Annotated in this window: 56 protein-coding genes and 1 pseudogene (2 of these 57 cut by a window edge); 31 read left to right on the top strand and 26 right to left on the bottom strand. The window is 68.0% G+C overall.

What is annotated here, in order from left to right; genetic code table 11:
- The 6 genes from KEC55_RS27725 to KEC55_RS27750 form a co-directional block, all read right to left on the bottom strand.
- Positions 1-879, bottom strand: the 5' portion of a protein-coding gene (locus tag KEC55_RS27725) for an acyl-CoA dehydrogenase family protein (RefSeq protein WP_282508295.1). It extends 276 nt beyond the left edge of the window; the window shows 879 of its 1,155 coding nt (coding positions 1-879); it begins with the start codon at positions 877-879; its stop codon lies beyond the left edge, outside the window.
- 38 nt (positions 880-917) lie between these two features.
- The gene (locus KEC55_RS27730) at positions 918-2,240 is read right to left on the bottom strand and encodes an MFS transporter (RefSeq protein WP_282508296.1); all 1,323 of its coding nucleotides are present in this window, start codon (positions 2,238-2,240) and stop codon (positions 918-920) included.
- A 10-nt stretch (positions 2,241-2,250) separates the two neighbouring features.
- Positions 2,251-3,303 (bottom strand): porin, encoded by a 1,053-nt coding sequence (locus KEC55_RS27735; protein WP_282508297.1) that lies wholly within the window; start codon positions 3,301-3,303, stop codon positions 2,251-2,253.
- Positions 3,304-3,390: 87 nt separating this feature from the next.
- Entirely contained in the window at positions 3,391-4,191 is an 801-nt protein-coding gene (locus KEC55_RS27740) for an enoyl-CoA hydratase/isomerase family protein (protein WP_282508298.1), read from the bottom strand.
- Positions 4,188-5,408, bottom strand: a complete 1,221-nt coding sequence (locus tag KEC55_RS27745) for a CaiB/BaiF CoA transferase family protein (protein ID WP_282508299.1) — start codon at positions 5,406-5,408, stop codon at positions 4,188-4,190. Before KEC55_RS27745 ends, KEC55_RS27740 begins: the two co-directional genes overlap by 4 nt.
- 80 nt (positions 5,409-5,488) lie before the next feature.
- Entirely contained in the window at positions 5,489-6,271 is a 783-nt protein-coding gene (locus KEC55_RS27750) for a crotonase/enoyl-CoA hydratase family protein (protein ID WP_282508300.1), read from the bottom strand.
- A gap of 134 nt (positions 6,272-6,405) precedes the next feature.
- Between KEC55_RS27750 and KEC55_RS27755 the strand changes: the two genes are divergently transcribed.
- From KEC55_RS27755 to KEC55_RS27770, 4 genes are all read left to right on the top strand, one after another.
- Positions 6,406-7,173: an IclR family transcriptional regulator gene (locus KEC55_RS27755; RefSeq protein ID WP_282508301.1), complete on the top strand. Its 768-nt coding sequence runs from the start codon at positions 6,406-6,408 to the stop codon at positions 7,171-7,173.
- A gap of 86 nt (positions 7,174-7,259) precedes the next feature.
- The gene (locus KEC55_RS27760; protein WP_282508302.1) at positions 7,260-8,318 is read left to right on the top strand and encodes a CaiB/BaiF CoA transferase family protein; all 1,059 of its coding nucleotides are present in this window, start codon (positions 7,260-7,262) and stop codon (positions 8,316-8,318) included.
- A gap of 136 nt (positions 8,319-8,454) precedes the next feature.
- A complete protein-coding gene (locus tag KEC55_RS27765; RefSeq protein WP_048023838.1) occupies positions 8,455-8,703 on the top strand; it encodes a type II toxin-antitoxin system Phd/YefM family antitoxin in 249 nt (82 codons plus the stop codon).
- A complete protein-coding gene (locus KEC55_RS27770; RefSeq protein WP_282508304.1) occupies positions 8,693-8,974 on the top strand; it encodes a type II toxin-antitoxin system RelE family toxin in 282 nt (93 codons plus the stop codon). Before KEC55_RS27765 ends, KEC55_RS27770 begins: the two co-directional genes overlap by 11 nt.
- Before the next feature lie 93 nt (positions 8,975-9,067).
- Here KEC55_RS27770 and KEC55_RS27775 read toward each other — a convergent pair whose 3' ends face one another.
- Complete coding sequence (locus KEC55_RS27775; RefSeq protein ID WP_011353771.1) at positions 9,068-9,511, bottom strand: PaaI family thioesterase; 444 nt, start codon at positions 9,509-9,511, stop codon at positions 9,068-9,070.
- Between the two features lie 271 nt (positions 9,512-9,782).
- On the opposite strand from KEC55_RS27775, the gene KEC55_RS27780 reads away from it, so the two are divergent.
- Positions 9,783-11,402 carry a methyl-accepting chemotaxis protein gene (locus tag KEC55_RS27780; protein ID WP_282508305.1) on the top strand — a complete coding sequence of 540 codons (1,620 nt, stop codon included), beginning with the start codon at positions 9,783-9,785 and terminating at the stop codon, positions 11,400-11,402.
- Here the strand turns inward: KEC55_RS27780 and KEC55_RS27785 are convergent.
- Complete coding sequence (locus KEC55_RS27785) at positions 11,375-12,484, bottom strand: AGE family epimerase/isomerase (RefSeq protein ID WP_282508306.1); 1,110 nt, start codon at positions 12,482-12,484, stop codon at positions 11,375-11,377. The genes KEC55_RS27780 and KEC55_RS27785 overlap by 28 nt on opposite strands.
- 114 nt (positions 12,485-12,598) lie before the next feature.
- Between KEC55_RS27785 and KEC55_RS27790 the strand changes: the two genes are divergently transcribed.
- The 4 genes from KEC55_RS27790 (at position 12,599) to KEC55_RS27805 (ending at position 15,693) form a co-directional block, all read left to right on the top strand.
- A complete protein-coding gene (locus KEC55_RS27790) occupies positions 12,599-13,297 on the top strand; it encodes an MgtC/SapB family protein (protein WP_282508307.1) in 699 nt (232 codons plus the stop codon).
- Positions 13,298-13,389: 92 nt separating this feature from the next.
- Entirely contained in the window at positions 13,390-14,715 is a 1,326-nt protein-coding gene (locus KEC55_RS27795; RefSeq protein ID WP_282508308.1) for a flagellar hook-length control protein FliK, read from the top strand.
- Between the two features lie 175 nt (positions 14,716-14,890).
- Positions 14,891-15,046: a hypothetical protein gene (locus KEC55_RS27800; protein WP_167361908.1), complete on the top strand. Its 156-nt coding sequence runs from the start codon at positions 14,891-14,893 to the stop codon at positions 15,044-15,046.
- A 167-nt stretch (positions 15,047-15,213) separates the two neighbouring features.
- Entirely contained in the window at positions 15,214-15,693 is a 480-nt protein-coding gene (locus KEC55_RS27805; RefSeq protein ID WP_282508309.1) for a GNAT family N-acetyltransferase, read from the top strand.
- 130 nt (positions 15,694-15,823) lie between these two features.
- Here KEC55_RS27805 and KEC55_RS27810 read toward each other — a convergent pair whose 3' ends face one another.
- The 3 genes from KEC55_RS27810 to KEC55_RS27820 all read right to left on the bottom strand — a co-directional run bounded on the left by KEC55_RS27810 (position 15,824) and on the right by KEC55_RS27820 (position 19,682).
- On the bottom strand, positions 15,824-18,931 hold the full coding sequence (locus KEC55_RS27810; protein ID WP_282508310.1) for a heavy metal translocating P-type ATPase: 3,108 nt from the start codon (positions 18,929-18,931) through the stop codon (positions 15,824-15,826).
- Positions 18,932-19,107: 176 nt separating this feature from the next.
- Entirely contained in the window at positions 19,108-19,431 is a 324-nt protein-coding gene (locus tag KEC55_RS27815; RefSeq protein ID WP_282508311.1) for a type II toxin-antitoxin system HicB family antitoxin, read from the bottom strand.
- Positions 19,428-19,682, bottom strand: coding sequence for a toxin HicA (locus KEC55_RS27820; RefSeq protein ID WP_282508312.1), 255 nt, complete (start codon positions 19,680-19,682; stop codon positions 19,428-19,430). The genes KEC55_RS27815 and KEC55_RS27820 overlap by 4 nt, the downstream gene beginning before the upstream one ends.
- A 266-nt stretch (positions 19,683-19,948) precedes the next feature.
- Here KEC55_RS27820 and KEC55_RS27825 point away from each other — a divergent pair, with 266 nt between their 5' ends.
- Both KEC55_RS27825 and KEC55_RS27830 read left to right on the top strand, forming a co-directional pair.
- Positions 19,949-21,385, top strand: a complete 1,437-nt coding sequence (locus tag KEC55_RS27825; RefSeq protein WP_282508313.1) for a DUF1254 domain-containing protein — start codon at positions 19,949-19,951, stop codon at positions 21,383-21,385.
- Positions 21,386-21,533: 148 nt separating this feature from the next.
- On the top strand, positions 21,534-25,313 hold the full coding sequence (locus KEC55_RS27830; RefSeq protein ID WP_282508314.1) for a DUF748 domain-containing protein: 3,780 nt from the start codon (positions 21,534-21,536) through the stop codon (positions 25,311-25,313).
- Between the two features lie 54 nt (positions 25,314-25,367).
- Here the strand turns inward: KEC55_RS27830 and KEC55_RS27835 are convergent, their stop codons facing one another.
- Positions 25,368-25,589 (bottom strand): hypothetical protein, encoded by a 222-nt coding sequence (locus KEC55_RS27835; RefSeq protein ID WP_059238606.1) that lies wholly within the window; start codon positions 25,587-25,589, stop codon positions 25,368-25,370.
- Positions 25,590-25,904: 315 nt separating this feature from the next.
- On the opposite strand from KEC55_RS27835, the gene KEC55_RS27840 reads away from it, so the two are divergent.
- The 3 genes and pseudogenes from KEC55_RS27840 to KEC55_RS27850 all read left to right on the top strand — a co-directional run bounded on the left by KEC55_RS27840 (position 25,905) and on the right by KEC55_RS27850 (position 28,091).
- Entirely contained in the window at positions 25,905-27,578 is a 1,674-nt protein-coding gene (locus KEC55_RS27840) for an alkaline phosphatase family protein (protein WP_432626302.1), read from the top strand.
- A 13-nt stretch (positions 27,579-27,591) separates the two neighbouring features.
- Positions 27,592-27,771 (top strand): annotated as a pseudogene (locus tag KEC55_RS35060) (lysine decarboxylase); the annotation flags it as partial.
- A 125-nt stretch (positions 27,772-27,896) separates the two neighbouring features.
- Positions 27,897-28,091, top strand: a complete 195-nt coding sequence (locus tag KEC55_RS27850; protein WP_048023552.1) for a YqaE/Pmp3 family membrane protein — start codon at positions 27,897-27,899, stop codon at positions 28,089-28,091.
- Positions 28,092-28,124: 33 nt separating this feature from the next.
- Here KEC55_RS27850 and KEC55_RS27855 read toward each other — a convergent pair whose 3' ends face one another.
- A complete protein-coding gene (locus KEC55_RS27855) occupies positions 28,125-29,030 on the bottom strand; it encodes a LysR substrate-binding domain-containing protein (protein WP_282508318.1) in 906 nt (301 codons plus the stop codon).
- Between the two features lie 215 nt (positions 29,031-29,245).
- On the opposite strand from KEC55_RS27855, the gene KEC55_RS27860 reads away from it, so the two are divergent.
- The gene (locus KEC55_RS27860) at positions 29,246-29,830 is read left to right on the top strand and encodes a hypothetical protein (protein ID WP_282508319.1); all 585 of its coding nucleotides are present in this window, start codon (positions 29,246-29,248) and stop codon (positions 29,828-29,830) included.
- A 73-nt stretch (positions 29,831-29,903) separates the two neighbouring features.
- Here KEC55_RS27860 and KEC55_RS27865 read toward each other — a convergent pair whose 3' ends face one another.
- The 3 genes from KEC55_RS27865 to KEC55_RS27875 are packed head-to-tail and all read right to left on the bottom strand — an operon-like array spanning position 29,904 to position 32,513.
- Positions 29,904-30,083 (bottom strand): hypothetical protein, encoded by a 180-nt coding sequence (locus KEC55_RS27865; RefSeq protein ID WP_034187692.1) that lies wholly within the window; start codon positions 30,081-30,083, stop codon positions 29,904-29,906.
- Positions 30,055-31,062, bottom strand: a complete 1,008-nt coding sequence (cydB, locus tag KEC55_RS27870; RefSeq protein WP_282508320.1) for a cytochrome d ubiquinol oxidase subunit II — start codon at positions 31,060-31,062, stop codon at positions 30,055-30,057. Before cydB ends, KEC55_RS27865 begins: the two co-directional genes overlap by 29 nt.
- A 29-nt stretch (positions 31,063-31,091) precedes the next feature.
- Complete coding sequence (locus tag KEC55_RS27875) at positions 31,092-32,513, bottom strand: cytochrome ubiquinol oxidase subunit I (protein ID WP_176047675.1); 1,422 nt, start codon at positions 32,511-32,513, stop codon at positions 31,092-31,094.
- Positions 32,514-33,015: 502 nt separating this feature from the next.
- On the opposite strand from KEC55_RS27875, the gene KEC55_RS27880 reads away from it, so the two are divergent.
- From KEC55_RS27880 to ltaE, 3 genes are all read left to right on the top strand, one after another.
- Positions 33,016-33,348 carry a hypothetical protein gene (locus KEC55_RS27880; RefSeq protein WP_282508321.1) on the top strand — a complete coding sequence of 111 codons (333 nt, stop codon included), beginning with the start codon at positions 33,016-33,018 and terminating at the stop codon, positions 33,346-33,348.
- A 13-nt stretch (positions 33,349-33,361) separates the two neighbouring features.
- Positions 33,362-33,913, top strand: coding sequence for a YMGG-like glycine zipper-containing protein (locus KEC55_RS27885; RefSeq protein ID WP_282508322.1), 552 nt, complete (start codon positions 33,362-33,364; stop codon positions 33,911-33,913).
- Between the two features lie 117 nt (positions 33,914-34,030).
- Positions 34,031-35,044: a low-specificity L-threonine aldolase gene (gene ltaE, locus KEC55_RS27890; protein WP_282508323.1), complete on the top strand. Its 1,014-nt coding sequence runs from the start codon at positions 34,031-34,033 to the stop codon at positions 35,042-35,044.
- Positions 35,045-35,158: 114 nt separating this feature from the next.
- On the opposite strand, the gene KEC55_RS27895 is transcribed toward ltaE, so the two are convergent.
- On the bottom strand, positions 35,159-35,371 hold the full coding sequence (locus tag KEC55_RS27895; protein ID WP_122948195.1) for a DUF1059 domain-containing protein: 213 nt from the start codon (positions 35,369-35,371) through the stop codon (positions 35,159-35,161).
- A gap of 147 nt (positions 35,372-35,518) precedes the next feature.
- Positions 35,519-36,424 carry an HTH-type transcriptional regulator ArgP gene (locus KEC55_RS27900; RefSeq protein WP_282508324.1) on the bottom strand — a complete coding sequence of 302 codons (906 nt, stop codon included), beginning with the start codon at positions 36,422-36,424 and terminating at the stop codon, positions 35,519-35,521.
- A gap of 291 nt (positions 36,425-36,715) precedes the next feature.
- Here KEC55_RS27900 and KEC55_RS27905 point away from each other — a divergent pair, with 291 nt between their 5' ends.
- From KEC55_RS27905 to KEC55_RS27915, 3 genes are all read left to right on the top strand, one after another.
- Positions 36,716-37,369 (top strand): peroxiredoxin, encoded by a 654-nt coding sequence (locus KEC55_RS27905; RefSeq protein ID WP_176047666.1) that lies wholly within the window; start codon positions 36,716-36,718, stop codon positions 37,367-37,369.
- A gap of 124 nt (positions 37,370-37,493) precedes the next feature.
- A complete protein-coding gene (locus KEC55_RS27910; protein ID WP_282511444.1) occupies positions 37,494-38,564 on the top strand; it encodes a rhodanese-like domain-containing protein in 1,071 nt (356 codons plus the stop codon).
- Positions 38,565-38,684: 120 nt separating this feature from the next.
- Positions 38,685-39,344, top strand: coding sequence for a glutathione S-transferase family protein (locus tag KEC55_RS27915; protein ID WP_282508325.1), 660 nt, complete (start codon positions 38,685-38,687; stop codon positions 39,342-39,344).
- A 103-nt stretch (positions 39,345-39,447) separates the two neighbouring features.
- On the opposite strand, the gene KEC55_RS27920 is transcribed toward KEC55_RS27915, so the two are convergent.
- The 5 genes from KEC55_RS27920 to KEC55_RS27940 all read right to left on the bottom strand — a co-directional run bounded on the left by KEC55_RS27920 (position 39,448) and on the right by KEC55_RS27940 (position 42,836).
- Positions 39,448-40,140, bottom strand: a complete 693-nt coding sequence (locus KEC55_RS27920; RefSeq protein WP_282508326.1) for a phosphatase PAP2 family protein — start codon at positions 40,138-40,140, stop codon at positions 39,448-39,450.
- Between the two features lie 520 nt (positions 40,141-40,660).
- Positions 40,661-41,299: a 2-hydroxychromene-2-carboxylate isomerase gene (locus KEC55_RS27925; protein WP_282508327.1), complete on the bottom strand. Its 639-nt coding sequence runs from the start codon at positions 41,297-41,299 to the stop codon at positions 40,661-40,663.
- Between the two features lie 110 nt (positions 41,300-41,409).
- Positions 41,410-41,886 (bottom strand): SRPBCC family protein, encoded by a 477-nt coding sequence (locus KEC55_RS27930; protein WP_282508328.1) that lies wholly within the window; start codon positions 41,884-41,886, stop codon positions 41,410-41,412.
- 127 nt (positions 41,887-42,013) lie between these two features.
- Positions 42,014-42,499: an SRPBCC family protein gene (locus KEC55_RS27935; RefSeq protein ID WP_282508330.1), complete on the bottom strand. Its 486-nt coding sequence runs from the start codon at positions 42,497-42,499 to the stop codon at positions 42,014-42,016.
- Positions 42,471-42,836, bottom strand: coding sequence for an ArsR/SmtB family transcription factor (locus KEC55_RS27940; protein ID WP_282511445.1), 366 nt, complete (start codon positions 42,834-42,836; stop codon positions 42,471-42,473). The genes KEC55_RS27935 and KEC55_RS27940 overlap by 29 nt, the downstream gene beginning before the upstream one ends.
- Before the next feature lie 201 nt (positions 42,837-43,037).
- Here KEC55_RS27940 and KEC55_RS27945 point away from each other — a divergent pair, with 201 nt between their 5' ends.
- Positions 43,038-43,568: a GNAT family N-acetyltransferase gene (locus tag KEC55_RS27945; protein ID WP_282508331.1), complete on the top strand. Its 531-nt coding sequence runs from the start codon at positions 43,038-43,040 to the stop codon at positions 43,566-43,568.
- An 11-nt stretch (positions 43,569-43,579) separates the two neighbouring features.
- A complete protein-coding gene (locus KEC55_RS27950) occupies positions 43,580-44,365 on the top strand; it encodes a YhfC family intramembrane metalloprotease (RefSeq protein WP_282508332.1) in 786 nt (261 codons plus the stop codon).
- Between the two features lie 15 nt (positions 44,366-44,380).
- On the opposite strand, the gene KEC55_RS27955 is transcribed toward KEC55_RS27950, so the two are convergent.
- On the bottom strand, positions 44,381-45,298 hold the full coding sequence (locus KEC55_RS27955) for a DMT family transporter (RefSeq protein ID WP_282508333.1): 918 nt from the start codon (positions 45,296-45,298) through the stop codon (positions 44,381-44,383).
- A 259-nt stretch (positions 45,299-45,557) separates the two neighbouring features.
- Between KEC55_RS27955 and KEC55_RS27960 the strand changes: the two genes are divergently transcribed.
- Complete coding sequence (locus tag KEC55_RS27960) at positions 45,558-46,136, top strand: hypothetical protein (RefSeq protein WP_282508334.1); 579 nt, start codon at positions 45,558-45,560, stop codon at positions 46,134-46,136.
- Between the two features lie 48 nt (positions 46,137-46,184).
- On the opposite strand, the gene KEC55_RS27965 is transcribed toward KEC55_RS27960, so the two are convergent.
- Positions 46,185-46,742, bottom strand: a complete 558-nt coding sequence (locus KEC55_RS27965; RefSeq protein WP_282508335.1) for a TetR/AcrR family transcriptional regulator — start codon at positions 46,740-46,742, stop codon at positions 46,185-46,187.
- A gap of 368 nt (positions 46,743-47,110) precedes the next feature.
- On the opposite strand from KEC55_RS27965, the gene KEC55_RS27970 reads away from it, so the two are divergent.
- Positions 47,111-47,815, top strand: coding sequence for an SDR family oxidoreductase (locus KEC55_RS27970; RefSeq protein ID WP_282508336.1), 705 nt, complete (start codon positions 47,111-47,113; stop codon positions 47,813-47,815).
- Positions 47,816-47,876: 61 nt separating this feature from the next.
- Here KEC55_RS27970 and fabV read toward each other — a convergent pair whose 3' ends face one another.
- The gene (gene fabV, locus KEC55_RS27975; protein ID WP_176047646.1) at positions 47,877-49,079 is read right to left on the bottom strand and encodes an enoyl-ACP reductase FabV; all 1,203 of its coding nucleotides are present in this window, start codon (positions 49,077-49,079) and stop codon (positions 47,877-47,879) included.
- Positions 49,080-49,240: 161 nt separating this feature from the next.
- Here fabV and KEC55_RS27980 point away from each other — a divergent pair, with 161 nt between their 5' ends.
- From KEC55_RS27980 to KEC55_RS28005, 6 genes are all read left to right on the top strand, one after another.
- Positions 49,241-49,774 (top strand): GbsR/MarR family transcriptional regulator, encoded by a 534-nt coding sequence (locus KEC55_RS27980; RefSeq protein WP_006480371.1) that lies wholly within the window; start codon positions 49,241-49,243, stop codon positions 49,772-49,774.
- An 88-nt stretch (positions 49,775-49,862) separates the two neighbouring features.
- On the top strand, positions 49,863-51,182 hold the full coding sequence (locus KEC55_RS27985; RefSeq protein ID WP_282508337.1) for an SDR family oxidoreductase: 1,320 nt from the start codon (positions 49,863-49,865) through the stop codon (positions 51,180-51,182).
- The gene (locus KEC55_RS27990; RefSeq protein ID WP_282508338.1) at positions 51,179-51,649 is read left to right on the top strand and encodes a DUF2269 family protein; all 471 of its coding nucleotides are present in this window, start codon (positions 51,179-51,181) and stop codon (positions 51,647-51,649) included. Before KEC55_RS27985 ends, KEC55_RS27990 begins: the two co-directional genes overlap by 4 nt.
- A 102-nt stretch (positions 51,650-51,751) precedes the next feature.
- Entirely contained in the window at positions 51,752-52,618 is an 867-nt protein-coding gene (locus tag KEC55_RS27995) for a thiol-disulfide oxidoreductase DCC family protein (protein WP_282508339.1), read from the top strand.
- On the top strand, positions 52,615-54,114 hold the full coding sequence (locus KEC55_RS28000; RefSeq protein WP_282508341.1) for a TIGR01777 family oxidoreductase: 1,500 nt from the start codon (positions 52,615-52,617) through the stop codon (positions 54,112-54,114). The genes KEC55_RS27995 and KEC55_RS28000 overlap by 4 nt, the downstream gene beginning before the upstream one ends.
- Before the next feature lie 72 nt (positions 54,115-54,186).
- Positions 54,187-54,422: the start of a glutathione S-transferase family protein gene (locus KEC55_RS28005; RefSeq protein WP_282508342.1), read on the top strand. Its footprint extends 388 nt past the window's final position; the window shows 236 of its 624 coding nt (coding positions 1-236); its start codon is at positions 54,187-54,189; its stop codon lies off the right edge, out of view.

The raw sequence follows: 54,422 nt of genomic DNA on the forward strand, positions 1-54,422 counted from the left end.
GTCGGCGACCCACCACTGGACCGCCTGGCGTTCCGCGAGCGGAACGCCGAAGGTCTTGCGCTGCTTCGCATGGTCGCACAGCATCGCGACCGCGCGCTCGGCACGGCCGATGCACCATGCGGCCATTTCCAGCCGCCGGTTCGTGAGCCGTGCCTGCATCGGCGCGAAGCCGGCGCCTTCCTGGCCCAGCAATTGCGGGGCGGGAATGCGGCAGTCGTCCAGCACGATTTCGTAGGTCGACAGCCCGCCGATCATCGGGATCCGCCGTTCGATGACGAAGCCGGGCGTGCCGCGGTCGACGATGAACGCCGACATGCCGCCGCGCTTGCCCTTGCTTCGATCGGTGAGCGCCATCACGATCGTCCAGTCGGCTTCGGGCGCGTGGCTGATCCAGATCTTCCGTCCGTTCAGCACCCAACTGTCACCGTCGCGCATGGCCGTCGTCGACAGCGCGCCCGGATCCGAGCCGGCGCCCGGCTCGGAGATCGCCATCGCGGCACGCGTGAGCCCGCGTGCGTACGGTTCGAGATAGCGCGCGCGCTGCGCGTCGTCGGCCACTTCGCACAGCATCCGCAGGTTCGGTGAATCGGGCGGCAGGATGTACGGCGTCACAGTCGTGCCGATCGCTTCGTTGACGCCGACCATCGCGACGGCCGGCAGGTCCGAGCCGCCGGCGTCGAGCGGCGCGTCGAGGCCCCACAGGCCGAGCTGCCGGGAACGCTCGTCGAGGTGTGCGCGTTCTTCGTCGAGCAGCCCGAAGCGTTGGCCGTCGGCCTCGCGAGCCATGACGGCTGCTTCGAGCGGAATCAGCTCGTCCTGCACGAAACGTGCGACGAGGTCGCGGATCATCCGGTGTTCGAGTTCAAGGTCGAAATTCATGGGAGTCGATGCGTGTGAGAATAGGGAGGTCGATGCCGTCAGCCGGCGTTCGCGAGCGACACCGCGCGGGTGCGCAGCGTGCCGAGCAAGGCGATGGCGCCGGCCACGAGCAGCGCGGCGTTGAAATAGAGCCCGCCGCGCATCGACCCGGTGGCCGTGTTGAGCACGCCCATCAGGAACGGACTCGCGAACCCGCCGATCGCGCCGGACATCGTGATTGCCGCGATCGCGACCGCCATCGAGCGCTTCGGCAGCGCGAGCCCCGGCAGCACCCAGAACGCGGGCAACGCCGCCGCGTGCGTGGCGACCGCGACGCAGAGCGCGATCATCAACTGCGATGCGCCGGCGGTGCTCGCCAGCCCGGCGAGCGCGGCCGCGCACGCGAGCATCGCGACTGCTCCGTGCCCGCGCCATTCGCGCCGGCGCTCGGTGCGCCAGCCCATCGCGAGCATGCCGACGATGCCGCACAGGTAAGGCAGCGCGGATAGCAGCCCGATCTGCATCGCGCCATGCAGGCCGCCGCGATGCAGGATCACGGGCATCCAGAACACGAGCGCGTAGCCGGCTGCCGCGATCGCGAAATTGGCCGCGCACAACAGCCAGAAGTCGCGGTGCGCAAGCAGCGGCCGTGTCGTGTTCGCGTCCGGCGTGCCGGCTTCGGCGTGGCTGTGCGCGGCGCGCAGTGCGGCCTTGTCAGCGTCCGACAGCCAGCGCGCGTCGTCCGGCCGGTCGTCGAGAAAGCGCAGCGCGACGAGGCCGAGCACGCTGCTCGGCAGCCCTTCGACGACGAACAGCCACTGCCAGCCGCTCAGGCCGGCGGCGCCGTCGAAGTACGAGAGGATGGCGCCCGACACGGGGCCGGCGATCAGTCCCGCGAGGTACAGCGCGGTCATGAACAGCGCGAACGCCTTCGCGCGCTGCCGCGGCGGGTACCACGCGCCGAGATAGAACAGGATGCCGGGGAAGAAGCCGGCCTCGAACACGCCGAGCAGGAAGCGGCACGCGTAGAACTGCGCGGGCGTCGTGACGAACATCGTCGCGGCCGAGCCTAGCCCCCACAGCACCATGATCCGGGCGATCGTCTTGCGTGCGCCGATTCGGGCAAGCAGCGCATTGCTCGGAATCTCGAACGCCATGTAGCCGATGAAGAAGATGCCCGCGCCGAGCCCGTAGACGGCGTCGGAGAAGTGCAGTTCGGCGGCCATCTGCGCGTGTGCGAAACCGATGTTGATCCGGTCGATGAACGACAGCGTGTAGCCGAGGATCAGGAACGGCAGCAGCCGGCGCGAGATTCGGCGGTAGAGCGCCTGCGTCGTGCGATCGTCGACGGCGGCCGGATGAGTGGAAAGGGTCGGTGTCATGGGCACTCCGTCAGAAGCGGTGAACGATGCCGAGCGCGAACACCTGCTCGGTGCCGCCCGGTTGCGGCTGCAGGCCGACGACGATCGTGTTGCGGGCGTCGCCGCCGTTCTTCATGTACAGATAGCGCGCATAGAGCGACGTGCGCTTCGACAGCGGATGGTCGTAGCCGACGCCGAGCGCGGTCGCGTCGTTCGCCGAGCCTTTCACGTCGCGGCGCACGACCGAGACGAGCACGCGATCGAGCGCGCCGACGTTGATCGACGCGCCGACGCTCGCCGTCGAGAACGCGGGCAGGTGCGACGCCGTGCCGACGCCGTACAGAAACGCGGCGTACAGCTTGACGCGTGCGAATGCGTAGTTGGCCGCGAACACGTAGTGGCGCGTCGTCGACGGCGAGACGACGGGCGCCAGGTTGCCGGCCGACGTGTCGCCCTGGAAGCCGGCGCCGAGGTAGAGCCCGCCGATCCGGTACTGAAGCCCGGCGCCGTAGTTGCGCCCGGCCTGCGTGGACAGCGCGTTCGGTGTCGGAAAGCCGTAAGTGGCCATTACGCGGAGGCCGTTCCAGTCGGGGCTCAGATACGACGCAGCCTGGTTGAAGCGCGGAATCGGTGGCGTCGTGTTGCTCGTGATCGTGTCCGTCGATGTCGCGAGCAGCGCGAGCGGGGACAGCCGTTCGTTGAGTCCGAACGGATCGCCGTCATAGACGATGTAGAACGCGGGCGTGTATTGCCGGCCGAGCCGGAGATCGCCGTAGCGCGTGTTCTGCAGCGACACGTAGGCTTGCCGGTAGAACAGCGTGCCGCCCTGGAACGAGCCGTCGGCCGGCGAGAAGCCGCTTTCCAGCACGAACTTCGTCGATGTGCCGCCGCCGAGATCCTCGACGCCCGTCAGTCCGAACCGGCTCGTCGACGATCCGCCGCCGCTTTGCCGCAGGGTCGACAGGCTGCCGATGCGATCGAATTCGACGTAGCTGTCGACGATTCCGTACAGCGTGACTGACGACGCGTGCGCCGACGTGGCGCACAGCACACACGCGCCGATCAGGAGTGTTTTCTGTTGCATGATGGTGTCTCCATTCCATGTCTTTTTATGTGGCGCGCCGCGTTCTGGGAGCGGTTGTGCGCGCGGTGTGGCCGTGCCGTGCCGGGGTCAGCGTCCCTTGAACACCGGCTTGCGCTTCTCGAGAAACGCGCGGGCGCCTTCGATCCGGTCCTCGCTCGCGTAGACGTCGGGGCCGACGTCCAGCCGCAGCGCGGCGGCCACCGGCAGCCCCTGGCTGCGCATCGCGGTTTCCTTGATGCGGCGGATCGTGAGCGGCGCGTTCGCGGCGATCGTCTGCGCCAGTTCGCGCACGGTGTCGTCGAGCGCGGCGCCGGGGACGACGCGGTTCAGCAGGCCGGCGCGCTGCGCTTCGTCCGCGTCGAAGCGGCGGCCCGTGAACAGCAGCTCCATCGCGATCGCGCGCGGCAGCATGCGCGGCAGCAGCACGCTCGCGAAGTTCGCACCCATCCCGACCCGCGCTTCGGGCAGCGCGAAGGTCGCGTGATCGGCAGCGATCCGCAGGTCGCAGGCGAGCGCGATTTCGCAGCCGCCGCCGATGGCGTGGCCGTTGATTGCCGCGATCGTCGGCTTGCGCAGTTCGAGGATCAGCTCGTGCACGTTGCGGGCGAGCCCGCGCATCGGCTGCATCCCGCGTATCTCGGGATCGCCGAGATCGACGCCCGCGCTGAACGCGCGTTCGCCCGCGCCGCGGATCACGATGACGCGGATCGACGGGTCGTCGTCGAGCGTGACGAGTTCGTCGCACAGGCGCCGGATCGCTTCGGCGGACAGTGCATTGGCGACGTGCGGGCGATGGATCGTCAGCCACGCGATGCCGTCGTCGTCATTGCGCAGGATCGACGGCGCGTCGTCGCCCGTCAGCGAGGAAAACGAGCCGGATGCGGTCATGACATGCTCCCGGTGGCGTCCGCGCGCGTGTCGTGGAGCACGCCCGCCTGCCGCAATGCGTTCCGGCGCGCCGCGTCGATGCCGTACGCGTCGAGCACGGCGTCCGTATCGGCGGCGAACGGTTGGGGCGGCCGGCGTATCGAGCCGGGCGTGCGCGACAGCTTGGCGGGGATGCCTGCGCCGGTGTACGTGTCGGTGTCGACGAACATCGCGTTGCGCGCGGCCTGTGGGTGGCCGAATGCATCGGCGACCGTATTCACCGGTCCCGTCGCGACGCCGGCCTGCAGCAGCCGTTCGACGACGTCGTCGGCACGCAGCTCGGCGGTCAGCTGGCCGAGCAGCGTGTCGAGCGCGTCGCGATGGGCGACGCGCTGCGCGTTGGTCGCGAATCGCGGATCGTGCGCCAGCTCGGGCACGCCGAGCGCGTCGACGAGCCGTGCGAACGTGCGGTTGTTGCCGGCGCCGGTCGCGACCGGCTTGTCCTTGCACGGATAGACGCCGTACGGCGCGATGGCGCCGTACACGTTGCCGGTCGCGACGGGCACCTCGCCGGTCGCCATCCAGCTGGTGCTGACCGGATGCAGCATCGACAGCGCCGTGCTGAACAGGTCGATGTCGACGTGCTGGCCGAGGCCGGAGCGCGTCCGTTCGACCAGCGCAAGCAGGATGCTCGACACGGCACTCAGGCCGGCCGCGAAATCGACGACCGGAAACGGCACCTTGAGCGGCATACCGCCCGGCTCGCCGTTGATCGACATGAAGCCGGCGAGGCCTTGCGCGACCGCGTCGTAGCCCGGAAACCGCGCGAGCGGGCCGTCGGTGCCGTATCCGGAGATCGAACAATGAACGAGGCGCGGGAAGCGTTCGCGCAGGCAGTCGTCGTAGCCGATGCCCCAGCGTTCGAGCGTGCCCTGCTTGAAGTTGTCGATCAGCACGTCGGCCGTTTCGAGCAGGCGGAACAGCACGTCGCGTCCGTCGGGATGCGACAGGTCGAGCGCGAGATTGCGCTTGTTGCGGTTGAGCCCCCAGTAGTAGCTGGACAGGCCGTTCGGCATCGCGGGCCCCCAGTCGCGCGTTTCGTCGCCCTGCGGCGGTTCGACCTTGATGACGTCCGCGCCGTGGTCCGCGAGCGTTTGCGCGCAGAACGGCCCCGCATAGACGCGGCTCAGGTCCACCACGCGCACGCCTGCGAGCGCGCCTTCGTTACTGCTGGTCATGACGATGTCTCCTTCGATGTGGATTCGATGCGCCGGCAGGCCGGCACGCGCCGGCTGCACGGCCGTGATGCGTCGCGGGTTCAGCCGCGCGCGGCGAACAGCGCGTTCACCGCCGCGCGATGTTCGGGCGTCGCGTGCGCGAACGCCTGGTACGAGGCCGACAGGTCGAGCAACGTGTCGAGGCTCGCGTGGCGGCCTTCGCGCAGCAGCCGCTTGGTCAGGCGCAACGCGGTGCCCGAGTGACGGGCGATGCGCCCGGCCAGTTCATGTGCGTGCGCCAGGAGGTCGCCGTCGGGCACGACGTGCGACACGAGCCCGCAGCGCAGCGCGGCTTGCGCGTCCAGCGCATCGCCCGTGAACGACATTTCCGCGGCGACGGCGGCGCCGACGATCCGCGGCAGGAACCATGCGCCGCCGTCGCCGGGCACGAGCCCGAGGGCGATGAAGCTCTCGGCGAAGCGCGCGCGGTCGGCAGCGATGCGGATGTCGCACATGCACGCGAGATCGGTGCCGGCGCCGATTGCCGGGCCGTTGACCGCCGCGATGGCCGGCACTTCGAGTTGCTGGAACGCTTGTGCAACGCGCTGAATGCCGCGGCGGTAGCTGGTCCGGATCGCGGCAAGATCGTGCGGGTCCGATTCCATGAGCGCGCGCATCGCCTTCACGTTGCCGCCCGACGAGAACGTCGTGCCGGCGCCGGTCAGGACCAGCACGCGGATCGATTCGTCGCGGTTCGCGTCGTCGCAGCATTCGGTTAGCGCGTCGATCGCATCGGTGTCCGAAATGGCGTTGCGGGTTTCGGGACGGTTCATCGTGACGGTCAGGATCGGACCCTGCCGTTCACGGATCAGAAAGGCTGCCATGGTGTCTCCGTGTGTTCCGTGCCGCGGGACTTCACGCCGCGGGCCGAAGCCTAGTATCTTCACGACGGTCGGCGGCGGGAAATTCCGTTCCACATATGTGGAAGGCCCGTCCCGGTCGCGGCGGAGAGGACGGGATGAGCGGAAACGTGGTCAAGAGCGCGGCGCGCGTGTTCGAGGTGCTGGAACTCTTCAGCGCATTGCAGCGGCCGCTGAGCGTGCGCGAGATCGCCACGCGCTGCGGGTATCCGGGGTCGAGCGCGGCGGCGCTGCTGACCAGCATGAAGGCGCTCGGCTATCTCGCGTACGACGATGCGACCCACGCATATGCGCCGACCGCAAGGCTCGTCAATCTCGGCGAAGCGCTGGTCGATTCGGCGGCCGGCAGCCGGCGGCACTGGCATGCCGTCGCGAAACGGCTGGCGCTACGCACGCACGAGGCGGTCGTGATCGCGGTGCAGAGCGACCTGTACGTGCAGTACATCGATGCGGTCGAGGGCTCGCATAAGATTCCGATCCAGTTTTATGCGCCGATCGGCACGCGTCGCGAGATGTGCATGTCGGGGCTCGGCTGGGCGCTGCTGAGTCTTCAGCCGGACAGCACGATCCGCCGGCTCGTGTCGCGCAGCATCCGCCGGATCGGGAAGTCGGGCAGGACGATCGACGAGGACGTCGTGCTCGACAAGGTCGAGCAGACGCGCCGGCTCGGTTATTCCTATTCGGCGCATACGGTCACGCAGGGCGCCGCGATGATCTCGATGGTGATCGCGGACGGCTGGAACGGCCTGCCGCTGGCGATGGGGGTGGCCGGGCCCGTCGAGCGGATCGACGCGCGTCGCGACGCGATCGTGCGGGCGATGCGCGAGGCGCTGGACGCGCAGCGCCCGGAAGCGGCGGCGGGCTAGCCGGACGAGGCCGGCGCGCACGGGCATTCGCATAGAATCGGGAGGTTTCGCCGCTCCCGTTCCGGCTGCATTTCAGCGAGGTCGCCATGTCATTGAACGCGCCGCTTTCCGGCATCCACATCGTCGAATTCGAAGGTCTCGGCCCCGGCCCGCTCGCGGGCTGGATGCTTGCCGAGATGGGCGCACGCATCACGCTGATCGCGCGCCCGTCCGGCCGTACGAGCGCGCCGGACGCGCTGCGGGCTCGCGACGGCGACCTGCTGCGCGAAGGCAAGACGATCGTCGAGCTCGACCTGAAGTCGCCGGCCGGCCGTGAGGCCGCGCTCGATCTGATCGCGCAGGCCGATGCGCTGATCGAGGGCCTGCGGCCCGGCGTGATGGAGCGGCTCGGCCTCGGCCCCGACGATTGCGCGCGCCGCAACCCGAAGCTCGTGTACGGGCGGATGACCGGCTGGGGCCAGCATGGCCCGCTTGCGGCCGCGGCCGGGCACGACCTGAACTACGTCGCGTTGACGGGGCTGCTGTCGCTATCGGCACCGAACGACGGCCGGCCGGGCTTGCCGCCGACCGTCGTCGGCGATGCGGGCGGCGCGCTCGGGCTCGCGTTCGGGATCGTCTGCGCGCTGTTCGACGTGCGCGGCGGCGGGCCGGGGCGTGTGGTCGACGGCGCGATCGTCGACATCGTGTCGATGCTCGGCTCTCTGGCGCTGTGGGCACGCTCGAACGGGCAACTCGACGGTGCGCAGCCGAGCCTGTTCCACGATGCGCCGTTCTACGACGTATATCGCTGCGCGGACGGCGAATGCGTGACGATCGGCGCGCTCGAACCGCCGTTCTATGCGTTGCTGGTCGAACGGCTCGGGCTGACCGACGTCGATCCGGCGTCGCAGTACGACCGCGCGTGCTGGCCGGCGCTGAAGGCGCGTTTCGCCGAGGTGTTCGCGCAGCAGCCGTCCGCGCACTGGCGCGCGCTGCTCGAAGGCACCGACGCGTGTTTCGCGCCGCTGCTGAGCGTGGCCGACGCGGTCACGCATCCGCACAACGTGGCGCGCGGGATCTATCGAACCGACGAGAACGGGAACGTGCGGGCGCGGGTGGCGCCGCGCTTTTTGCCGTTGACGGGGGATGGGGCCGATCCGGCGTAGTGTGCAAGTCGATTCGGTCTGGCGCTTGCAAAACCGAGTGTCGGCACGGCAGTGGCGAATAAAATTAGTGCTAATTTTGGTGCGAAATTTAGATTAAATAGAGTACAATCGATGCCTTGTTGAAGAAGGAGTCGACATGCCTCATACCATTCTGGCCAGCGTGACCGCGAGCGTTTCGGAACTGAAACGGAACCCGATGGGGACGGTCGCGGCAGGAGAGGGCTTTCCGGTCGCGATTCTGAATCACAACGAGCCTGCGTTCTATTGCATTCCGGCGAAGACGTGGGAAGCCATGGTCGAACGCCTGGAAGACATCGAAGACAATGCATTGGCCGATTCGCGCGCCAAGGAGAAGGTCGTCAAGGTCAAGCTGAATGACCTTTGAACTAGCCTTTCTCGAACCTGCATTGAGGGAGTGGAAGAAGCTCGATCGCACTGTTCGCGATCAATTCAAGACCAAGCTCGCCGAGCGGCTCGAGAATCCTCGCATCCCGTCGGCCAAGTTGCATGGGCACCCGGATCGCTACAAGATCAAGCTGCGCAGCGTCGGTTACCGACTTGTCTACGAAGTGCGCGATGCGGAAGTCGTCGTTCTCGTCGTGGCAGTCGGGCGGCGTGAGCGCGATGCAGTCTATCTTGCCGCGATGAAACGTTAGAGCAGGACGCACCGTACATGTGCGCGGTCTTGCTGCCATGTCCAAAGATTGGGTTCGAGTTCACGCACGTCGTTCGGCGTGCCGACAATCGCTTTAGGCCGTCTCTTCCGGCGCATCCGGCATCTTCCCGTCGCCGACGCGGTTAATCGTGCCTTGCGCGATCGCGACGAGCCGCTCGTGATCGCCGTCGATGACGAACACGTGACACTGGCAGGTCGCCTGGTGCCGGCCCGCATAAACGAGTTTCGCACGCGCGACGAGCGTGCCGTTCACGGCCGGCCGCAGGTAGTTGATCTTGTATTCGGCGGTGATCACGCGCGGGCCGAGCACGAGCGCGCCGGCGAACGTCAGCGCATTGTCCGCGAGATAGCTGATGACGCCGCCGTGCACGAAACCGTGCTGCTGCCGCAGTTCTTCGCGCACGGGCAGACACAGCGACACTTCGTTGTCGCCGATGTGCATCAGCTCCGTGCCCAGCAGCATGCTGAACGGTTGCGCGCGCAATGCGCCGCGCGCGTGGTCCGTGATGTCGGTCATCGAACTTCCCTCGAAATGAGTGCCCGCTTGCGCTGAACTCTAGGAAGGGGGCTGCGGATAAGCAAGGAAATTCGTCCACGTTTCGCGCAAATTCCGGTGCGATGCGCCGAGATTGTTGCGTCAAATACCGAAGATCTCCCGGTTTGCAGGCGATTCCGCGGGAATGCGCGGGCAACGCGCACTTTGCCGCCTTCGGTTCCTAAAGTCCGACGAAGAAATGCCGCTAATGCCGGGGCATTGCCTCATCGTCCGCTCTCCAGGAATCTCCCCCATGTTCGGAAAAATCAAGCTCGCGTCGGGTCTGCTCGGCGTGTTGACCGTGTTTTGCCTCTTCCTGCTCGCGATCGAAGCGCTCGGCTTCTGGGCGCTCACGTCGACGCGCAGCGGTGTCGACGACCTGTCGAACGTCGCGATCGCGCAGGTCGACGCGGCCAGCCGGGCGACCGAGCAGTTGCTCGACGCGCGCATCAACCTGTCGCGCGCCGGCACGCGGATGGTGCGTGGCGGCCCCAAGCCGGAAGACATCATTCGCCATGCGGGCGCGTCGCTCGCGGAAGCGGACAAGGCGTTCGCCGTGCTGACGGCCGCGCAGGCGGTCGACGACACGAACCGTGCGCGCGTCGCGGCGCTGACCGAGCGCTATCGTGCGCTGCGCGGCGCGCTGGGCGAACTCGTGCAGTTCCTCGACGCCGACAACATCCAGGCCTTCCTCGACCAGCCGACGCAAAGCATCCAGGACGCCTATATCGCCGAACTGCACCGCTTCACCGACTACGGCGGCGTATCGAGCCGCGCGGCCCTCGACACGATCGACGGCGGCATGCTCTGGTTCAAGTCGGTCGGCATCGTGCTGCTGGTGGCGATGCTCGCGGCGAGCGCCGCGATCTACGCGGCCGCGCGGCGCGCGGTCGTCGCGCCGCTGGAGGAAGCCGGCCGCCATTTCGAGCGGATCGCGCAGGGCCGGCTCGACGAAGCCGTGCGTGCGGGCGGCGTGTTCGAGATCGACCGGATGCTGCGCGGCCTCGCCACGATGCAGACGAGTATCGCGGGCACCGTGCGCACGGTGCGCCACGCGTCCGATGCGATCCACCTTGGCGCGGGCGAGATCGCGGGCGGCAACGCCGACCTGTCGGCGCGCACGGGCACGCAGGCCGCGTCGCTCGAGGAAACAGCCGCCAGCATGGAGGAACTGACCGCGACCGTCCGGCAGAACACCGACAGCGCGCGTGCGGCGAGCGCGCTGGCCGATGCGGCGCTCGAGGCGACGAGCCACGGCGGCGGCGTGGTCGACAGCGTGATCGACCGGATGCGCGGCATCGCGCAGAGTTCGGGGCGGATCGCGGAGATCATCTCGGTGATCGACGGTATCGCATTCCAGACCAACATCCTCGCGCTGAACGCGGCGGTCGAGGCCGCGCGGGCCGGCGAGCAGGGGCGCGGTTTCGCGGTGGTCGCGGGCGAAGTGCGCTCGCTCGCGCAGCGCAGCGCGCAATCGGCGAAGGAGATCAAGGCGCTGATCGAGGATTCGGTCGCGCAGATCAACGGCGGCGCGGAACTCGTCGAGCGCGCCGGCGAGGCGATGCGGACGGTGTCGGCGTCGATCACGCGCGTCGTGCAGACGATGTCGGAGATCACCGCGGCGTCGGTCGAGCAGAGCGTCGGGATCGAGCAGGTGAATCAGGCCGTCACGCAGATGGATCAGCTCACGCAGCAGAACGCGGCGTTGGTCGAGGAAGTCGCGGCAGCGGCCGCGTCGCTGAACGACCAGACCGCGCACCTGATGCAGGCGGTGTCGGTGTTCGAGTTGGGCGACGGACGTGCCGCACGCGGCGAGCGCGCGGCGCCGTCGTTCGCCGGCACGGGTTACGAACCGGCCGGCAGCGCCGCGTAGGCGGTCGCGAGGTGGTAGGGCGTCGTCGACGGCATGTCGGCGCGCGCGACCTGCCCGTCGGCGGTCTTGCACTCGAACCAGCCGCGCGGATGCAGGAAGCGCGCGGCGAACCGCTCGATCTGCCGCGCGAGCGGCGCGGAGGCCGGCGTGCCGCCGTGCGTCGCGAGCGCGCGCAGGTATTCGGTCTGCGCCCAGATCCGCTGCGTGCCGTCGACGCACGCGCCTTGCGCGTCGAGCGCCGCGCAGACGCCGCCCGTCTGCGGATCGACGCCATATTGCTCCGCGAACGTGAACGCACGCGACAGCGCGGCGGGGAGGCCCGTTCGCGCGAGCCGCGCGCCGGCCGCATCGACCAGGTAGAACCATTCGAACTGATGACCGGGCTCGAAACGGTTGTCTGCCGCGCCGAGCGGCAACTCGGCCACGCAGCCGGTCGCCGTATCGACGAACGTGCGCTCGACGGCTTGCGCGGTGTGCGCGAGCGCATCGTCGAACGCTGCGTCGCCGAATGCATCGGCAGCCGCGAGCCACGCTTCGGTCAGGTGCATCAGCGGATTCTGCAGCGCCCCGCTGCCGGATGACGAGAAATCGGCGTGGCGCGCCGCGTCGAGCAGCGCGTCGCCAGGGCGCGGCGCGAAACGATCCCGGATCAGCGCGGCGGTCTCCTCGGCCACCACGCGCGCGGCGGCGTCGCCCGACGCCGCATACCACGCGGCGCACGCGAACACGATGAATGCGTGCGTATAGAGGTCCTTGGTCGTATCGAGCGGCGCGCCCTGCGCGTCGACGCTGTAGATCCAGCCGCCGTGGCGCGTGTCGCGAAAGCGCCGGCACAATGCGTCGAACAGCGTGGCCGCGTGCGCGGTGTCGCCGGCCTGCGCGAACACGAACAGTTGCCGCGCGCACGCCATTGCGCGATAACGGGTCACGGGCAGCGGCGCGTGGGTGGCCGGATCGACGGCCTCGAACGGCAGTTGCAATGTCTGGTCGAACCCTGAACCCCGCCAGATCGGCAAGACGACGTGCGCGAAATGGTGGCGCAGCTGGGCGGCCTGGGCGGAAGCGGAGTCGGAAACGGGCATGACGGGGTTGAGCGCTTGGGTCGAAACGTGTCGGCGCGGCCCGGAGGATCGGCGCGGCCGGGGCCAAGGATAAAACATTCCGCGCGGCCGGCACCAAAAAAGGAGAGAAATCGGATGCTCAGCAACCTGGAACTCGTGATGCGGCTGGTTCTCGCGGCGGCGCTCGGCAGCGTCATCGGCTTCGAGCGCGAGCGCCTGTCGTGGGCGGCCGGCCTGCGCACGCACATGCTGGTGTGCGTCGGCTCGACGCTGATCATGATCGTGTCGGCGTTCGGATTCGCCGACGTGCTCGGCAGCAGCGAGCACATCGTGCTCGATCCGTCGCGGATCGCCGCGCAGGTCGTGTCGGGCATCGGCTTTCTCGGTGCGGGCTCGATCCTGCTGCGCGGCGAGATCGTGCGCGGGCTGACGACGGCCGCGAGCCTGTGGTCGGTCGCGGCGATCGGCCTCGCGGTGGGCGGCGGGCTCTACGTCGCGTCGATCTCGGCGACGATCATCATCCTGATCATCCTGGCCGGCATCAAGCCGCTGGAGCGCCGCTATTTCACGGTGCGCCAGCGCCGGCAGCTCGCGCTGACGGTCGTGAGCGGCACGCTGAACTTCGATTCGCTGCATGCTGCGCTCGGCCCGGACAGTGCGCGCGTGAAGCAGTTCATCGTGCAGCGCGCCGACGACACGGGCGAGCACGACGAAGTGCGCATCGCGCTCGCGCGGGTGTCGGAACTCGAATACCAGGCGATCTGCGACAAGCTGCGTGCGCTGAAGGGCGTCACGCGTTTCGAAGAAGGCAACGGGCTGTCGGGCGACGAATAGGCTGAATCGGCAACGGAGCATGCGACAATGGCCGGCCACCGATTCCGTTCGACATCCGGCTCCGCGCCTGCGGGCCCCGCCATCCGATTTCCATGACCGAATCCGTTTCCTCGCCTCGCCCCCGCTCCCGTTCCAGTCGTTCGTCGTCCCGTTCCCGCCAGCGCTCGGCCGCTGCCGCGGGCAGCACGTCCGCGAGGGCGACGGCGCGGCCTGGCAACGCGCCGGCCAGCGATGCGCCGCGGGACGAACGGACGCTCGACCTGTTCGGCGATCCGGTGCTCGAGCCGGGCGAGCGTGCGCCGGTTGCGGCGCGCGACGAGGCAGTAGCGGACGCTGAGGCGGTGGCCGCCGCGGACGGGCGACAGGCCACGCTGGACGGATTCATCGCGCCGGAGGGCGCGACTGCGGCCGGGCACACGGCAGCGGAAGGCGCGGTGCCGCCGGAGGTTGTGGTGGCGGTCGAAGGTGTTTCGACATCTGTAGGCGGTGTGGCTGCGAGCGTCGACGGCGCATCTGTCGGTGGTGGTGACGCGAAGGCAGCCGATTCGCCTGCGGTCGACGGCGCCGCAAAGGCGGCGACCACGCTGCAAGCGGCCGATGGCGCTGCGGCGAAGTTGATCGAATCGCCAGCGGCAGACGCTGAAGTCGCGAAGTCCGCAGCCGAGGTTGCGGCCGTCAAATCCCGTGAAGGGAAATCTTCCGGCGACGCCGTGAAGGAGCGCCGCCCATCGTCGGGCGGCAAACGCCGGGCGGGTGCCGGCGCAAGCGAAGCGGCGGCGATGAAATCCGCGCCGGCTGCGACGAGCGTCGACGCGGTACCGGAAGCGGTTGAATCGACCGGCTCGCCGGACGTTGCCGCTGCGCCCGCCGAGCCGCAGACACCGGTTCAACCTGCCGAGCCGGCAATGGCCACGAATTCCGAGATCCCCAGTGAGGCTACCGCGCAGTCCGACGTTGCGCCGCCACTTGTCACGCAGCCGGTGGCTTCCGCTGCGTCCTTCGTGACGAAGCCGTCCGCGGAACGCGCGCAACCGGCCGCACCGGTCTTCGACCCGGATACGCACCTGCGCCCGCTGACCGACCGGTTCGCCGCGCTGCAGGCCGACGTGGACGGCCTGCAGCGCACGGCCGATCGCGAGATGCGCCGCGTCAATCGCCTGCTGCTGGCGCTGGCCGTCGTCGTGCTGGCCGGGCTCGTCGCACTGGTGCTGCAAACGCGGCAGATCGCGCACCTGAAACAGGACGCGGCCGCCAAGCAGCAGCGGATCGATCGCCTCACGGCCGATCTGTCGACGCAGCAGGCGACGCTGATGACGCTCGAGGAACACCACGAAGCGCTCCTGTCGCAAGTCGACCGGCTGCAGCGCACGGCGAACCGCGAGGCGGCCGTCGCGAAGCGAGCCCGCCGGACGCGTTAATTTCTCTGACCCTATCATGAAAGCCTTGCGGGGCAAGGGGCGCTGTTTCGCGGTCGCGATCGGCTGTCGCGCACATGCGGCAAACTGATGCGGCTCACTGGCAGAGTTCAGGGAAAACCCTTAGAATGGAGTCCATCTAAGGGGAAACCCTAGCTACATCTGTCAGGAGTCTCACATGAGCTTCATCTTCGCCCTGCTGCAAAAGATCGACGACCTGTTCGTGTCGCCGCACCTGCCCCTCGACGCCGAATACTCGTACGCTGCGCGTCGTGCCGAAGCCGAGCGCGTGCGCCGTGCGCACCTCGTACCGATCGTCCTGTACCGTCGCTGATTCGCTGATTCGCTGATTCGCTGATTCGCTGATTCGCTGATTCGCTGATTCGCTGATTCGGCGCGGCGCTCGCCGCACCTGCCTGCCCGCTTTCCACCGCCGCATTGCGCGCCGGTGCGACCGTCCCGCTACACTGGAAGTCCGATTGTCTTTACGGTGACCGGGCCATGCTGCAGATGCGGCCGATGACGGCCGGCGAATTCCATGCGTACCGCACGCGAGCCATCGACGGTTACGCGCGCGATCTCGTTTTATCCGGACAGAACGCTGTCGAAGACGCTGCCGATCGTGCGCGCGCCTGTTTCGACATGCTGTTGCCGGACGGCCTGCTGACCGCCGGCCAGACCCTCGTGATGCTCATCGACGGCGCCAGCGGCGACGCGGTGGGCGACCTTTGGTACGCGATCGTACCCGAAGGGCCGAACCACACGCTGTTCATCTACGATCTCGACATCGTGCCGTCCCGGCGCCGCCAGGGCTGGGCCACACGCACGCTCGATGCACTCGCCGCCGAGGCGCGCCGGTACGGCGTCACCGAGATCGGTCTGTCGGTCTTCAATCACAACACGGCGGCCCGTGCGCTGTATCGTGCGTGCGGCTTCGCGCCAATCACGACGACGTTGATCAAACCGGTCGTATCGGACTGAATCCACCGGCCGTCACGTATTGCCGATCCGGTGCGCCGCAACCGGCATATGCCGTCAATCCTTCCGATCCTTCCTGTCGACAGATAACCGAACGGCCATTCTGCCGTCCGGCCATCGCCACCGGCACGCATCAGCGTGCGCGGCCTTTCCATCTCCGCAACAGCAACGCGTTGGTCACGACGCTGACGCTGGAAAACGCCATCGCCGCGCCCGCGATCACCGGGTTCAGCAGGCCGAGCGCCGCGAGCGGCACGCCGACCAGGTTGTAGACGAACGCCCAGAACAAGTTCTGCTGGATCTTCCGGTACGTGCGTTTCGAGATGTCGATCGCGTCGGCGACGAGCGCCGGGTCGCCGCGCATCAGCGTGATGCCGGCCGTGTGCATCGCGACGTCCGTGCCGGTTGCCATCGCGATGCCGACATCGGCCGCGGCGAGCGCGGGCGCATCGTTGATCCCGTCGCCGACCATCGCGACGACCCCGCCGTGCGTGCGCTTCAGCTCGGCGACGACGCGCGCCTTGTCGTCGGGCAACACTTGCGCATGCACTTCGCCGATGCCGAGCGCCGCCGCGACGGCCGTCGCGCTGCCGCGGTTGTCGCCGGTCACGAGCGCGCTGACGACGCCGCGTGCCGACAGCGCCGCGATCGCGTCGCGGGCGCCCGGCTTCACGGTGTCGCCGAATGCGATCAGCGCGAGCAATGCGCGCGGCGCATCGGCACGCATCAGCCACGAGATCGTGTTGCCGGCGCGTTCGAGCTCGGCCGCGCGGACGTCGAGCTCCGGCGGCACCGCGATGCCGAGCTCGTCGCGCCAGCGCGTGCTGCCGAGCGCAAGCAACTGCTCGCCGACGCGCGCTTCCACGCCGCGTCCGGCCACCGCGCGTGCATCGACTGCCACGGCCGGCGGTGCCGTTACGTCGCGTGCGGCAACGTCCGCATCGTGCGCGGCGACCACGGCACGCGCGAGCGGGTGGTCGCTCTGACGCTGCACGGCCGCCGCAAGCGCGAGCGCTTCGCCGCGCGGCACGCCCACGGCCTCGAACGCCGTCACGGACGGCTTGCCTTCGGTCAGCGTGCCGGTCTTGTCGAATGCGATCACGGTCGTGCGCTGCGCGAGTTCGAGCGCTTGCGCGTCCTTGATCAGCACGCCGTGCCGCGCCGCGACGCCCGTGCCGGCCATGATCGCGGCGGGCGTCGCGAGGCCGAGTGCGCACGGGCAGGCGATCACGAGCACCGCGACCGCATTGAGGATCGCGGTTTCCATCCCGGCGCCGGCGATCAGCCAGCCGACCAGCGTCAGCACCGCGATGCCGAGGATCGCCGGCACGAACACTTCGCTGACCCGATCGACGAGCCGCTGGATCGGCGCCTTCTCGGCCTGCGCGGATTCGACGAGGCGGATGATGCGTGCGAGCGTCGTTTCCGCGCCGATCGCGGTGGTTGCGACGACGAGCGCGCCTTCGCCGTTGATCGAGCCAGCCGTGACGGCGTCGCCGTTGTCCTTCGGCACGGGCAGGCTCTCACCGGTGATCAACGATTCGTCGATGTGCGAGCGGCCCGACACGATCCGGCCGTCGACGGGGACGCGTTCGCCCGGGCGGATGCTGACCTGGGTGCCGACGCGTACCTGCGCCAGCGGTACGTCGCGTTCGACGCCGTGCTCGATGACGCGCGCCCGGTCGGGGCGCAACGCGTTCAGCGCACGGATCGCCTCGGTGGTCTGGCGCTTCGCGCGCGATTCGAGCCATTTGCCGAAGCGCACGAGCGTGACGATGACGGCCGACGCCTCGAAATACAGGTGGCCGGGATGCGCGGGATCGCGCAGCAGCATCCACAGGCTCAAGCCGTACGCGGCCGACGTGCCGAGTGCGACGAGCAGGTCCATGTTGCCGGTGCGCGCTTTCACCGCGTGCCAGGCTGCGCGGTAGAAGCGCGCGCCGAAGCCGAACTGCACGATCGACGCGAGCACGAGCTGGAGCCAGCCGGGCAGCATCAGGTCGATGCCGAACGGCGCGACGAGCATCGGCGCGACGAGCGGTGCGCTCAGCACGGCGGACCAGATCACGAGGTTGCGTTCGCGCACCGCTTCGCGGCGCTTGCGGGCGTCGGGGTCCTGCGCGACGCTGGCCGGTTGCGCGTCGGCGCCGGTCGTTGCGCCGGCTGACGGCGCGGCAGCGAGCGATGCACGGTAGCCGGCCGTGGTGACCGCCGCGATCAGCCTGGCGGCGTCGAGCGCGCCGGCGCCATGCACCGACGCGCGCTCGGTGGCGAGATTGACGGAAGCGTGCGCGACGCCCGGCACGGCGGCCAGCGCTTTTTCGACGCGGCCGGCGCAGGACGCGCAGGTCATGCCGCCGATGTCGAGTTCGAGGTCGGCCGAAGCGGCTGCAGGCGGCGCGGCGACGGCGACCGGTGTCGCACCGTAACCGGCCTGTTTCACCGCTTCGGCGAGCCGTGCGGCGGACACGTCGGCCGACGCGTCGACGGTGGCGCGTTCGGTCGCGAGGTTGACCGACGCGCGGGTGACGCCCGGCACGTTTGCCAGCGCCTTCTCGACGCGCGACACGCACGATGCGCAGGTCATCCCGTCGATGTCGAGTTCAATGCCGGCAGGTGTGGCAGGTGTGGCAGGTGTGGCAGGTGTGGCAGGTGTGGCAGGTGTGGCAGGTGTGGCAGGTACGGCGGCCGGGATCGCGAGATCGGGCGCCTTTGGCGTCGCACCATAGCCGGCCTGCTTCACGGCATCCGCCAGTTGCGATGCGGAAACGCCCGCCGCCGCGTCGACGGTGGCGCGTTCGGTTGCCAGGTTGACCGACGCGCGCGTGACACCCGACACCTTCGCCAGTGCCTTTTCGACGCGCGACACACATGACGCGCAGGTCATTCCATCAATATCGAGCTCGATCGTGGTTGCGGCGGGCGGAAGCGTGGCGGCTGCGGACGGCGATTCGTCGCGCTGCGCATCTGCCGCAGGCGCGGTCGCGACGGCTTCCACGGCCGCGTCGCGCACGGTGGCGCGGTAGCCGGCCTCACGGATGGCGTCGACGAGCCGGCCGGGCTCGACCGTGTCCTGCGCGGTGACCGTCGCCGCCTGCGCGTCGAGGTCGACTGCCGCATCGACGACGCCCGGCACGGCGGCCAGCGCGCGCTGCACGCGGCCCGTGCAGCCGCCGCAATGCATGCCGTCGACGCTCAGTTCGATCGTTTGCAGCGCTGCGGAGGCAAGTGGTTCAGTCATGTCGGATTCCCCAAAAGCGCGGTTCGTGCCGCGAATGGTTCCAGTATCAACATTCCCATGATGGTAAGGTCAAGCGTCGGCGACAACGCGACGCATGTCGATGTCCACAGGGTGTCACAACGCGACAGAAACAAACGCCCGGCTTCCAGACGGTGAGCCGGGCGGTCGTTACGTGGTCAGGCGCAGAGCTTGGCGCTCGCGAGGCGATTCAGGCTGACGCCTTGCTCGGCGGCCTGGATGACCAGCGCACGGTGCGCCTGCGGCGGGATGCGCACCTTGAATTCACCGCTGTAGGTGCGGTCGGCGATCGGTTCGGGCACCTGCTCGCCGTTTGCGGTCATATCGCGCACGACATCGGCGACGCGCCGGCGAATGCCCGCGAGTGCGCCTTCCGGCGTGGCGTCGAGCCACGAAAGAGACGGGAACTCCGCACAGAGGCCGACGTGTTCCCCGTCCTCCGGGGACCACGTTACGCGGTACGTAAAGTGGTCTTGGGTCATGATTTCCGTTCCTTCAGTCGATCGATCGCGTCGCGAGCTTGCCGCACCTGATACGCGTTCGCTTTCCCGCGATCATTCTGGATATTCACTCGAGGATCGCGTCGCCACGGTGTCTTGAAAATGGCGTGGCCGGAACCCGATTGGCGGGCCGCTCCGAAATGCGTCTCGAAGACCTTGAACAGATCGTTGAACCGCACGCTCGCGGGCTCGCGCCTCATTTGATCGGGGATCTTCCATTCGCTTGCCATCATGAATGGTGTCAATAGTGACACCAATTGTAGACGCTGGCCACGAACCCGCCGCCACGGCTCTTCCCGACGACAACCGAACTAGCGCCCGACCCGTTATTCGGCATATTGGGGGATGCCCTTAGGCGCTATGATACCGGCCTGACATCAGCGCCCACCGTTGCGACAAGTAGCGAAACGGCATCCGGGCAGGCTGGGGTGCCTTGCATTCGCCGTTCGCGAGACGAACAAGGCGTTGACTCAAAAGAACGATATTCGGCCAGTAATCGATGATTGAAAACCTGCAGGAATCAGTTTCTCTGCGGCGCGCGTGCGCGTCGCTGGCCATGGCGGCGTTGCTCACGGGGTGCGCGTCGCAACCGGACGCGATCCAGCGGAAAACCGGCTGGATGCGCGCCGAAGTCGCCGACTCCTATGTCTATGCGTATCCGCTCGTGCTGATGGACGTCGCGAAGGAAGCGGCGACGGGCGGCGACGGCGCGCAACCGGGGCAGGCGCCGCTCAACACGCTGCGCCATGCGCAGGCGCTGCCGCCTGTCGGTGCGGTCAATCCGCCGCTGCCGGGCGTCGATACCCTCGACTCGACCGGCTGGCTCGACATCGCCGCCGAACCCGTGATCGTCACGCTGCCCGACACGCGCGGCCGCTACTGGGATGCGCGTGCGCTCGACATGTGGACCAACGTGCTGTGGTCGTCGTCAAGCGTGGTGGCGCGCGGTGCCCGCGGCGGCGCGCGATCGCAAACGATTGCCTTCGCCGCGAAGGACTGGCAGGGCACGCTGCCGAAGGGCGCGCTGCGTGTCGACGTGCCGTCCGGCAACGCGTGGCTCGAAATACGGCTGCAGACGAGCGGCGGGCGCGACCTGACGAACGTGAAGAAACTGCAGCGCGCGATCCGCGTGGTGCCGCTGTCTGTTTACACAGGCGCCGCGCGCGGCGCGTCGGTCGCGGTCCATGCGGGCAGCGCACCGTCCGAAGCGGTGGGCGGCGGCACGCCGGCCGAGCAGGTGGCCGCACTCGACCCGAAGGCGTTCTTCACGCGCTTCGCGCAGGCGCTGCAGGACAACCCGGCGCCGGTCGACGACGCGCATGCGCTGGAACTGCTCGGCGACATCGGCGTGACGGCCGGCTACCCGGTGCTGTGGACGGGCGACCGCCTGACGGCCGCGACGGCCGGCGTCGCCGAGGCGCGCGCGCGGCTCGCGACGCCGCCGTCGAACCTGCTGAACGCGAACGGCTGGAGCTGGATCGGCGACACGGCCGGCAAGTACGGCCAGGACTACACGCTGCGCGCCTACGCGGCCTACACGCAGTTCGGCACCGCGACGCGCGACGACGAGACGCTCGCGGTCGTCCGCGTCGACAGCGATGGCCATCCGCTGAACGGCGCGAACCGCTACGTGCTGCATTTCGCGCCGGGCGCGCTCCCGCCGGCCCGCGCGTTCTGGACGCTCACGCCCTACACGACGAGCGGCGCGCTGCCCGACGTCGGGTCGGCGCGCCGCTCGCTCGGCGATCGCGACCGGCTGCGCCGCAACCACGACGGCTCGATCGACATCGTCGTGTCGGCGTCGCCGGGCGGCGCGCATGCGGGCAACTGGCTCCCGGCGCCGCGCACCGATTTCGCGCTCGCGTTGCGCCTGTACGCACCGAAGCCGCAGGCGAGCGACGGGTCGTGGATGCCGCCCGTCGTCGTCCGGAAATGAACGGATGACCGGCGGCGCTGTCCGACCGGCGGGCGCGACGGCGCCCGACTCCCGTACCGTCACCTCCTGAGCCTATACTTTCGGGATAGCGTGCGCGGCCGCCCGGTTCTCCGGCGCGGCCCGGCATCCATTCCCGAGGCATTCAAGCATGGCAAGCGCAGACAAAGAAACCGTATCCTCGACCCTCCATGCCCTCGGTGGCGTTGCACGCTCGCGCCGGACCCGGCGTATCGGCATCGGCGTGCTGATCTTCCTCGTATTGTTCGGACTGCTCGGGTTCTTCGCGGCGCCGCCGCTGATCCGCCACGTCGCCGAACAGCAGTTGAGCCAGCAGCTCGACCGGCCGGCCACGATCCAGCGCATCGCGCTGAACCCGTACACGCTGAACCTCGAAGCCGACGGCATCCACCTCGGCGAGCGTGGCGGCCAGGGCGACTTCGTCGACATCGGCAAGCTCGTTGTCAGGCCGTCGTGGTCGTCGCTGTTCCGCGGCGCGCCGATCGTCAACGAAATCCGGCTCGATTCGCCGCGCTTTCACATCGTCCGCTACGACGCGCAGCGCTTCAACTTCACCGACCTGATCGAGAAGTTTTCCGCGCCGTCGCCGAAGCCCGCAAGCAAGCCGACGCAGTTCTCGGTGTCGAACATCCAGGTCAACGACGGCCGGATCGACTTCGACGACCGCCTGCTGAATGAAAAGCACGTCGTCGACAACTGGACGCTCGGCATTCCGTATATCGCGACGCTGGCCTCGAAGACCGACATCTTCGTCGAGCCGAAGCTGCGCGCGCGCTTCGACGGCAGCCCGATCTCGATCGACGGCAAGACCAAGCCGTTCGCGCAGTCGCGCGAATCGGAGATCGCGCTGAAGTTCGATCGCCTCGACGTGCCGAAGCTGATCTCGTACGTGCCGGCGAAGCTGCCGGTGGCCGTGACGAGCGGCCTGCTGAGCAGCAACCTCGCCGTCAATTTCGTGATGAGCGGCGAGACGCCTGCGCTGCGCGTGTCGGGCACCGTCGACCTGAACGATGCGAAGGTGACGGACCACGCGTCCGCGCCGCTGTTCGCCGCGCGCGGCGTGCACGTCGCGGCAGCCAGCCTCGAGCCGCTGCGCAACGCGATGCACTTCGACGAGATCAGGATCGACCAGCCGGTGGTCGACCTGGCGCGCGACAAGCAGGGCGTGCTGAACGTCGAGAAGCTCGTCGCGCAGCCGGCCGCTGCCCCGAAGGCCGAAGCCGGCAAGCCGGCCGCCGCCGCTTCCGGTGCGGCCGTCGCCGCAGCCAGCGGCGCGCAGGCCGAAACCGCCGCCGCGAAGGAAGCGCCGCCGCTCGACCTGACGATCCGTCATTTCGCGATCGACGGCGGCACGGTCAACGTCGACGACCGCGTGCCGGCGACGCCGACCGCGATGTCGCTGACGAAGCTCGCCGCGACGCTCGACGGCTTCTCGCTGCTGGGCAAGACACCCGCGAAATACACGCTGTCGACGTCGCTGTCGCGCGGAGGCGACGTGACGGCCGAAGGCGCGTTCAATCTCGCCGACAAGCAGGCCGACACGAAGCTGACGATTGCTGCGCTCGCGCTGCCGGCGCTGCAGCCGTACCTCGGCGAGGCGACGCGCGCACGCGTGCTCGACGGCACGCTCGGCGCGACCGTCAACGCGAAGACCGACTGGGGCAAGACGCCGCTCGCCGCGGAAGTCGCCGACAGCACGATCAGCCTGAAGTCGCTGAAGCTTGCGACGCCCGACGGCAAGGCGCCCGCGATCGTGCTGCCCGACGCGAGCGCGAAGATCGCGAAGGTCGACGTCGCCACGCGTACCGCGGAGATCGCGAGCGTCGACGCGAGCGGGCTCGCGCTCGACGTGAAGCGCCTGAAGGACGGCAAGATCGACCTCGCGTCGCTGGCCGAACCCGCGCAGGCGTCGGTGCCGAAGCGCACGGTCGCGCGCAAGGCCGTGGCCGCCGCGCCGTCGTGGCATTACCGGATCGACGCACTGAACGTGAAGGATTCGTCCGCGAACTTCACCGACCTGTCGACGCCGCGTCCGGTGAAGCTGGCAATCAAGCCGCTGGAGCTGTCGGTGCAGAAGCTGAGCGACGACATGACGAAGCCGCTGCCCGTGCAGTTGAAGGCGACGCTGAACCGCAAGGGCTCGCTGAACATGACGGGCGACGTGACCGCGCAGCCGCTGAAGCTCGGCCTGAAGATCAACGGCAACCGCCTCGACGCCGCGGCGTTCGAGCCGTACTTCGGCAGCGCGCTGAACGCGATGATCGCGAGCGCTCTGCTCAATGCGCAGGGCAACCTGACGTTCGCGCAGGTGAAGGACACGCCGCGCGCGACCTATCGCGGCGACGTCGCGCTGGTCGACGTGCGGATGCTCGACAAGGCGACGTCCGACCCGTTCGCGGGCTGGCGCTCGCTCGCGCTGTCGAACCTGAAGGTGAACTACGACGAGAAGGGCACCGACGTCGACGCCGCGCGCGTGACGTTCTCGAACTTCTACGGCCGTGTGCTGCTCGATGCGCAGGGGCGGCTGAACCTGAAGGACGTGGTCGCGAAGGAGTCGGGCCCCGCGCAGTCGCTTACACGTGACGCGAGCAAGGGCGAGCCGGTGCCGCTGTCGCCCGGCATGACGCCGCCGGCCGCGGCCCAGGCCGCGCAGCAGGCGTCCGCGCCGGCCGCCGCGTCGGCGACGGTGGTCGTGAAGGCCGCGACGCCGCCGCAGAACCCGGTGCGGATGCACTTCGGCCAGCTCGTGCTGCAGGATGGCCGCGTCACGTACACGGACAACTTCATCAAGCCGAACTACACGGCGAACCTCGTCGCGATCAAGGGCACGGTCGGCGCGTTCGGCACCGATTCGACGACGGCCGCGCCGGTCGACGTCGCCGCGAACCTCGCGGGCAACGGGCCGATCTCGATCAAGGGTTCGGTGAACCCGCTGATCGAGAAGCCGGCGCTCGACCTGACGGCCACGGCGCACGACATCGAGCTGACCAACCTGACGCCGTACTCGGCGAAGTACGCCGGTTACCCGATCACGAAGGGCAAGCTCAACGTCGACCTGCATTACGCGCTCGAGAACGACCAGCTGAAGGCGAACAACCACATCTTCATCGACCAGCTCACGTTCGGCGATCACGTCGACAACGACACCGCGACGAAGCTGCCGGTGAAGCTCGCGATCTCGCTGCTGAAGAACACGCGCGGCCAGATCGACGTGAACCTGCCGGTGTCGGGTTCGCTGTCGAATCCGGAATTCAGCGTGGGCGGGCTGATCTGGCGCGCGGTGCTGAACCTGATCGCGAAGGCCGTCACGTCGCCGTTCTCGCTGCTCGCGAACGCGTTCGGCGGCGGCGGCGAGGATCTCGGCTACGTCGAGTTCGCGCCGGGCTCGTACGAGCTGACCGACGCGCAGCAGAAGAAGCTCGACACCGTCGTGAAGATGCTGACCGAGAAGTCGTCGATCCGTCTCGACCTGATCGGCCGCGTCGATCCGGCGCAGGACACGCCGGGGCTGCGCGACGCGTACGTCGAGCGTCTGGTGCGCCAGCAGAAGCTGAAGGACGTGGTCGGCCAGGGCGAGAGCATCGATCCGATGTCGGTGAAGGTCGACAAGGCTGAATACTCGAAGTACCTGACGCGCGCGTACAAGGCCGCCGACTTCAAGAAGCCGCGCAACCTGGTCGGCCTGCAGAAGACGCTGCCCGACGCGGACATGAAGCAGGCGCTCGCCGATCACGCGCCGGCCGACGACAATGCGCTGCGTGCGCTCGCGCAGCAGCGCGCGCAGGCCGTGCGCCAGTACCTCGACGGGAAGATCGATTCGAGCCGCGTGTTCGTCGTCGCGCCGAAGCTCGACGCGAAGGGCATCTCGGACAAGGGCGCGACGACCCGCGTCGACTTCGGGCTGCAGTAAGCCTTACCGTCATCCGCCGCCGCGTCCGCACATAGCGGGCGCGGTGGCTTTTTTTCAGCGCGCGGCGATCGCCGGTTCGCGCTTGTCCAGTTCCTTCCTCGCGGCCAGTGGCAGACGCGCATCGTCCCACTGCGTCAGCCATTCGATTTCCTTCGCGGTGAACACCTGTCCGTAGTTGCGCAACGCGTACTGCAGCGCGTCGACGACGTGGTGGCGAATGATTTCGGGGGTGCGTGCATCGTCCAGCACGAACCGGAGAGCTTCCAGGGTCGACATACTCGTGCTCCGGGTCAGGGAAAACCCTTTATCACACGCCAATAGTCGCGGGCCAAGCCGAAAAAAAATCGCGCGGCGGGTGACTCGGCGGAAGGTTTGACCGATGCACCGGCGTGGTGCCCGCCGGTGAGCGCGCACGTCGCAACGTGCGCCAGGTCACGTTGTTTTGCGACCGCGTCGTGTCGCTTGCGATTGGTTACGTTTGACAGAAAACAGAAAGCCCCGCTTCATCCAAGCGCCCCACGATCCGGCGATATTTTGCGCGCCTGATGGCAAGTCACGCAGTTCAACATCAATCGATGAGGTGGGGTGATCATGTCTTTCCTTGGTAAGCAGCGGAAGTTGGTGGCGATGGTGGCGGGCGCGCTGGCGCTCGCAGGCGCAGGCGCGCACGCGGCGCAGCAGGACGGCAACAGTCAGGGCGAAGACCGCGGCCACGCGAGCCGCGTCGTGAAACACGTGCTGCTGCTGAGCGTCGACGGTCTGCACGAGCAGGATCTCGCGCGCTGCATCGGCGCGAACACGTGCCCGAACATCGCGGTGCTCGCGAAGAGCGGCGTGACGTACACGAATGCGTATACGCCGGGCCTGTCGGATTCGTTCCCGGGGCTCGCGGCGCTCGTGACGGGCGGCTCGCCGAAGACGGCCGGCCTGTTCTACGACGTGTCGTATGACCGCAACCTGTATGCGCCGAGCGATACGACCTGCTCGGGCAAGCAAGGCTGGAACGTCGTGTTCGACGAAACGACCGGTATCGACGCGATCAACGGCGGCAAGCTCGTGCACCTCGACGGCGGCGGCGCGTTCAACCCGCAGGCGATTCCGCACGCGCGCGTGAACGGCCAGTGCGTGTCCGTTTATCCGCACAACTACGTGAAGACCAACACGGTGTTCGAAGCCGTGAAGGCCGGCGTGCCGAACGCGCACACCGCGTGGGCCGACAAGCACGCGTGGGGCTACGACTGGCTGAACGGCCCGTCGGGCAACGGCGTCGACGACATGATGCGCACCGAGATCAACTCGATCGACCCGGCGACGAACACCGACTACACGGACGTCTATTCGCACACCGCGCGCTTCGACAACCTGCACGTGCAGGCGCTGATCAACCAGATCGAAGGCCGTGACTCGACGGGCACGAAGAGCGCGCCGGTGCCGACGCTGTTCGGCGGCGACTTCCAGACGCTGAGCGTCGCGCAGAAGTCGCCGGTCACGAAGGGCGGCGGCTATCTCGATGCCGACTTCACGCCGAACGGGCAGGTCGCGAACGCGATCACGTACATCGACAACTCGATCGGCCATATCGTCGCGGCGCTGAAGCAGGCGAACCTGTATTCGTCGACGGCCGTGATCGTCACGTCGAAGCACGGCCAGTCGCCGACCGATCACACGAAGCTCGTGAAGAACGGCGATACGCTGACGAAGCTGCTCGAAACGAACAACTACCTCGACCCGAACGGCAACTTCGGCCAGAACAACACGACGACGGGCAACCTGAACGACGGTTCGGGCCTGGTCGGCACGGGCTTCGTGCAGACCGACGACGTCGGCCTGATCTGGCTGCGCGACCGCAGCCAGCGCACGGCCGTGGTCGAGACGCTGAAGGCGAACCTCAGCTGCAACGCGCCGGGGATCTGCGCGGACGGTGCGCAGGCGTACGTCCTGTATGGCGCGGCGCTGGCCGACCGCTTCGGCGATCCGGCCAACGGCCGTACGCCGGACATCATCGTCCAGCCGAATCCGGGCGTGATCTACACGTCGAGCACGAAGAAGGACGAGGAACACGGCGGCAACGCACCGGACGACAGCCACCTCGGCCTGCTCGTGTCGTATCCGGGTGTCCATCGCGCGCGCACCGTGAACGATCTCGTGGGCACGAAGCAGGTCGCGCCGACGATCCTCGAGCTGCTCGGCGCCGACCCGCACCTGCTGCATGCGGTCGTGGCCGAGAACACGCGCGTGCTGCCGGGGCTCGGTATCGGGCGCTGACGCCGCATGCCGGATGCCGCCGTCGGGCGGCGTCCGGCGCAGGGCGCGCGCGCGACTGGCACAGCGGCTGCACGGCTTGCGGCGGCACCGGATGCCGGTCGGCCTGATCGGCCCGCAGGGCGCGACCGATGACCCGATGCGGGTCGCGGAACGGATTGCGCACGCGGTGGCGTCGACGGGCATTGCGCGCGTCGCGCAGTGGCTGGCCGATTCGGCGTAGCGCCGGCGGGCGCGTCGGGCACGGGCTTGAAATGAGGTGAGCAACCCGTCATATTGGCTGCGCATCACCCGTTCAACGACGTACCGAGAGGATTGTTCATGCGCCTTCTGCTTGCCCTGCTGCTGCCGTGGTTCCAGTTTTTCACGATCGGCCGCCCGATCGCCGGGATCATCTGCCTGGTCCTGCAACTCACGATCATCGGCTGGCTGCCGGCCGCGATCTGGTCGGTGTATGCGCTGAGCCAGTACAAGACCGACCGCAAGATCGACGCGGCGTTGCGCGAGCGGCGGTGACGTAGACATCGCCGCCGATCCGCCCACCGCCGGTTACTGCGGCGGCGGCCCGTCCAGTTCCTCGGCCCGCGCGAACAGCCAGTCGATGAACGTGCGCAGCGCCGGATCGTCGTCGTTGCGATACAGGCAATGAAACGGAGGCCCTTCCAGGTGGACTTCCGGAAACAGTGCGACGAGCCGGCCGCTCGCGAGCGCGTCGCGCACCACCGCGCGCGGCGCGAGGCATACGCCGAGCCCGCTCGCGGCGGCCTGGACCAACAGGAAAAACTCGCGATAGAACGGCCCGCGCAGCGTCTCGGTGGCGTCCGTGCCGGCCTGGTGGAACCAGTATTGCCACGCCTGCGGCAACCCCGCGTAGTGGAGCAGCGGCGCATTGCGCAGGTCCGCCGGTACGCGCACCTGTTCGAGAGCGGGATGGCCGGGCGCACACACGGGAAGCGCGACATTCGCGAGCAGCGGGCGCGACACGAAACCCTTGCGACGCAGCTCCGGCGTATAGCGGCGGATCACGATGTCGCACGTTTCGTCGATCTGGTCGCGCTCCATGTCGGCGCTCGTGACGAGTTGCACGTCGATGTCGGGGTGCGCGGCCTGGAACACGGCCAGTTGCGTCAGCAACCATCCATGCGCGAATGACACGGATGCATTGACGCGGATCGAATGGCCGCCGACGGGCTCGAACATCTGCTCGGTCGCCTGCGCGAGCCGGCCGAGACAGCTCGCGACGTCGACGAGGTAATGCCGCGCGCGCGGCGTGAGCCGCAGCGAACGCCCGTCGCGTTCGAACAGCTTCTGCCCGAAGAACGATTCGAGCACGCGGATCTGCTGCGCGATCGCGCTCTGGGTCACGTTCAGTTCCTCGGCAGCGAGGGTGAGGCTCTGCAGGCGGCCGGCGGCTTCGAAGCTGCGCAGCGCGTTCAGGGGCGGCAATCGGCGCATCGTGAGATCGCGAAGAAAAGCTACACAGTGGGTCAAAAAATGTCGTTTGTGGCGGCTGTGGCGCGTCCCTATGATGGCGCCGACAGGAGAAAACCGCGATGACGATCATAGCGCCACCCGATTGCCGATCAACCGGAATTCGCCGCCGCCTTCACGACCGGCGAGCGGCGCGGCGCGCGATGCGTCGCGTGGCGGCGGTGGCATCGGTGCCACCGATGCGTGGCCGCGGCGCGCTGGCGCTCGCCTGCGCCGGGCTGCTCGCGATGCTGACGGGGTGTGCGGCGAAGCCGCAAAACGAACGCCAGACCGGCAGCGGCGGATCGCTGGTGCGCTACAGCTCCAGTCAGACCGAAGTCGACCTGACGGACAACGAGCAACAGACGCTGCGCATGATGACCGATCGCCGCTATGCGGGCGCGACGCAGGCGCGCGCACTCGACGCGGTGGCGGCCGTGCTGCGGGCGCAAGGCTATGCGCCGGTGACGGTCGACCGCGATATGGGGCTGATCGAAGGCGGCCGCAGCGACACGCTGATTCCGAAATGGCGGCAACTGCTGCGCGGCGCGCTGAAGGCGAAGATCGGCGGCTTGCCCGCGAAACCGGATCACGAGCGCGTGGCTGCCGTCGTCTCGGTCCGCGTGACGTCGGCGCGCGACGCGATCGTGCGTGCGCGCTTCGACCGCACGGTGTGGGACAGCAACGGTGATTCGCGGATGAAGACCGTCGTCGAGCCCGATTACTACCAGATCTTCTTCAGTGCAATGGACAAGGCGATGTGTACGACGTCGTGCGAGCGGTGACCAGGGCGAAGCCGCGGCCGTGAATGAGAAAACGGCCGCCCGAATCGTCTTTCGACCGGGGCGACCGTTTCGCTTATTTCACCGCAAACAGCGTCAGGTTCATGAAGATCTTGAACGCATAACCGAGCGTGACGGCGCCGATCACGCCGCCCGCCCACAGAACGACGAACCACATCCAGCCGCGCATGCGCGGCCGTGGCGCCTCGGGCGGACGATCGGCGGAATCAGTGGTGGTAGTAATGCTGGTCTTCATGGCGCACCTTGCCTCGGAATACCCAGTAACCCATCGTCGTGTAGGCGATGATGATCGGGAGGATAACCGCTGCGCCGACCAGCGTGAAGGTCTGGCTCGAACGCGGCGCGGCCGCTTCCCAGATCGTCATCGTCTGAGGAATCGCATACGGGAACAGCGTGACGAGCAGGCCGACGTAGCCGAGCAGCACCAGCGCCAGCGCAAGCACGAACGGCGTCATGTCGTGCCGGTTACGCACCGCGCGGCGCATCCACACCGCGCACGCGGCGACCAGGAACGGCACCGGCAGCAGGCGCCAGAACAGCCCCGAATCGAACCAGCGCTGCGCGATGGCGGGATCCTGCAGCGGCGTCCACAGGCTGACGACCGCGATGAAGCCGAGCAGCACGAGGGTCAGCGGCCACACGACGCGATGCAGGCGACGTTGCAGGTCGCCTTCGGTCTTCGCGACGAGCCAGCAGCAGCCGAGCAGCGCATAGGTCACGATCAGGCCGAGGCCCGTCAGCAGGCTGAACGGCGTGAGCCAGTCGAACGCGTCGCCGGCGAACACGCCATCCTTCACGTTGATGCCCTGCAGGAACGCGCCGAGCGCGATCCCCTGGAACAGCGTCGCGCCGGCCGAGCCGCCGATGAACGCGAGGTCCCACAGCTGTTTGGTGCGCCGCGCCTTCGCGCGGATCTCGAACGACACGCCGCGGAAGATCAGGCACACCAGCATGAAGATCAGCGGCAGGTACAGCGCGGACAGCACGGTCGAATAGACGATCGGGAACACCGCGAACAGCCCGGCGCCGCCGAGCACGAGCCACGTCTCGTTGCCGTCCCACACGGGTGCGACCGTGTTCATCATCAGGTCGCGTTCCTTCTCGTCCGGGAAGAACGGGAAGATGATGCCGATGCCGAGGTCGAAGCCGTCGAGCACGACGTACATGAAGAGCCCCAGTGCGATGATCGCGGCCCAGATTACGGTGACGTCCATAGGTTTTCTCGTATGCGGAAATGGGGGGCTCAGACGGTCTCGAGCGGCTCGTCGACGGCCGACAGCGGGCGGCGCGCGGTGTGATCGGGGCGCGTGTCGGGCATGTCGTGTTTCGGGTCGTGCTTCACGTCGGGCAGCGCGGGGCCGGCCTTCATCAGCTTCAGCATGTAGTACACGCCGGTGCCGAACACGAGGAAGTACACGATCACGAACGTCATCATCGACAGGCTGACCTGCTGCACCGACAGCGGCGACACGGCCTGCGCGGTGCGCATCACGCCATAGACCACCCACGGCTGGCGACCCGCTTCGGTCGTCACCCAGCCCGCGAGCAGCGACACGAAACCGGTCGGGCCCATCACGAGCGCGAAGCGCTGGAACCACTTCGATTCATACAGGCGGCCGCGGCGGCGCAGGAACCACGCGAGCGCGGCGAGGCCGATCATCGCGAAGCCGAGGCCGACCATGATCCGGAAGCTCCAGAACACGACCGTCGAGTTCGGGCGGTCTTCCGGCGGGAAGTCCTTCAGCCCGCGGATTTCGCCGTCCCAGCTGTGCGTGAGGATCAGGCTGCCGAGGTGCGGCACCTTCACCGCGTAGCGCGTCGTTTCAGCCTTCATGTCCGGGATGCCGAACAGGTTGAGCGGCGTGCCGCCCTTCTCGGTTTCCCACAGCCCTTCGATCGCGGCGATCTTCGCGGGCTGGTGCTTCAGCGTATTGATGCCGTGCTGGTCGCCGATCACGGCCTGCAGCGGCGCGAGCACGAGCAGCAGCCACAGCGCCATCGAGAACATCTTCTTCACGCTCTTGTCGCGGCGGCCCTTCAGCAGGTGCCATGCGCCCGTTGCTGCCACCACGAGCGCGGCGACGATGAACGCGGCGATCGCCATGTGGAACAGGCGGTACGGGAACGACGGGTTGAAGATGATCGCGAACCAGTCGGTCGGCACGACGCGGCCGTCGACGATCTCGAAGCCCTGCGGCGTCTGCATCCAGCTGTTCGATGCGAGGATCCAGAACGTCGAGATCAGCGTGCCGATCGCGACCATCAGCGTCGCGCCGAAGTGTGCGCGCGGGCTCACGCGGTTCCAGCCGAACAGCATGATGCCGAGGAAGCCGGCTTCGAGGAAGAACGCGGTCATGACCTCGTACATCAGCAGCGGCCCGGTGACGGCGCCGGCGAAGCTCGAGAAGCCCGACCAGTTCGTGCCGAACTGGTAGCTCATCACGACGCCGGAGACGACGCCCATCCCGAACGCGACCGCGAAGATCTTCGACCAGAACAGGCAGAGGGTTTTGTAGTACTGCTTGCCGGTTTTCAGCCAGCGGTATTCGAGCACGGCGATGAAGCTGGCGAGGCCGATGCTCAGCGCCGGAAAGACGATGTGAAAGGAGACGGTGAACGCGAATTGCAGGCGGGCCAGATCGAGGGCCGAAAGTGCGGTGTCCATACCAGATGACCGAAGCTGACGATACCCGCCGGCGGGTGCCGGCGGACCCCGGCAGACAGGCGTCGGGGTTGGCTGGAGTATGTGCCGCGATGTTGCACCGCGAAATGCGCCAACTCGTCGCAGATGTCCAGCCCGCCTTGTGCGATTTCGGGATAAATCGTTGATTCGTATCAAGAAGGCCGTTCGCGGCGCGCGCGGGCGCTACGTGGCGGTCTGACGCACGTGCGGCAATATGGCGCGTCGCATCATCGGAACGGTTTCGCGCATGCGGACGCGGGCGCTCGTCTGGCCGCCGCGCCGCCGCCGGCGGCGGATCCGTTGCGACGCGTTAGCCGCGTAACACGCGGGTCCGTGCGGCCGGGGTGTCGCAGGTGGGGTCTGTCACGGTGGTAACGTCGCGCAACATTCGCGCGCGCGCTCGTAATGGATGCCGCATCGCGCGCGGCGTAGCGTTCGGGGTGTCGGGTTCGCATCGGCGAACCGGCCTGCCGGAGAACGTGACGTGAATGGATTGAAGCTCGCGCTGGGCGCGGCGGTCGCGGTGGCGCTCGCGACGGGCGGCGTGGCGCATGCCGCCCGGGTCGGGGTCTATGTCGGCCCCGGCTTCGGCTACCCGTATTACTACCCTGTCGTCCCCGCGCCTTACTACTATCCGCCGCCCGTCGTCGCGGTACCGGTCGACCCCGGCCCGCCGCCCGAGTACGTCGAGAAGGGACAGCCGCAGGGCGATGGCGACGCGAACCTCTGGTACTACTGCGACGCGTCGAAGCACTACTACCCGCATGTGAAGACCTGCAAGTCGGGCTGGCGATCGGTGCCGGCGCGGCCGCAATAATGGAGCCGCGACGATGACCTCCGCATTTCGATTCTTGCGCGTGCCGGCCGCACTGGCGCTGGCCGGCCTGCTCGGCGCATGCGCGTACATGCCGACCGGGCCGAGCGTGATGGCGCTGCCCGGTACGGGCAAGTCGTTCGACCAGTTCCGCGCCGACGACGGCAGTTGCCGTCAGTACGCGTTCGAGCAATCGGGCGGCGTGAGCGCCGGGCAGGCGTCGACCGCGAGCGCGGTCGGCAGCGCGGCCGTCGGTACCGCGCTGGGCGCGGCGGCCGGCGCCGCATTCAACGGCGGCACCGGCGCGGCAGTCGGCGCCGGTGCGGGGCTGCTCGCGGGCAGCGTCGTCGGCGCGGGCGCCGCACAGGGCTCGGCCTATGACATCCAGCGCCGCTACGACTACGCGTACCTGCAATGCATGTACGCGACGGGCAACCGCGTGCCGGTGCCGGGTGGAATGAGCGGCGGCAGTGGTGGCGGGTATGGCGGTGGCGGATACGGCGGTGCGCCGCGCGCGGCGCCGCCGATGCCGCCGGCAGGCGTCCAGCCGCCGCCGCCGCGATACTGACGCGAGCGATTGCGGCTCTTCGGCCGGCACGCGCTGCGTGAATTGCGTACACTCTGAGTCTCGTTTCGGCAGGGCCGGGCGCAGGGATGCCGGTCCGCGTTTACTCAGGGCATAGCGATGATCGATTTACGCAGCGATACCGTGACACGTCCGAGCCAGGCAATGCTGGCCGCAATGACTGCCGCCGAGACCGGCGACGACGTCTGGGGCGACGACCCGACCGTGCTGCGCCTGCAGGCGGTGACGGCCGAGCGGGCCGGCAAGGAAGCCGGCCTGTTCTTCCCGAGCGGCACGCAGAGCAACCTGGCCGCGCTGATGTCGCATTGCGAGCGCGGCGACGAGTACATCGTCGGCCAGCTCGCGCACACCTACAAGTACGAAGGCGGTGGCGCGGCCGTGCTCGGCAGCATCCAGCCGCAGCCGATCGAGAACGCTCCCGACGGCACGCTGCCGCTCGCGAAGATCGCCGCGGCGATCAAGCCGCTCGACAATCACTTCGCCCGCACGCGCCTGCTCGCGCTCGAAAACACGATCGGCGGTCAGGTCCTGCCGGAAGGCTATGTGCAGGAAGCCGTCGCGTTCGCGCGCAGCCGCGGGCTGTCCGCGCACCTCGACGGCGCGCGCGTGTGCAACGCGGCCGTCGCGTCGGGGCGCCCGATTGCCGAGCTGTGCGCGCCGTTCGACACCGTGTCGATCTGTTTCTCGAAAGGGCTCGGCGCACCGGTCGGCTCGGTGCTGGTCGGCAGCCGCACGCTGATCGAGCGCGCGCAGCGCTGGCGCAAGGTGCTCGGCGGCGGGATGCGGCAGTCGGGCATTCTCGCGGCCGCATGCCTGTATGCGCTCGACCACAACGTCGAGCGTCTCGCCGACGATCACGCGAATGCCGCGCATCTCGCGGCGGGCCTCGCGCGCATCGACGGTGTGAAGGTGCTGTCGCATGCGACGAACATGGTGTTCGCGCAATTCCCCGAAGCCGATTGCGCGCCGCTCGAGGCGTGGCTCAAGGAACGCGGGATCCTCACGCAGATGCTGTACGCGTCGCGCTTCGTCACGCACTGCGACGTGTCGCGCGCGGACATCGATACCTTCATCGATGCGGTCGGCGCGTATTTCGCGCAGCGCCGCGCGTAAGGTGGAATGCGCCGGCCGGCGGGGGCGCCGGCGCGACGTGGCGCGAAGCAGGGAGCGTAGAGGCGACGGGGGCGACGTGGCAACCCGTCTGTCGATATCGGGCGAGCCGGCGGGTTACGCTTGCCGGGGTGCGTCGGCCGGCGGCGTGCCGTCGCGGAACAGCGCTTTCAGTTGCGTGCGCAGTTCGGCGCTGTCGGTGTGCTGGTGCACCAGCACCGCATGTTGCACGGCGGCTTCCAGCAGTTCGTTGTCGGAGTCGGCGGAAATCGCGACCGAGCAGTTCATCGCGCTGGGAAACTCGCGGCAATCGATATAGCGGCGGGACATGATGTTCTCCTTGCGGGAAAGGGAACGGACGGATTGGCTTGATCGACCGCGCGGCGCGTTCGCGAGGCCGATGGAAAAAGTATAGGCGGCGCGGCAGGGATTCTCGCCGCGTCGCGTACCGCGTCGGCGGTGTCGATCATCCTCGCGTCAAGGCAGCGGCGCGAGCAACCGGCGCGCCGCCTCGACGACGCGTTCGGACAGCGACGCCATCGTCGGCGACTGCACCGTCCATGCGTGCCAGTACAGTGTGACGTCGGTCGGATGCGCGGGCGCGAGATCGACGAGCCCCTGCGCATCGAGCGGCGTCGTGCCGATCAGCGGCTCCGGCACCATCGCGTAGCCGAGCCCGTGCCGCACCGCCGCAAAGTGCGAATGCGTGCCCGGCACGTAGTGGCACGGGTAGGCGCCGTCCGGCAACCCGAACTTCTCCTTCAGGAACGACGACTGCAGCGTGTCGCGCCGCGAATACGCGACGACGGGCGCCTTGCGCGCGCTCGCGCGGTTCAGCCCGCGCGGAAACCAGCGCACCGCGAACGCGGCGGCCGCGAGCAGCCGGTAGCGCATCGTGCCGAGCGGCGTCGCGATGCAGCCGCGCATCGGTTTCGGCTCGGTTGTCACGCAGCCGACGGCCATCCCGCTTTCCAGCAGCGCGAACGTGTGGTCCTGGTCCTCGATGATCAGCTCGAACAGGATGCGCTCGCCCGCGAGCACGGACGTCAGCGCGGGCAGGAACCAGGTGCCGAGGCTGTCGGCGTTCAGTGCGATCGTCACGGAGATCGGCGATTCGCGTTCGGTCGCGAGCGTGCTCTGCAAGTCGGCCTGCAGTAGCGCGACGCGGCGCAGGTGCTGCAGCACGCGCTGGCCGGCCACCGTTGGGCGGCATGGTCGCGTGCGCAGCACGAGCGGCGTGCCGAGGCTCGCCTCCAGCGCGCGGACCCGCTGCGTGACGGCGGATGCGGTCACGTGCAGGCGCACGGCCGCCTGCTCGAAGCTGCCGGTGTCGGCGACGGCCAGCAGCGCGGCGGCCTGCTTCGGATCGATCGTCATCGACATGTCGATGGCATTCCTGTGAACGTAAGACGAGAACAGCCGCTAGTGTAAGACAGCCCGCACACGCGCCCGGTCGGGCACATCGTGCAGCTGTGCCGCATTCGTCATTGGAATCGGCCAGGGCATGACGCACGCCCTACGCCGCATGCCGGTGGTGCGCGCATTTTGAACTAGGCTATATGAACGCGCGAAACCCGGCATGTGCCATGCCTGCCCTTCGTGCGTGGACGATCGCGTGTCGCGCGCAAGCCGCGGCGCGGGCGTCGTGACGATTCCCATTTGACGGAGACGAACATGTCGATTCGACTAGGCGAGGACGCGCCCGATTTCACCGCGGAGACCACCGAGGGAACGATCCGCTTTCATGAATGGATCGGTGACCACTGGGCGATCCTGTTTTCCCATCCGAAGGATTTCACACCGGTATGCACGACCGAACTCGGCTACATGGCCGGGCTCAAGCCGGAATTCGACAAGCGCAATACGAAGATCATCGGGCTGTCGATCGATCCGGTCAGCGATCACCGGAAGTGGGTGGCGGATATCGCCGAGACGCAGGGTCACGCGGTCAACTATCCGCTGATCGGCGACGACGAGCTGAAGGTCGCGAAGCTGTACGACATGATTCATCCGAATGCGGGCGGCGGCCCGCGCACGGCGGTCGACAACGCGACCGTGCGCTCGGTGTTCGTCATCGGGCCGGACAAGAAGGTCAAGGCGATGCTCGTTTATCCGATGAGCGCGGGACGCAATTTCGACGAAGTGCTGCGTCTGCTCGACGCGTTGCAGCTCAACGCGCAGCATACGGTGGCGACGCCGGTCAACTGGCGGCCCGGCGACGATGTCATCATTCCGACGTCGGTGTCGGACGATGCGGCGAAGCAGAAGTATCCGCAGGGCTTCCGGACGCTGAAGCCGTACCTGCGCTACGTGAAGCAGCCGGGCTGACGCGCCGTGCCGGCCGGATGCCGGCAGTGCAGGACCACGACGGGGCGGCCCGCGCGGCAGCCGCAGCGATAGCGGCGGCGCGGGCCGGACAATAAGCATCAACCTGCGACGGAGCACCTTCGTGATGATCTTCCGGCAACTTTTCGACCCGCAATCGTCGACGTATACGTACCTGCTCGCCGACCGTGCGTCGCGCGAAGCGCTGCTGATCGACCCCGTGTTCGAGCAGGTGCGCCGCGACGCGGCGCTGCTCGACGAGCTCGGGCTGCGGCTCGTCGCGACCGTCGACACGCACGTGCATGCCGATCACGTGACAGGCGCGTGGCTGCTGAAGCAGCGCACGGGCAGCGCGATCGCGATCTCGGCCGCGAGCGGCGCGCAGGGCGCCGACCGTTACCTGAACGACGGCGACCGCTGCGCGTTCGGCGCGCGCTACCTGACCGTGCGCACGACGCCCGGCCACACGAGCGGCTGCATCAGCCTCGTGCTCGACGACGAATCGATGGCCTTCACCGGCGATTGCCTGCTGATCCGCGGCACCGGCCGCACCGACTTCCAGCAGGGCGACCCGCGTGCGCTGTATCGTGCGGTGCACGGCCGGCTCTTCACGCTGCCGGCCGCGTGCCTGTTGTATCCGGCGCACGACTACCGCGGGCTCACGGTGACGAGCGTCGGCGAGGAGCGGCGCTTCAATCCGCGCCTCGGCGGCGATCTCAGCGAAGACGATTTCGCGGGCTACATGCGCAACCTCGGGCTTGCGCATCCGCGCCAGATCGACGTCGCGGTGCCGGCGAACCTGCAATGCGGCGTTGCCGCGAACGCGCCCGACGTGCAGGCGGCGCCCGACTGGGCGCCGCTCGTCTATACGTTCGCCGGGTTCTGGGAAATCGATCCGCAATGGCTCGAGGATCATCTGCCGGCCGTGCAGGTGGTCGACGTGCGCGAGCCGGACGAATTCACGGGCCCGCTCGGCCACCTGCCCGGCGCGACGCCGATCCCGCTCGGCGAACTGGCCGCGCGTACCGGCGAGATCGCGCGCGACCGGCCGGTCGTGACGGTGTGCCGGGCCGGCGGGCGCTCCGCGCAGGCGACCGTGATCCTGCTGAAGGCCGGTTTCGACGCGGTCGCGAATCTCGGCGGCGGGATGCTGCGCTGGCGTGCCGAAGGGCGCGTCGTGAGGGACGGCCGGTCGTAGCGATCCGAAGCCGAAAATAATTTCCGGACCGATGTCGAAACGGCCCGGCGCCGTTCGTCGTCAAGGTATCCGATCACATGGCGCCGCATGACGCGACGCCGAAACCCTGAGAGAGACGCGATGATGCCGACGCTTTACGCCCATCCCTTTTCGTCCTACTGCCAGAAGGTGCTGACCGCGCTGTACGAGAACGGCACGCCGTTCGAGTATCGCCTGCTCGCGCATGACGATCCGAAGCCGATGCAGGAGCTGACCGCGCTGTGGCCGCTGAAGCGCTTTCCGGTGCTGGTCGAGGCGGGCCGCACGGTGATCGAGGCGTCGATCATCATCGAGTATCTCGGCCTGAACCATCCAGGGCCCGTGCGCCTGCTGCCCGACGATCCGCACGCCGCGCTCGAGGTGCGGATGATGGATCGTTTCTTCGACAACTACGTGTCGACGCCGCAGCAGAAGGTCGTGCACGACGCGCTGCGCCGGGAAGCCGAGCGCGATGCACGCGGCGTTGCCGATGCGCGCGCGATGCTCGATACGTCGTACGCGTGGCTGGACAAGAAGATGGCCGATCGCGAATGGGCGGCCGGCGATCATTTCAGCCTCGCCGATTGCGGCGCGGCGCCGTTCCTGTTCTACGCGGACTGGACGCACCGGATCGATCCGAAGTTTGCGAACGTGATCGCATACCGCAAGCGTCTGCTGGCGCGGCCGTCGTTTGCGCGCGCGGTCGACGAGGCACGGCCGTTTCGCTCTTTCTTTCCGCTCGGCGCCCCCGATCGCGATTGACGTGCATGGCCGGCGCGCGGCGTGCTGCCGCCGCGCATGGCCGGCAGCGCGTACCAGGGCGACGGAACGACAGCAGCAGGGGCAGCATCGCGGCACCGGCCCGTTACATCGTATGCGTGACCGACTGCGCTAGCGTCAGCAGTTCGTCGAACTGCGTGATCAGCTCGAAGCACAGCAGGAACGCGAGCGTATAGGCCGGCGCGGGAAAGCGCCGGATCATCTCCAGCACCTGCGGCGCGAAGCGCGACCGGATCGCGTCGCGCGTCAGCAACCACGCGATCGCGACGCCGATCGCGGCGCCCGCGATCAGGTCGGTCGGATAGTGAAAGCCGAGATACGCGCGCGGCAGACAGATGAAGACGACCGAATACAGCAGCGCGACGATGCCGATGCGGCGCGCGATGATGAAGATGCCGGTCGCGATCGCCATCCACAGCATCGCGTGATCGCTCGGAAACGAACTCCATGCCTGCAACGTCGCGGCGCGCAGTCCGGCCGACGGGAAGTGCAGGTGCAAGTCGGGGTTGTAGATCGGCCGCACGCGGAACGGCAGCACCTGGGCAAGCACCCGGCCGATGGCGAGCGCGACGAGCCCGCTCGCGATCGTCGCGACCACCAGTTCGCGTTGCCGCTCGCGGTGCGGGCCCGGCTGGAACCACAGCCAGCAAAGGACGGGAATGAGCACGAAGCCCTTGAACGTGTACAGGCCGGCAATCACGCGGATCGCGTGATTCATCAGCGGGCCGAACGTCACGTGGGTGAGGAAGATCTGGATCGTGGTGTCGAAATTGTTCATGTTCTGCGACCCCGGCGGACCCGCAACGCATCACGCGCGGCCGGCTGGATCTGGAAGCGCGCTCGCCCGGAGCGCAACGGGGGGCAAGTATGTCACCCGTTATTTCGAAGAAAATGCGAAAAAATACCGGGAATCCCCTGATAAAACGGGGTTGTATGGTGGGGACGGATGGGAGAGCGCCGTGCGGTGGGCCAGGGTCGAATCGTCCGACGTTTGCGAGCGAGCGGGTACGACCGTTGTAAAAATAATTGGTTGAACTGGACAATTCGTCAGCGCGTCGCGGACCTTGCACCGGATGCACGATTGCCGTGCGCGATGCGAGCGAATCTGTCGGACCGCGCAGCGTCACGCATGCGCCGATCGAAAATAAAAGAAAAGGCGGGCAAGCCCTGTGGGCCTGCCTGCCCGGCTGCGCGACGGGCCCGCGTTGTGCGCCGTATTGATGTGCGAGGTCGTGCGGCACCCATCGATGGGCGCGACGTTCGAGACAGGAGAAGAAGGCGGCTCCGGATGGCTGCCGTCAGCCGCGCCGGATCCCTTCCGGCAGCGCGCTGATGCGGCGCACCTCGGGCGAATCGAGCCACGTGCGCGACGTCGCGCAGTCGACGAACATGTCGGTCGCGTCCTCGCCCCAGAACAGGTCGCCGTCGAGTGCGAAGGTCGGCACGCCGAATACGCCGTCGGCGATCGCCTGATCGGTGTTCGCGCGCAGGGCGTCCTTCACGGGCTGTGCTTCAACGGCCGTCACGCCGTCCGGAAAACCGACGGCCTCGCACAGCGCGGCGAAGCCTTCCGGCGTCGACACGTCCTGGCCGTCGCGCCAGATATGCCGGAAGATCCGCTGGATCGCGTCGCGCGAACTGCCCATCGCGATCGCGAGCCGCAGCGGCTTGATCGGGTTGAACGGGTGCGCGGGCGGCATCCGGAATGCGATGCCGAGCTTGTTCGCGCGATATTGTGCGTGGCGATAGGTGAAGACGCGTTTGGCCGCGATCTCGGCTGGCGCCTTCTGCCCCCAGTGCGTGAGCAGCGCGCCGAGCACGATCGGCCGCGGCTCGAACGCGGCGGCCGGCGGCAACCGGTCGAACTGTTCCTGCTGCAGATAGGCGAACGGCGAAACGAAATCGAAATACCAGGTGGCGGGGCGTGCGGCGCTCATCGCGAGAGTCTCCTCGTGCGGGTCCGGATGGATCGGGTGCGGACGAGTGTCGCACGCGGCGGCGTTTTACGCTGCCGCATCGCTGTTTCGCTACCGGCGCGATTGGTGTGTCACCCGGCTTCCACCAGCGCCGCGAGCCGCGCCAGCGCCATCTGCCAGCCCGTCTCGTTGTCGGCCGCCGGCACACCGGGCGGTACGCCGTCGTGCACGGCGTCCACGCGCGTGCCACCGGCTTCGTCGGACAGCGTGATCGTGATCGTCATTGCGCCGCGCAGCATCGGATCGTCGGTTTCGAACACGTCGATCTCGACGATCTGCTCGTCCGGCACGAGCGTGACGAAGCGGCCGTGATACGTGTCGGTGCGCGCGCCGGACTTGCCGGTGCCGGCCGACGGCACGTCGTAGCTCAGCGACACGCGCAGCGCGCCGCCTTCGCGCGCATCGTACGCATGCACGCGGCACGTCATGCCGTCGGGCACCTTCCACTGCTCGACCGCGTGCGGATCGAGCAGTGCGCGGTAGACGCGCCCGCGCGGGGCGTTCAGGTGCCGGCTGACCCGGGTCGAATGTGTGTGCGTGTGCAACATGTGGCCTCCCGCGGAATATGCGCGACGGTGCACGCCGGTGGCCGGCGCGTCGTCATGCTTCCTTCAGGAATCCTAGGCGCGGGCGCGGCGGCATGCAATGGCCGCCCGCGCGGGCGCGTACAGCCGTTCAGCGCAGATCGGCGGCGAAGGCGTCGAGCTGCGTGATGCAGGTGTTCCAGCCCTCGAAAAATCCGAGCGCCTCGTGGCGCTCGCGCGTCGCGGCATCGGGGTGCATCACGCGCGCCTCGTAGCGGCTGCCCGCATCGTCGTCGGCCATCGTGATGATCGCCGTGAAGCCCATCCACGGCGCCTGTGGCCGCCAGCCGCCGGTGAGCATCGACGTGAACACGATGCGCGATTCCGGCACGATGTCGAGAAAGCAGCCGGGATTGTCGCTCGTGCCGCCGTCGGGGCCGCGCATGAACGTGTGGAAAGCGCCGCCCGGCCGCAGGTCGAATGCGCGCACCTCGGTGGTCCACGGCTTCGGGCACCACCATTCCTTCAGCAATTCGGGGTCGGTCCACGCGCGCCACAGTGCGTGGCGCGGCGCGCGCAGCGTGCGCGTGATGACGAGGTCGTGGGCCTCAACGGGTTCGACGTGGCTTGCTGACATCGTGCTCCTCCTGATGGTGGCGTTCGACGAATTCGACGAGACGGTCGGATCGTGCCTCCCACAGCGCGCGCTGTGCGGCGAGCCAGGCCTCGGCCTCGGTCAGCCGGCTGCCGACCAGCGCGCAGGTGCGCGAGCGGCCGGTTTTACGGGTCTGCACGAGGCCGCTGCGCTCGAGCACGGCGACGTGCTTCATGAACGACGGCAGCGCCATGTCGAACGGCGCGGCCAGCGCGGAAACGGTTCGCTCGCCCTGACCGAGCGCGCTGACGATCGCGCAGCGCGTCGGATCGGCGAGGGCGTGGAAGACGTCGCTGATGCCGGGTTGAAAGTTATCCATTTGGCTAAGTGTAGGCGATGCCTGCGCCGATGCAGCGGAAATTTTCGTCGCGTAGGATGAAGGGGCAGTAACGCGCGCCGACCGGGCGCGACGTTGCCGGACGCCTGCTGCCGTTGTGCATGCTTCGACGATCGGCTGGCGCTTTCTATTCCGGCCCATGCCGAACCCGTGCATGCGGCCCGCCTGACTACTGGAGATGGCATGACCGAATCCGTTACCGTCCGCCGCGTCGATGCGCGCGAAGCGATGGCCTGTGTCGACGCGCTGGCCGACGTGCTGATCGATTGCGTGGAAGGCGGCGCGTCCGTCAGCTTCATGTTGCCGATCGAGCGTTCGACCGCTGTCGCGTTCTGGACGCGCGTGGCCGAGGGCGTTGCGAACGACGAGCGCATCCTGCTCGTCGCCGAGGATGCGGCCGGCCGGATCCTCGGCACCGTGCAGGTCGTGACCGCGCAGCCGGAGAACCAGCCGCATCGCGCGGACATCGCGAAGATGCTCGTGTCGCGGCACGCGCGCCGGCAGGGCATCGCCGCGCGGCTGATGACGGCGGCCGACGCGGCCGCGCGCGACGCCGGCAAGACCGTGCTTGTGCTCGACACCGTGACGGGCGGCGACGCCGAGCGGCTGTACGAGCGGGCCGGCTGGCAACGCGTCGGCGTCGTGCCGAACTTTGCGCTGATGCCCGACGGCGCGCCGTGCGCGACGACGTACTTCCACAAGCAGCTCGCGTAGCGGCAGCCGTCATGCATCCGGTCGCCCCGGCGCTCTTGTTCTTCACGCTCGCGGCCGGTGTCGTGGCGCTGATCGCGCCGGTGTGGCTCGCGGCCGCGTGGCACCGCCGCACGCGGGCGCCGTGGCGCGTGTTCTGCTACGGCATGCTGACGTTCTTCGTGTTCCAGCCGGTGCTGCGCCTGTCGTGGCAGGCGCCGCTGTTCCACTGGCTCGGGACCGATCCGCGCTGGCACCTGCCGATGCTCGTGTTCGCGGCGTTGACGGCCGGGCTCTTCGAGGAATGCGGGCGCTGGGTCGCGTTCCGGTATCTGCTGCCGAAGCGGCGCGATGCACGGACGGCCGTCATGCTCGGGCTCGGGCACGGCGGGCTGGAAGCGATGTTGTTGGTCGGCGTCGGGTTCGTCGCGCTCGGCACGGGCTACCTGCTGGCGCATGCGGGTATCGTCGTGCCCGTCGGCATGCAGTCGTTGATCGGGTCGCAGTTCGCGGGCATGACGCTCGTGACGCCGTTTCTCGCACTGTTCGAGCGCGTGAGCGCGATGGCTGCGCATGTCGGGCTGTCGTTGATCGTGCTGCAGGCTTTCGTTCGTGGCACGAAACGCTGGCTTGCGTGTGCGATCGCGTGCCATTTCATGTTCGACCTTGCTGCGGTGCTGCTGACGCGCTACTGGCATGTCGAGACCGTGCTGGTCGAGATGCTCCTGTTCGTGTGCAGCGTCGCATTGCTGTGGCTGGGCGTGCGCTTGAGCCGCAAGGGAGCGGGTGCCGGCGCTACGCGCACGGGGCATGCCGCGTGACGCGTGGGGCCCGCGTCAGCCGTGCGCGGCGGGGTTCGGCCGGCGGATAAGCGTGCGTTTTCCCGAGCGCCACCGGCTCACGAGACTCAAGCCCATCCCGACCGTGACGATCGCGATGCCCGCGAGCGCCGCTGCATGGGGGCGTTCGCCAAGCAGCAGCATCGCTTCGAGCGTGGCGAGAAGCGGCATCAGCGCGGCGAAGGTCGCGCCGATCGCCGGGCCGAGCGCGACGACGGCCTGGCTGAAGCAGTAGAGCGCCAGCACCGACATCAGCACACCCTGGTAAATCGCCTGTGTGGCGATGGCCGCGACCGGCGCATGCAGCACGGCGCCGTCGCGCATCGCCAGATAAAACGGGCAGTAGAGCACCGCGGAGCCGACCGCCACGACGGCCGTCGCGTGCAGTGCGCCGGCGGCGGCGCGTTTTGTCGTGACGTTATAGATGGCCCACAGCAGGCCGCCGAGCACGAACAGCAAGAGGGCCGGCAGCCCGATCGCACCGTGCAGTGCCTCGGACGCGGTCAGCGCGATGCCGGCGAGGATTGCGACGATGCCGGCGACCTGCACGGCGTTCAGCCGTTCGTGCGCGACGTGCCGGCCGAGGATGGCCGTGAACGCGATCATGCTGCCCGGCGTCAGCGCGAAATAGCCGACCGGCGCGCGGCTCAGTGCCGCCGCGACGGTCAGGATGTACGGCGCACCGGCGCCGATCACCATCAGTGCGACCGCTGCCGGGCGGAGCGTGCCGAGACCACGACGCAGCAGGACGGGCTGCAATAGCGTGCCCGATACGGCGAAGCGGATGAACGCGATGTCGTAAGCATCAAAGGCAGCGTGCGTGACGCCGAGGCGCGTGACGACCGGGAAGCCGCCCCAGATGAGCGCCGCGAGCAGTCCGTAGCCGATGCCGGCGAGCCGGTCGTTGCTGTTCATGTGCAGTCCTTGCCGTGTCCGTGTGGCAGCCGCGTGAGCGGTGGAGCGAGCCGATAGGGGGCAAGGATGCGGCGCTTCGATTCATGCGTCCAATATATTATTCAGGCGCTATTAGGTCGAAAAAAGTCTTTATTGAGATGCGATCGTGAACCTCGGCGACCGGGATCTCAGCAGAATTGAAATCCGGGCCGGAAGCGTCGCCGGTCCGATATATTCACGCCAGAAGACTTCAACGAAACGCCACGGAACCGCCGCCTCGATGAAACGCTCCCACGTCGCTTTTGCCCTCACGGGCCTGCTCGTCGCGCTGCCGATTGCCGCGTACGCGCTCGTCAAGCCGCTGCGCATCGTCGCGCCCGCGCTGATCCCCGGCGTGTCGTGCCCGAGCGCCGACATCTGCACGGACGATGCCGCGAAGCTCGGCGACGCACAGCAGCTCTATCGCGACGGCTATGCGCGTGCGGCGGCGGCCGTCGGCCCGTTTCACGAGGCGCCGCGCGTCGTGTTCTGCTCGACGCGTGCGTGCGCCGACGCGTTCGGCCTCGGCGCGCGCGCGGCGCTGACGCTCGGCAATTTCGGGGTGGCCGTGGCGCCGCGCGGCTGGACGACCTACTTCATCGCGCACGAGCTGATCCATCATCGCCAGGCCGAAGTGCTCGGCAACCTGGCCGTCGCGACCAAGCCGCGCTGGCTGATCGAAGGGATGGCGTATTCGCTCAGCGACGATCCGCGCCATCCGCTCGCGCAGCCATTCGAAGCGTGGCGCACGCGTTTCGACACGTGGCATGCGGCGCTCGGCGGGCAGCCGCTGTGGGATGCCGCACGGGCGGTCGAGTAGCGCGGGAGGGGCAGTGCGGCGTTACGCAGGCGTGCCCGGGGCGGCGCGTCAGCCGGCCAGCGTCTGCCGTCCCGCGTCGAGGATCTCGTCGGCCAGCGCGGGATCGGTGCCCGCGATCGCGCGCGACAGCACGAGCGCGCCGACCATCTGGCTGAAGACCGCGAGCGCGTCGCGACGCGTCTGCTCCGGTGTCGCGCCTTCGGTTGCCACCATCGGTTCCAGCCGGTCGAGATAGGCGGCGAGGCCGTGCGCGTAGCATGCGCGCGCCGCGTCGGTCAGCCGCGGCGCATCGCCGGCGAAGCCGGACAGCGGGCACCCGGCTTCGACGTTGTCGCGATGCGCGGCGGACAGATACGACGCGACCTGTGCGTCGAGACTGCCGGCGTTCGGCGAATCGGCGCGGTCGTGCATCGCCTTTTCCATCACTTCGGTGACGAGTGCGTCTTTCGACTTGAAGTGGTTGTAGAAGCCGCCTTGCGTGAAGCCGGCTTCCTTCATCAGCTCCGTCAGCCCGACGGCATCGACGCCGCGCACGCGGAACAGCCGCTCGGCGGCCGCGACGATCGCGCTCCGGTTCTCGGCAGCCTGCTGTCTTGAAACGCCCATCGATTCCTCCCTGATTTTGCCGATCGCGTCTGGCCGACCGCGTCTGGCCGATCGCATCGATTGAAAAACACAATGGCAATCACCATTGACATGTCGATGTGGCGCGAACAGAATGCACCGCAAAGACAATGGTGATCGACATTGACATCGAGTGTAGCCGACTTGGCAGGCGATGCAAAGCCACGGCCCGGACACGGATGGCAATCGGTCGGTGTCTTTGGCGCTGCGGGACCACGGGCAGCGGACGGCTCGCCGTCTGCCACCGGCGGCGCACCGGTTCGGTACGCAATGGCAACCTCGTTTTCCACCGGATCTCATGCGCGCGGCGAGCCGGCGCGCAGGCGATTCATCATGCGAAAGGAACGATCATGAAGATCGAAGGAGCAGTCGTTTTCGTGACGGGCGCAAACCGCGGGCTCGGGCTCGAATTTGCGAAGCAGGCGCTTGCCCGAGGGGCGCGCAAGGTCTATGCGGCGGCGCGCGATCCGGCCAGCGTGACGCTGCCCGGCGTCGTACCCGTCAAGCTCGACGTGACCGATCCGGCGGCCGTCGCGGCGGCCGCCGACGCGGCGCGCGACGTCACGCTGCTGATCAACAACGCCGGCATCGCGCGGTTCGGCAGCCTGACGGACGACGGTGCGCCCGACGCGTTGCGCGACCACTTCGAAACGAACGTGTTCGGGATGCTGGCGATGTCGCGGGCGTTTGCGGGCATCCTCGCCGGCCATGGCGGCGGCGCGATCCTGAACATCCTGTCCGTCGCGAGCTGGGTGAACCGACCGATCCTGTCGGGCTACGGCGTGTCGAAATCGGCTGCATGGGCGCTGACCAACGGGCTGCGCCATTCGCTGCGCGAGCAGCATACGCAAGTCGTCGGGCTGCATGCAGGGTTCATCGATACCGACCTGACGGCCGGTCTCGACGTGCCGAAGGCCACGCCGGCCGACGTCGTGCGCCAGGCCTACGAGGCAATCGAGGCGGGGGAGGAGGAAGTGTCGACCGACGAGTTCACGCGGCAGGTGAAGGCCACGCTGTCGTCGGGCGTCTATCTGGAAGAACCGGCGCCGCGTTGATGCCGGCGGCAACGCGAACCCGCCGGCCGCCCGGTGGGCGCGGCGGCGGCGGGGCGTGTCGTCAGACCGTCGTGTCGATGATGCCCGGGATCTTCACGTCCGGGTTCACGTCCGCGTCGTAGTCGACGCCGGCGATCTCGAAGCCGAACAACCGCAGGAAGTCGGTCTTGTAGCCGGCGAAGTCGGTCATCTCGTACAGGTTCTCGTTCGTCACGTGGTCCCACATCGCGACGACCTTCGCCTGCACCTGAGGATCGAGTTCCTTGTAGTCGGCGCGCAGGCGGCCTTCTTCGTCGATGTGCGGCGTCGCGCCGTACAGGCTGTCCTTCAGGAGCCCGTACACCTGCTCGATGCAGCCTTCGTGCGTACCGGTTTCCTTCATCACCTTGAACAGCAGCGACAGGTACAGCGGCATCATCGGGATCGCCGAGCTGGCCTGCGTGACGACGGCCTTCAGCACCGACACGCGTGCATCGCCGCCGTGCGCGGCCAGCTTGTCGCGGATCGACAGCACCTTCTTGTCGAGATCCTTCTTCGCTTCGCCGATCGAGCCGTTCCAGTAGATGTCGTGCGTGATCTGCTCGCCGAGATACGTGAACGCGGTGGTCTTCGCGCCGTCGGCCAGCACGCCGGCTTCAGCCAGCGCGTCGATCCACATCTGCCAGTCCTCGCCGCCCATCACGGCCACGGTGCCGTCGATCTCTTCCTGCGTCGCCGGTTCGAGCGCGACGTCGCGGATCACTTCCTTGTCGGTGTCGAGGCCACGGAACGTGACGGCCTTGCCGATCGGCTTGAGCGTCGAGCTGATGGTTTCGCCCGTCTTCGGATGCGTGCGGCGCGGTGCCGCGAGGCTGTAGACGACCAGGTCGACCTTGCCGAGATCCTGCTTGATGGTGTCGATCGTGACCTGCTTGACCTTGTCGGAGAATGCGTCGCCGTTGATGCTGCGCGCATAGAGCCCCTTTTCAGCGGCGAATTTCTCGAACGCGGCGCTGTTGTACCAGCCGGCCGTGCCGGGCTTCGTTTCGCTGCCAGCGCGCTCGAAGAACACGCCGAGCGTGTCCGCGCCCGAGCCGAATGCGGCCGAGATCCGGGCGGCGAGGCCGTAGCCGGTCGACGCGCCGATCACGAGCACCTTTTTCGGGCCGTTGGCGATCGGGCCGTGCGAAGTCACGTAGTCGATCTGTTCCTTGACGTTGGCTTCGCAGCCGACCGGATGAGTCGTCACGCAGATGAAGCCACGCACGCGCGGTTTGATGATCATGGAAACCCTCTAGTCAGAAAGGCAGAAACGGCCTGAAATCGGAAAAATCCCGCGCATTGTAATGGAAGCGGCCGATCGCGGGCGGGCGCGGCCGGAACCTGGCCGATCGCCGAGTTATTTCTCTCTTGACAGAAATAACTGAAATGCCTAAATTTCACAGCATGGAACTCACACCGATCGCCGAACGATTCATTCTCCACTGGGGCGAAATGGGCTCGCGGTGGGGCGTCAACCGCACCGTCTCGCAGATTCACGCGCTGCTCTACCTGGCCGGCCGGCCGGTCGCGGCCGACGAGATCGCCGAGACGCTGAACGTCGCGCGCTCCAACGTAAGCACGAGCCTGAAGGAACTGCAGGCGTGGCGGCTTGCGAAGGTCGTGCATGTGCTGGGCGACCGCCGCGACCACTTCGAGACGTCGACCGACATCTGGGAGTTGTTCAAGCTGATCGTCGAAGGGCGGCGGCAGCGCGAGATCGAGCCGACGCTCACGGTGCTGCGCGATTGCCTGACGAATCCGGAGATCGCGAACGAGAGCCGCGAGACCGAACAGCGCATCCGCGACACGCTGCAGTTCGTCGAGACGCTCACGACCTGGTCGGACGAGATGCTGCGGCTCAAGCCCGATACGCTGATGAAGGCGCTCGGCATCGGCGCGAAGATCAGCCAGACGGTCAGGCGCAAGCCGTCGAAGTAAGCGGTAACGGAAGTGCGGGCGGACAGCCCGCTTTTTTCGGGGTTGATATTTCTGTCTGTACAGAAATAACTGTAAATAGAGGATGAAAATGAACGCAGTCCTGCCGTCGACCTGCCAGCACGATCGCACCGGCGCGCGCAGCATGACCGTCCTCGTCTGTGGCGCGAACGGCTTCATCGGGCGGGCGCTGTGCGCGCGGCTCGAAGCCGGCGGCCATCGCGTGCTGCGCGGCGTGCGTCATGCTGATGGCCCGCGCGACATCGCGATCGACTTTACCAAGGACGTCGATCCGCAAGCGTGGCTGGCGCGGCTGAACGGCGTCGACGTGGTGATCAATGCGGTTGGCCTCCTCGCCGATCGACGCGGCGCGACGCTCGACGCCGTGCATCGCGCCGCGCCGTGCGCGCTCTTCACCGCCTGCTGCCGCGCCGGTGTGCGGCGCGTGATCCAGATCTCGGCGCTCGGCGTCGAGCGCGGCGATACGCGGTACTTCGCGAGCAAGCACGCGGCCGACCGCTTCCTGCAAACGCTGCCGATCGATTTCCGGATCGTGCGTCCCGCGCTTGTCTACGGTACGGACGGCACGTCGGCGCGTTTTTTCCGGATGCTCGCGAGCCTGCCCGTGCAGGTGCTGCCGGCGGGCGGCCGTCAGCGGCTGCGCCCCGTACATGTGGACGATCTCGCCGAAGTCGTCGCGCGGCTCGTCGTGCAACCGGGCGATGCGCGGCCGGCCGGCGGCCCCGTGATCGACGTGGTCGGCCGCGACGAAGTCGAATACCGCGAGATGCTGGCCGGCTATCGTGCCGCGCTGGGGTTTCCGCCGGCTGCCCGCGTGTCGCTGCCGGGCCCGCTGGCCGGTGCGGTGGCCGTGCTGTCCGGCATGCTGCCGGGCGCGATGTTCACGCGCGACACGTGGACGATGCTGCGTGGCGGGAACACCGGAGACCCGGCGGCGACCGCGGCCGTGCTCGGCCGGCCGCCGCGCGGCATCGACAGCTTCATCGGCGCGCAAGCCGCCGCGCTGCGCCGCGATGCCCTCGCGATGTGGCGGCGCCCGTTGCTGCGGGGCGCGCTCGCGATCGTGTGGATCTGGACGGCGATTGCGAGCGCGTTCATTCATCCGCTGCATGCGAGCCTCGCGCTGCTCGCGCCTGCGCACCTGACGGGGCTGCCGGCACTGATCGCGCTCTACGCGGCCAGCGCGCTGGACTTCGCGTTTGGCATCGCGACCGTCGCCGCGCCGTCGCGGCGCCTGTGGGCGGCGCAAGCGGCGCTGATCGTCGCGTATTCGGCCGTCATCGCGGTCACGATGCCGGGGCTGCTGGCCGAACCGTTCGGCCCCGTGCTGAAGAACGTGCCGATTCTCGCCATCCTGTTGATCCTCTTTTCAGAAGAAGAACAAGCATGAATACCTATCTCGTCATCAAGGCGCTTCACATCCTGTCCTCGGTGCTGCTGGTCGGCACGGGGTTCGGCACCGCGTTCTACCTGTTCTTCGCGAACCGCACGCGGTCGGTGCCTGCGATCGCGGCCGTGTCGCGGCTCGTGGTGCGCGCGGACTGGTGGTTCACGACACCGGCCGTGATCTTTCAGCCGGCGTCCGGTTTGTGGCTCGCGCATACGGCCGGCTGGTCGTGGGATACACCGTGGCTGCTCGCGTCGATCGTGCTGTACACGATCGCCGGTGCGTGCTGGCTGCCGGTCGTGTGGCTGCAGCTGGAACTTGCATTGATGGCGAAGCTCGCGCACGCAAGCGGCGACGCTGCGTTGCCCGAGCGCTACTGGCGCTACGCGAAGCGCTGGGAGCTGCTCGGCTATCCGGCGTTCTTCGCGATGCTCACTGTCTACTTCCTGATGGTGGTCAAGCCGATGTAAGCGTGTCGTCGCCGCGCGGAAGAGGCGTGGTGGCGATACATGCGTGAAAGCGGTCAATCGATCGATTCATGATGCTTGCGAAAACAGGAAGGAGTGCAAAGCATGAGCGTAAGTGAATTGGTTCTTTACTTCGACGGACGCTGTCCGTTATGCGTCGCGGAAATCCGGCGTCTCGGGGCTCGCGACGCGCGACACCGGCTCGCATTCGTCGATATCGCCGAGCCGGGTTTCGACCCGGCGCCGCTGGGCGTCGGCCTGCCCGCGCTGAATCGCGAGCTGCACGCACGCATGCCCGACGGGCGCATGCTCGCCGGCGTCGACAGCATCGTGGCCGCCCATGCGCTGGTCGGGCGCCGCTGGCTCGTCTGGCTGCTGCGCGTGCCGGCCATGCGCGCCGCGCTCGCGCCGCTGTATCGCCGCTTCGCACGCAACCGCCATGCCGTTTCGCGCTGGCTCGGGTATCGCGCCGAAGCACCGTGCGACGGCGCGGCGTGCGGCAGCGACGGTGTCGCCGAACTCACGACCGATCGTCCCGCACGTGACGACGTGCGACGCATCGTCGTGGTCTGGATGTACGGCGCGGCGCTCGCACATCTGCTCGTCGGCATTGCCGTGCCGTGGGTGGCCGGCGCGCCGTGGCTCGATGCGTATCACCGCGGCATCGAGCTGCATTTCCGGGCGGGAATGTCGTCCGACGCCGCGCGTGCCCAGCAGATCTGGTGGATGTCGCTGATCGGCGCGACGGTGCAGTGCGCGTCGGTCTGGATGCTGGCGCTCGTCCACCTCGGCAACCGGTTGCGGAAACGGGAAGTGTGGGGCTGGCTGCTGGCCGGCCTGTTGATCTGGGCGCCACAGGACATGCTGTTGTCGTGGCAGGCGCAGGTGTGGGGCCACGTGGCGATCGACGTTGCCGCACTCGTCGCGATGGTGCCGCCGCTTGTCTGGCTGTGGAGGAGGGATTCCGTATGAACACGTTGCCTGCTTTCGACTGGGCGCTCAACCTGCTGATCGTGCAGGGCGCGATGGGCGCATTCGACACGCTTTATCACCATGAACTCACGCAGGACCTGCCGCACAGCCCGCGCGCGCGGCTCGAACTGGCGATTCATGCGGTGCGTTCCGTGCTGTACGGCCTCGTGTTTGCATCGATCGCGAACGTCGCGTTTCACGGCGCATGGGTTGCGGCGCTTGCGGCGGTCGTACTCGTCGAAGTGGTACTGACATTGTGGGATTTCGTTGTCGAGGACCAAAGCCGCAAGCTGCCGGCGACCGAGCGCGTGCTGCACACGCTGCTGGCCGTCAACGGCGGCGCGCTGTTCGGGATGATCGCGATGCAGCTGGCCGTGTGGGCGCACGAACCGACCGCGTTGCAACCGATCGATCTCGGCTGGCGCGGCTGGCTGCTCAGCCTGTTTGCCGTCGGCGTGACGGTGTCGGGCATCCGCGACGGGATCGCCGCGTGCCGCATCGCGCACCGCGCGCCTGCCGCCAATCCGTTCGTCGGGCAGCCGGTTGGCAACGTGCTCGTGACCGGCGGGACCGGCTTCATCGGCGAAACCCTCGTGAACCAGTTGCTCGACGCGGGTCATACGGTCACGTTGCTGGCGCGCGATCCGCTGCGCGCGGCCTACCTGTTTCACGGCCGCGTGCGCAGCGTGACGTCCGTCGAACAGCTGCAGCCGCACGAGCGTTTCGATACGGTCATCAATCTCGCGGGCGCGCCGGTGCTGGGCGCGCGCTGGAGCAAGCGCCGGCAGGCGGTGCTGCTCGCGAGCCGCGTCGGCGTCACGCAGGCGCTGATGCGCTGGGTCGATACCGCGGAGGTCAAGCCGCGCACGTGGATCCAGGCTTCGGCGATCGGCTACTACGGCGTGCGTCCGGCCGACGAGCGGCTCGACGAGGGCAGCAGCGCCGGCGCCGGCTTCATGTCCGACCTGTGCGGGCAGTGGGAGCAGTCCACGCATCCGCTCGAGCGTTACGGCGTGCGCACGGTCGTGCTGCGGCTGGGCATCGTGTTCGGCCCTGGCGGCGCGTTGCGCCCGATGCTGCTGCCGCATTACGTCGGGATGGGCGGACGATTCGGCAACGGCGCGCAGGTGATGAGCTGGATTCACCGGGACGACGTGCTGCGGATCGTCGCACGCGCGATGTCGAACGCAGGCATGCACGGCGTCTACAACGCGGTCGCACCGGTGCCGGTGACCCAGCGCGAGTTCGTGCAAGTCGTGACGAAGGTGCTGCGCCGCCCAGCGTGGCTGCACGTGCCGGCCGCGCCTCTGCGTGTCGCGATGGGCGAGATGGCCGAGCTGCTGCTGGACGGGCAGCGCGTGATGCCGGCGCGGCTGCATCAGGACGGCTTCATGTTCCGCTTCCCGACGGTCGAGCACGCGCTGCGTGACCTGACGAATCGGCCGCATGGCGATTTTGCGCACGCGGCCTGTCGTTTGCCGCGGCGTCGTGTATAAATTCGGCGTGAACGCGTTCGTGGCGCATCGTGCGCCCCGAACGCTCCGCATCCGACCTCACAAGGAGACTGCATGCTGCACATCCTCGGCAAGATTCCGTCCATCAACGTCCGCAAGGTGCTGTGGCTGTGCACCGAGTTGAACCTGCCGTTCGAACAGGAAGACTGGGGCGCCGGCTTCCGCACGACCAACGATCCGGCCTATCTCGCGCTGAATCCGAACGCGCTCGTGCCCGTCATCAAGGACGACGACTTCGTGCTCTGGGAATCGAACACGATCATCCGCTACCTCGCGAACCGCTACGGCGG

Origin of the sequence: Burkholderia cepacia (assembly GCF_029962485.1) — a bacterium.
In the GTDB taxonomy this organism is placed as follows: Bacteria; Pseudomonadota; Gammaproteobacteria; order Burkholderiales; family Burkholderiaceae; genus Burkholderia.

What these genes read in the sequence shown, in the direction of transcription:
- KEC55_RS27960 (WP_282508334.1), top strand. Translation starts at nt 45,558, where the DNA reads ATGAAACGCTCCCACGTCGCTTTTGCCCTCACGGGCCTGCTCGTCGCG.
- KEC55_RS27765 (WP_048023838.1), top strand. Translation starts at nt 8,455, where the DNA reads ATGCCTCATACCATTCTGGCCAGCGTGACCGCGAGCGTTTCGGAACTG.
- KEC55_RS27795 (WP_282508308.1), top strand. Translation starts at nt 13,390, where the DNA reads ATGACCGAATCCGTTTCCTCGCCTCGCCCCCGCTCCCGTTCCAGTCGT.
- KEC55_RS27865 (WP_034187692.1), bottom strand. Translation starts at nt 30,083, where the DNA reads ATGAAGACCAGCATTACTACCACCACTGATTCCGCCGATCGTCCGCCC.
- KEC55_RS27835 (WP_059238606.1), bottom strand. Translation starts at nt 25,589, where the DNA reads ATGTCGACCCTGGAAGCTCTCCGGTTCGTGCTGGACGATGCACGCACC.
- KEC55_RS27770 (WP_282508304.1), top strand. Translation starts at nt 8,693, where the DNA reads ATGACCTTTGAACTAGCCTTTCTCGAACCTGCATTGAGGGAGTGGAAG.
- KEC55_RS27895 (WP_122948195.1), bottom strand. Translation starts at nt 35,371, where the DNA reads ATGTCCCGCCGCTATATCGATTGCCGCGAGTTTCCCAGCGCGATGAAC.
- KEC55_RS27810 (WP_282508310.1), bottom strand. Translation starts at nt 18,931, where the DNA reads ATGACTGAACCACTTGCCTCCGCAGCGCTGCAAACGATCGAACTGAGC.
- KEC55_RS27830 (WP_282508314.1), top strand. Translation starts at nt 21,534, where the DNA reads ATGGCAAGCGCAGACAAAGAAACCGTATCCTCGACCCTCCATGCCCTC.
- KEC55_RS27990 (WP_282508338.1), top strand. Translation starts at nt 51,179, where the DNA reads ATGAATACCTATCTCGTCATCAAGGCGCTTCACATCCTGTCCTCGGTG.
- KEC55_RS27920 (WP_282508326.1), bottom strand. Translation starts at nt 40,140, where the DNA reads ATGAACAATTTCGACACCACGATCCAGATCTTCCTCACCCACGTGACG.
- KEC55_RS27925 (WP_282508327.1), bottom strand. Translation starts at nt 41,299, where the DNA reads ATGAGCGCCGCACGCCCCGCCACCTGGTATTTCGATTTCGTTTCGCCG.
- KEC55_RS27860 (WP_282508319.1), top strand. Translation starts at nt 29,246, where the DNA reads ATGCGTGGCCGCGGCGCGCTGGCGCTCGCCTGCGCCGGGCTGCTCGCG.
- KEC55_RS27815 (WP_282508311.1), bottom strand. Translation starts at nt 19,431, where the DNA reads ATGACCCAAGACCACTTTACGTACCGCGTAACGTGGTCCCCGGAGGAC.
- KEC55_RS27735 (WP_282508297.1), bottom strand. Translation starts at nt 3,303, where the DNA reads ATGCAACAGAAAACACTCCTGATCGGCGCGTGTGTGCTGTGCGCCACG.
- KEC55_RS27745 (WP_282508299.1), bottom strand. Translation starts at nt 5,408, where the DNA reads ATGACCAGCAGTAACGAAGGCGCGCTCGCAGGCGTGCGCGTGGTGGAC.
- KEC55_RS27935 (WP_282508330.1), bottom strand. Translation starts at nt 42,499, where the DNA reads ATGTCAGCAAGCCACGTCGAACCCGTTGAGGCCCACGACCTCGTCATC.
- KEC55_RS27790 (WP_282508307.1), top strand. Translation starts at nt 12,599, where the DNA reads ATGCTCAGCAACCTGGAACTCGTGATGCGGCTGGTTCTCGCGGCGGCG.
- KEC55_RS27945 (WP_282508331.1), top strand. Translation starts at nt 43,038, where the DNA reads ATGACCGAATCCGTTACCGTCCGCCGCGTCGATGCGCGCGAAGCGATG.
- KEC55_RS27875 (WP_176047675.1), bottom strand. Translation starts at nt 32,513, where the DNA reads ATGGACACCGCACTTTCGGCCCTCGATCTGGCCCGCCTGCAATTCGCG.
- KEC55_RS27750 (WP_282508300.1), bottom strand. Translation starts at nt 6,271, where the DNA reads ATGGCAGCCTTTCTGATCCGTGAACGGCAGGGTCCGATCCTGACCGTC.
- KEC55_RS28000 (WP_282508341.1), top strand. Translation starts at nt 52,615, where the DNA reads ATGAACACGTTGCCTGCTTTCGACTGGGCGCTCAACCTGCTGATCGTG.
- KEC55_RS27775 (WP_011353771.1), bottom strand. Translation starts at nt 9,511, where the DNA reads ATGACCGACATCACGGACCACGCGCGCGGCGCATTGCGCGCGCAACCG.
- KEC55_RS27780 (WP_282508305.1), top strand. Translation starts at nt 9,783, where the DNA reads ATGTTCGGAAAAATCAAGCTCGCGTCGGGTCTGCTCGGCGTGTTGACC.
- KEC55_RS27910 (WP_282511444.1), top strand. Translation starts at nt 37,494, where the DNA reads ATGATCTTCCGGCAACTTTTCGACCCGCAATCGTCGACGTATACGTAC.
- fabV (WP_176047646.1), bottom strand. Translation starts at nt 49,079, where the DNA reads ATGATCATCAAACCGCGCGTGCGTGGCTTCATCTGCGTGACGACTCAT.
- KEC55_RS27950 (WP_282508332.1), top strand. Translation starts at nt 43,580, where the DNA reads ATGCATCCGGTCGCCCCGGCGCTCTTGTTCTTCACGCTCGCGGCCGGT.
- KEC55_RS27730 (WP_282508296.1), bottom strand. Translation starts at nt 2,240, where the DNA reads ATGACACCGACCCTTTCCACTCATCCGGCCGCCGTCGACGATCGCACG.
- KEC55_RS27740 (WP_282508298.1), bottom strand. Translation starts at nt 4,191, where the DNA reads ATGACCGCATCCGGCTCGTTTTCCTCGCTGACGGGCGACGACGCGCCG.
- KEC55_RS27840 (WP_432626302.1), top strand. Translation starts at nt 25,905, where the DNA reads ATGTCTTTCCTTGGTAAGCAGCGGAAGTTGGTGGCGATGGTGGCGGGC.
- KEC55_RS27760 (WP_282508302.1), top strand. Translation starts at nt 7,260, where the DNA reads ATGTCATTGAACGCGCCGCTTTCCGGCATCCACATCGTCGAATTCGAA.
- ltaE (WP_282508323.1), top strand. Translation starts at nt 34,031, where the DNA reads ATGATCGATTTACGCAGCGATACCGTGACACGTCCGAGCCAGGCAATG.
- KEC55_RS27755 (WP_282508301.1), top strand. Translation starts at nt 6,406, where the DNA reads ATGAGCGGAAACGTGGTCAAGAGCGCGGCGCGCGTGTTCGAGGTGCTG.
- KEC55_RS27985 (WP_282508337.1), top strand. Translation starts at nt 49,863, where the DNA reads ATGAACGCAGTCCTGCCGTCGACCTGCCAGCACGATCGCACCGGCGCG.
- KEC55_RS27980 (WP_006480371.1), top strand. Translation starts at nt 49,241, where the DNA reads ATGGAACTCACACCGATCGCCGAACGATTCATTCTCCACTGGGGCGAA.
- KEC55_RS27970 (WP_282508336.1), top strand. Translation starts at nt 47,111, where the DNA reads ATGAAGATCGAAGGAGCAGTCGTTTTCGTGACGGGCGCAAACCGCGGG.
- KEC55_RS27805 (WP_282508309.1), top strand. Translation starts at nt 15,214, where the DNA reads ATGCTGCAGATGCGGCCGATGACGGCCGGCGAATTCCATGCGTACCGC.
- cydB (WP_282508320.1), bottom strand. Translation starts at nt 31,062, where the DNA reads ATGGACGTCACCGTAATCTGGGCCGCGATCATCGCACTGGGGCTCTTC.
- KEC55_RS27915 (WP_282508325.1), top strand. Translation starts at nt 38,685, where the DNA reads ATGATGCCGACGCTTTACGCCCATCCCTTTTCGTCCTACTGCCAGAAG.
- KEC55_RS27820 (WP_282508312.1), bottom strand. Translation starts at nt 19,682, where the DNA reads ATGATGGCAAGCGAATGGAAGATCCCCGATCAAATGAGGCGCGAGCCC.
- KEC55_RS27995 (WP_282508339.1), top strand. Translation starts at nt 51,752, where the DNA reads ATGAGCGTAAGTGAATTGGTTCTTTACTTCGACGGACGCTGTCCGTTA.
- KEC55_RS27825 (WP_282508313.1), top strand. Translation starts at nt 19,949, where the DNA reads ATGATTGAAAACCTGCAGGAATCAGTTTCTCTGCGGCGCGCGTGCGCG.
- KEC55_RS27785 (WP_282508306.1), bottom strand. Translation starts at nt 12,484, where the DNA reads ATGCCCGTTTCCGACTCCGCTTCCGCCCAGGCCGCCCAGCTGCGCCAC.
- KEC55_RS27885 (WP_282508322.1), top strand. Translation starts at nt 33,362, where the DNA reads ATGACCTCCGCATTTCGATTCTTGCGCGTGCCGGCCGCACTGGCGCTG.
- KEC55_RS27965 (WP_282508335.1), bottom strand. Translation starts at nt 46,742, where the DNA reads ATGGGCGTTTCAAGACAGCAGGCTGCCGAGAACCGGAGCGCGATCGTC.
- KEC55_RS27855 (WP_282508318.1), bottom strand. Translation starts at nt 29,030, where the DNA reads ATGCGCCGATTGCCGCCCCTGAACGCGCTGCGCAGCTTCGAAGCCGCC.
- KEC55_RS27940 (WP_282511445.1), bottom strand. Translation starts at nt 42,836, where the DNA reads ATGGATAACTTTCAACCCGGCATCAGCGACGTCTTCCACGCCCTCGCC.
- KEC55_RS27900 (WP_282508324.1), bottom strand. Translation starts at nt 36,424, where the DNA reads ATGTCGATGACGATCGATCCGAAGCAGGCCGCCGCGCTGCTGGCCGTC.
- KEC55_RS27930 (WP_282508328.1), bottom strand. Translation starts at nt 41,886, where the DNA reads ATGTTGCACACGCACACACATTCGACCCGGGTCAGCCGGCACCTGAAC.
- KEC55_RS27955 (WP_282508333.1), bottom strand. Translation starts at nt 45,298, where the DNA reads ATGAACAGCAACGACCGGCTCGCCGGCATCGGCTACGGACTGCTCGCG.
- KEC55_RS27800 (WP_167361908.1), top strand. Translation starts at nt 14,891, where the DNA reads ATGAGCTTCATCTTCGCCCTGCTGCAAAAGATCGACGACCTGTTCGTG.
- KEC55_RS27905 (WP_176047666.1), top strand. Translation starts at nt 36,716, where the DNA reads ATGTCGATTCGACTAGGCGAGGACGCGCCCGATTTCACCGCGGAGACC.
- KEC55_RS27850 (WP_048023552.1), top strand. Translation starts at nt 27,897, where the DNA reads ATGCGCCTTCTGCTTGCCCTGCTGCTGCCGTGGTTCCAGTTTTTCACG.